Below are 45745 nucleotides of genomic sequence, written 5' to 3'. Positions count from 1 at the left end.
TGTTTACTTTTGTGACCCGAGTAGTCCGTGGCAAAGGGGAACAAATGAAAATACAAATCGCCTATTAAGGCAGTACTTCCCCAAAAAGACAAGCCTACATGGCTTTGACCAACGTTATTTAGATAAAATCGCTAATAAACTAAATAATCGACCAAGAAGAATATTAAACTATTTAACTCCTAATGATATGATTAAAAACCATGTTGCACTGACCACTTGATATCACCGTAGCCTTTTTTAATATATCCTTTTCTAATTCAATGCGTTGGATTTTCTTTTTAAGTTCGCGGATTTCAATTTGTTCGGGCGTCATTGGCGAAGCTAATGGTGTCTGACCATTACGCTCTTGCTTTAATTGAGTAACCCATTTACTGACGGTTGATTTACCCACACCCATCGCTTTGGCTGCTTCTTCTTGCGTATAACCTTGGTCTACTACAAGCTGAGCCGTTTCTAATTTAATTGCCGCTGAATATGTTGCGCGTTTTAATTTCGTCATTTTTTTACCCAAATTTGTATGCTTATTAGCATAACATTTCTTTCTTAATGGGTGGCCAAAATCACTGTACCACTACAGGTTTACCTTCCGTTACGCTCAAGTGCAGATCCACGAACAGGCGCTAAAGAAATTTAAAGCAAATGTAAGAGAACTCACTAACCGCAACTGGGGGATCTCAATGACCCTACAAATTCATAAACTCACGCAGTATTTACGCGGCTGGGGACACTACTACCTAATAGCCAACGCTTATCAACTAACAGTGGATTTAGATCATTGGATCCGTCGTAGGATAAGAATGTGCTACTGGCGGCAATGGCGTAAACCTCGCACCAAAGTACGCAGTTTAATGAAATTGGGTGTTAGCGAGCGACTCGCCATAGCCTGTGGTATCACCAGTAAAGGCCCTTGTAGAAGCTCAAAAACAAAAGGAATTAACATTGCGCTAGGTAATGACTATTTAGCATCACAAGGTTTAGTGTCATTGAAAGATATTTGGATCAATATTCATTACGGGAGATGAACTGCGCATTGCACTTCTTGTTAATAAAAAGCGCATGATGGGTGGTGTGGGGGCTGGAGGTTAGAGACCTCCGGCTACCCGATTATGTTTTTATTTGCAACTCTTTTTTACACATTAACTTAACTTCTACAATCGCTTTCTCGACAGCATTACATACGTCATACATATGATTTTCAACTTCATCGAAATCACTTGAATCATATCGACTGTGCAATACATTTTTCAGTTTATCTAAAACACTTTCTACATCACCATCAATGTAAACTGAATTAATAGATACCAATTCCATAAGCGATGAAATAGCCTGCTCTTTCTCCGCCCTTATCGTTTTTGATTCATTGATATGCTCTTGTGAGTTCACTCGGATCTTGTACTCTTCGCGCTTTCTTTCCAAATCTCTTTTGAGTGATGGAGAGTCGATCCACTCTTCACCTTGGGACAAGTAATATTCATGTTCTCGTTCAAGATATAATGCTTCCTGGAAAGCATTAGATTGATGAGTCGCATACTTTTTAACACTAAGTAGTTTGTTAAAAATGGATTCATATATTTCTTGTTTCTTAAGCCAAACTTGTTGATTTACCCAACCTTTAACTTGAAGCTCACTTTTTACACTTTCAACCACTTCGGTATTATTTTTCAAGAATTCAGATCTGACATTTTCAACTATTTTTGTATTAGCTTCTAAAAAGTCAGATCTTACTTTTTCTATTATCGTAGTATTCTCTGTTAATTCTTTTTTCAGCTTTTTAAATTCTGTTCTATCTGCAAGGTTCTTTGCTTTTTTATTTATAAAAACGACAAAAGCTCCTAACAAAATAGGTGACATAAAACTTGCGATTAATGTGGCTCCATCGATCAGATTCATACTTTCCTAAAAACATAACGTCTTAGTATTTATACGTTACGTTGTTTGTATCGTATAAATACCTTGTTGAACGAAGCATACTCCTCACTCAACATTTTTATTGGTATGCTTAATGCTATAGGAATTCTCTTTTTTAGGGAAGTCGTTGATTGCAGTTTTATTGGACACCCTTTTACTACTAGACGGGTTAGTTACTGTTCATTAATTTCATTTCTACGCTTTTTTATAGCGTTTCTGCCTGCTGTTATCTTTTTTGCTTATTTTAGGCAGCACCACATCTAAGCTGATCCTCTGTTACACCAACTTAGTTAACGAGTTATTTTAACGGTTCGACTTACTATTAACCACTATTCATTATGATGCTTCCCGTCGCTAGGCCGTCTATTTTTGCATCCTTTATACAAAGGCTTTTCAGTATCAGCCGCCCTTGCTTACATGATGGACACGGCCAATTAACGCTAACCGGCACTGTTGTCTCTGACTTTCCTTGATTTACAGCCTCATACTTACCTATTTGTGCGCTGATAATATCCCGCTTTTTGGCTCTACACGCACTGGCTAAAAAACCGTAGTGTCGTATTCGCATAAATCCACTTGGGAGCACATGCAGTAAATAGCGCCTAATAAATTCTATGCCCGTTAATGTCATTCGCTTTATTTTGCTGTCTCGGTAGTCTTTATAGCTAAACGTAACACTTTCTTTTGTTACCTGCTTGAGTCGTCCTTCATGCAACATGCCTTTACGTGTGTAGCGCCCAAGGTATTTCAACACCGTTTTCGGCTCGGTCAAATTCACCTTGCTGTGTACGCACCATGATTTTTTCATGAGCAATTCGTTTTGAGGTATCGTTAGTTTATGGCCCTAATGGCTGCTAGCATTTAAGACTGTATATATAAACAGTTTAAATTAAATAATAGAGAGAATAAATATCATCCAATAATTAAATGGTTGATAGGGAAAGTTTTAATAATTGCCTTGTGCTTTATTCAATGGCGCTTCGCTTAAAAAACCAAACCTTATAAAATCTCTACCACCATATATTCGTGGGCTACGTCTGCAATTGTTAACGTAATTTCATCATCAATTTGTTTATTTAATAACTGCTTACCCATTGGTGCGCCGGGTGTTACAACAGCAATTGCGTGCTGTTTAACATTTACTGTTAAACCACCTGCTGCGGGGCCTAAATAAAACCATTTTTGCGCTGCGTTATCATCTTCTAAACATACCAGCGAACCAATAGCTATTTTGTCGGTTGGCTTTTCGTTAAAGACAGGCTCAAACAATTCTATGTTTTTATAGCAATCGTTTACACGCTGGGCTTGGCCTTGCGCTAAATAAGCGGCTTCGAGCCCTAGAGTATCGTATTTGTTTTCGGCTATGTTTTCTTCATGTGTGGCGGTATCGTGCGCGGTTTTTGCCGCTACTTTTGCTGTTGTAAGCTGCGCTTCTAGTGCAAAACGAAGATGTTCGATAACGTGGGCTTTATTCATGGGGATTAATACAATACAGGCTGTAAAAATAAGGCAACTAGTTTAACATTTTTGCGGGGTTTAAAACCATTATTTTAAACCCCGCAAGTTTGGTTGGGATAGTTACCTTTAAAAATACTCTTTTCGTTTATTAAAAAAACCTATGGCATATCTAATAATGTTTGCGTGTGGGCATCTACTTTAACTTCGTAGTTTTTAGCGCTTAAGCCCAATAGCTCCGGCAAGGTTGCCGCTATACAAATAGACGAGAACGTACCCACTACAATGCCGGTAAATAATGCAATAGCAAAGCCTTGCAGTGGTGCGCCTGCAAGTAACCAAACGCTGGCAACCGTTGCAAGTGTGGTACCCGACGTTATTAAGGTACGTGTTAGCGTACTTTTAATCGCATTATTAATAATAGTCGCTGGGCTAAGTACATTGTTCGATTGAACACGTAAAAGCTCGCGCACTCTATCCCCTACTATTATTGAGTCGTTAAGTGAGTAACCAATAATAGCCAGTAAGCTGGCCAGCACGGTTAGGTTAAACTCAATTTGTAATAGTGAAAATAACCCAAGTACAAGTATTAAATCGTGCACTAGCGCTACCACAGAGCCGAGTGCTAAGCGCCACTCAAAACGCACTGCAAGGTAAATCATTACCGCAATCATTGCAGCAAACATGGCTAAACAGCCTTGATCAAATAACTCATCGCCCACTTGTGAGCCAATATAGGCCGACGATAAAACCTGTGCGTTTATATCATCATTTTGTGTAACGGCGCTTTGCCAATCAAGGTTATTAGCTGTTTTTGATGCACTTGGCGCTTCTCTTAATTGAAAATGGCTATTACCTTGCGCGGTTAGCTCAAACTCACCATTGTGATTTTTAGAAATAAACGATTGAAGCTCTTTTAGTTCAACGCTTTGGCTAGTTGTAAACTCTGTTAAATAGCCACCAGTAAAGTCTAGGCCAAAATTTAAACCTTTTTGCGCAAGCGTAACTACTGATAGCAGCACTAACATGGCGCTTAAAAGCATGCCCATAAAGCGTAAACGTGTGCCCGCCTCGCCTTTCAAAAAATAATTAAGCATGTACTTTTACTCCTGCTTTTTTACCCATTTTTAAATACAACGTTTGGCTTAATATTTTTGATACGTACACACCTGTAAATACAGACGTTAAAAGCCCCAGTGCGAGTGTAATGGCAAAACCTTTAACGGGCCCGTAGCCTATGCCGTATAAAATAAGTGCGGTGATCATGGTGGTTATATTGGCATCAAATATTGTATTTGCGGCTTGTTTATAACCCTCTTGAATAGCCTGATATGGTGCACGGCCTTGGCGACGCTCTTCTTTAATGCGTTCAAATATTATTACGTTAGTGTCTACCGCCATACCTATGGTTAGTACTAGGCCTGCAATACCTGGCAGCGTTAACACAACCCCTGGTAATAATGACATTAAGCCTACAAGCGACGTTAAATTTAATATAAGTGCCACGTTTGCAATAAGACCCAAACGGCGATACCAAAGCGCCATAAATGCAAGGGTAATACCCATCCCTAACATAAGCGCGGCGAAGCCATTACTAATGTTTTCTTGACCGAGGCTTGGCCCTATTGTTTGTTCGTGCACAATTGTAACGGGCGCGGTAAGTGAGCCTGCACGTAGTAACAATGCTAGATCGGCTGCCGCTTGTTGGCTTCTCATATTGGTAATACTAAAACGCGAACTTAAATGCTGAGCAATATTGGCAACGTTAATAACGTCGCTTTTTTTAACTACTTCGCCTTTAGCATTTTGAGAATATTCAGAGTAAACCGTCGCCATTGGCTTACCAATATTGGCTTTTGAAAACGCCGACATCGCATCGCCGCCTTGGCCATCTAAACTTAGTTGTACCAATGGTTTACCCCAATCGTCGCGGCCTATATTGGCATTATTAATATGATCCCCCGTAAAGATTGGTACAGGATCGAGCTTTATAGTCCCACCCGATTGCATATTAAATGTTTGTCCGCCAATTTCTTTTAATTGATAAAAGCCAAGCGATGCGGTTGCACCGATAATACGCTTGGCTTCGCTAGGATCTTGCACGCCTGGTAGTTCTATACGAATACGGTGCTTACCTTGTCGCTGTGTTACGGCTTCGGTAATACCTAATTCTTCAATACGTGAGCGAAGGGTTGTAAGTGTTTGCCCCATAACTTCTTTATCAAAGCTACTGCGCCCTTGCTCTGAATAACTAAATCTGGCAGTTTTAACGCTGCCGTTATTGCTTGTTACCACGGCTAAATTAGCAAATCGGCTTTGTAGCTCTTCTATAACGGGGGCTAACTTGTCGGTTGCATTAGGCAATGCGTTTATTTCAAACCCGTGCTGAGTTTGCTGCGCTTTTACGCCGTGTGCTTTTTGCTTAATAATGATCGATTTAGCTTGTAGATACGCACTGACTAATTGCTCATCAACGGCTTTATCTAAATCTACGTCTAGTACAAATAGCACACCGCCATTTAAATCAAGGCCAAGCTTTATTGGTGATAAACCAAAGTCTTGTAACCATGTAGGGCTGGTTGCATGCTCAACAATTTTAACTTGCGTGTTTGGGTAGTGTGCTTTTATAGCCGCTTGCGCCTGAGCGCTTTTGGTTGGCTCGTTTAAAAGTAGATTAATAGTTGAGTGCTTATCTAAGCCCTGCTCAATCTCTAGCCCTTGATTATTTAAAAGGGTAACTAGGGTTTTAGTGCTCGGTAAAAATTGTGTTTCGCTGTGCGGGGTAGCAATGATGTGCAACCACGATTTATTTGGATATAGGTTTGGTAATGCGCTGATAGCTAATAAAACCAGTACTATTAGCATGGCGATATAGCTTAATTTAAACTTAGCCGTAGACGGCTTTTTATCTTTTTTAAAACTTAACATGTTTAATCCTTATTGCCAGCAAAGCTAGCAACGTACTTTTTAAAAGCACAATTAATCTGCAGGCTAAAACTTTAAAGTTAAAACCTAATAAAATTAAATAAGGAAAATCAAGCGTGGTAGGTAGTTACAGCTCTGTAGAGTAAGTTTACATCTTTCCAGCCACTCAAGCGCGACTTTTTACTATTCGTGACAAGCGTATACCAAGGCTGTATAGGATTAACCGCTCTTGGTCGTAAAAATATATGCCTAACAAGGTTTTGAGCAAAAAATTCAAAAACCACATCGTATTCTGGCTCACTTTGAACAGCGTGCAAAAACAACGACGAATTATGTGCCGTCAACCTTGGTTGGTGCGCGTCAAAATCGGTTTGATGTGTTTTTTTATGTTGTGGAGTATCTACAGACTCAGTAGCAGGCTGTATTTTAGTTAAATCGCCAATATGAGTAAGCGAAGCCTGCGTACTAACATTTATATTTAAATTTTGTGAGACGCCCATTGCATTGCTCTGCACACTAAAAAGTGCAGCAAGTAGCAAAAAGGCAGTTAAAAACACTCTAAATTTAAACATTCACGTTTTAAAACTAAAATAAGGGATGCGTAGTATATAAGGGCTAGTATTTGAAATACAATAGCCCTTAGCTATTTACTATATAATTTTACTGAGACTTTTAATGCGCCCCAGACAAAGCAGTGAAAAACGACCAGACGCCATGAATTTACGCCATAGTGTAAAAACACTGTGGCCCTACCTTACAAAATTTAAAGGCCGTGTTTTTATTGCACTTATGGCGCTTATAGGCGCAAAAGGTGCCACGCTGTTAATGCCTTGGGCGCTTAAAGAAATAATAGACTCGGTTGATAAGTCAATTAACCCACTGTTAGTTATTCCTGCTTTATTATTGTTGATGTACGGTGCGCTACGTTTTGCTAGCGTATTTTTAGGTGAAATAAGAGATGCTGTATTTTCGCGCGTAACCGAGCACGCCATGAGCGATATTGGTTTAAAGGTATTTAAGCATTTGCATTCACTTGAGCTAGCCTTTCATTTAGACAGGCAAACCGGCGGTATTAGCCGTGATATAGAGCGCGGTACTAGCGGTTTAAGCTTTTTAATGCGTTTTTTAATGTTTAACATTGTACCTACTTTGTTTGAAATACTGACCGTTGCGATTATTTTTGGCACGTTGTTTTCTGTTTGGTTTGCGCTTATTACATTACTGGCAGTCGCTATTTATATTAGCTTTACTGTGGTGGTTACCCAGTGGAGAAACCGCTTTATTAGAGAAGCAAACGCTGCCGACAATCAAAGTAATACCCGCGCCATAGACAGCCTACTTAATTATGAAACGGTAAAGTATTTTAATAATGAGCAGTTTGAAGCAAAAACGTACGACACCTTTTTAGCAAACTGGGAAAAAGCCCGTTTAAAAAATAGAATGTCGTTGCTCGCTCTCAACTCAGGCCAAGCACTCATTATTGCCTGTGCTATTACCGCGTTAATGTGGTTGGGCTCAACCGAAGTAGTCGCAGGTACGCTCTCTATTGGTGAACTTGTGATGATTAACGCATACATGATTCAGCTATTTTTACCGCTTAACTTTTTAGGTTTTGTGTACCGCGAAATAAGACGCGCGCTAACTGATCTTGAAAATATGCTTGGGCTACTTAACAAAAAACCACAAATAACCGACTCACTTAATGCTAAAGAGCTTACTATTAGCCAAGGTGAGATAACATTTAACAATGTAAGCTTTAGTTACGATACGCATCGGCCTATTCTTAATAACCTTAGTTTTAGTGTTAAAGCTGGCAGCAAAGTAGCCATTGTTGGTGCCAGTGGTGCAGGTAAAAGCTCATTGGCCCGACTGCTTTATCGTTTTTATGATGTAAGCGCTGGTGAAATTAGTATCGATAATCAAGCAATAAACTCAGTAACACTTAATAGTTTACGAAAAGCCATTGCTATTGTGCCGCAAGACACCGTGCTGTTTAACACTACTATTCGTGAAAATATTGCTTACGGCAGGCCATCAGCAAGCGATGCTGAAATTGACGAAGCCATTGCAATGGCGCACTTAAAAGACTTTATAGCGACACTTGATAAAGGCGATAAAACACTGGTTGGCGAACGTGGTTTAAAAGTATCCGGCGGCGAAAAACAGCGTATTGCCATTGCACGCGCTATTTTGAAAAAGTCCCCTATTTTAATTTTTGATGAAGCAACATCGGCACTCGACTCTCATTCTGAGCAAGCAATACTCGCGGCAATGCGTGAAGTTGCACAAAATCATACAAGTGTCGTTATAGCCCATAGGTTATCTACTATTACCGATGCCGATAACATACTGGTATTTAGCAAAGGCGAATTAGTTGAACAAGGTACTCACGCAGAGCTATTAATACACAAAGGCCAATACTCACAAATGTGGTTATTACAGCAACAAGAAGATTAATAAAATTACGTTTTTAAAAGCCTCAAAAAATCAAAAGCGAAGCCGTTACCTTAAAAATATACAGCATATAAATTAGGTAACTGCTTTGAGGTAAATTTTCCGCACTCGTTTTTTAATATACGAAGCTCCTAGGAGCTGTTGATCTTTGCTGTATATAAATTGTTCACGCATGCATTGGCAGCCACATCATCAAAAAACTAAGCGTAACCATACTTGAATAATTACGCAATAACTTATCGTATCTTGTTGCTATCGCTCGATAATTTTTAATTCTACCAAATGCATTTTCAACTAAATGCCTGTATCTATATAAGCACCAATCAACATCCTCATTCCCTTTCTTCTGGTGTTTTCTTCTTGGAATTGTTGAATCTGCTCCCATTTTTTCTACTTCCTCACGAAAAGTGTCGCTATCGTAACCCTTATCTGCGACAACATGTTCAGCTTTCGGCGAGTTTTCTACCAAACTTTTTGCATGAACGATATCGTTTACTTGTCCTTGTGAAAGCTCAAAGTAAACAGGTAAGCCGCCGCTATCTACCGCTAAATGGATCTTGGTTGAGTTGCCTCCTCGACTTTTCCCTATATCTTCGGTCGCTGAAGAAGCTGCCCCTGTTCCATGTTGATGAGCACTGATAATACTCCCATCTATAAAGAGCCATTCGACGTCTTCAGAATCCACTAATGCATTGAAAGCATGAGATAAAACCCCTTTGCTTGACCATAGGTTAAATCGTCGAAAGACCTTGCTCCAGCACCCAAATTCTTTTGGTAAATCACGCCATGGCAAACCTGTTCGCATCCGATAAAGTATTCCTTCCATCGTTATTCGATGCGCTGGCTTATCATAAATTCTCCCCGAACTTAACATTGCTTTGTACAGGATTTCCCAACGTTCATCTGTTAACATTAGCCTTGGCATAGTGAGTCGCTATTCTTTGTTTTTGGCGAAGTAAATTATACCTGCTCACTATGCTGTTTAAAAAGTATACTTGAAAGATCAACAGCCCCTAGGTATAACTTTTAAATCCATTTAATATCATTCTCCCTGTGAGCACTAACTTAGTAAGTGCTCTTTTTATTTGTATGTAATACTTAACCTGAACTCTGGTTAAGAGATTTACTAACGTATTGAATCATAGTGATATTTAAATTTATTTTTCTCTAGCCAGAGATTTTCAGTGAAAACAAAGCGAATTTACGCGTCAATAGCGAGCCTATTGCAAGTAAATTCAACGCAGTTAGCGCTGAAAATAGCTGCTCAAGATAGATTTATTATCCAGAGTTCAGGTTACTTACTAGCCCTTGAATGCATTTACCTTTAGAATACGCACTATAATTTCATTCTATTATTTACATACATTAAGGCGAAACGCAGATGGGAAGAGCTTACCAAAACAAAAAAGATTCAATGGCTAAGACTGCGGGTGCTAAAACTAAAGTTTATTCTAAGTACGGCAAAGAAATTTATATTTGTGCTAAAAACGGCGGTGTAGATCCAGATGGTAACTTATCATTACGTCGTTTAATTGAGCGCGCTAAAAAAGACCAAGTACCAGCACACGTTATTGACCGCGCAATCGACAAAGCAAAAGGTGGCGGCGGTGAAGACTACGCAGCAACCCGTTACGAAGGTTATGGCCCTGGTAACTCTATGATTATTGTTGACTGTTTAACAGATAACAACAAGCGTACCTTTGCTGATGTACGTGTTTGTTTTACCAAAGCACATGCTAAAATTGGCGCTCAAAACTCTGTTTCACATTTATTTGATCATCTTGCTATTTTTGTATTTGACGGTGATGACGACGAAGCCGTACTTGAAGCACTTATGATGGCTGATGTTGATGTAACTGATGTAGAAGTAGATGACGGTAAAGTCACTGTTTTTGCTCCTCACACAGAGTACAACAACACACGTACAGCGCTTGAAGAAATGGGCGTAACTGAATTTGACGAAGACCTAATTAGCTTTGTGCCACAAATTGAAACACCTATTGAAGGCGAAGACGTTGAAGTTATGGAACGCTTTTTAGCAATGTTAGAAGATTGTGACGACGTACAAAACGTTTACCATAACGCGCAATTCTAAACGCCAAATAATTATAAAAAAGGGAGCAACGTGTAACACGTTGCTCCCTTTTTAGTTTATGATTTTTCAATTAACTGCAGTTATTTAGTGCGCTTAAACGGGTAAATCTGTTGTTTAAGCATACCTACTGGCATGTAATCCCCGACTACACCATACGCTTGTGGCCACTCTTTTTGGCCTTTAACAGCCGTGCCAAACACATAATCTAAAAACGAAAAATGCGCAGCGTAGTTACGATCAATCGCGGCTTTGTCTGACGCATGATGCCAATGATGAAACTGCGGTGTCACCATCAAATATTTTAGCCAACCAAATTTGACACGTACATTTGCATGGTTAAATACCGCCTGTAAACCCACAATAATTACGTACAAACTAATTATTTGCTGTGAAAACCCCAGTACAAATATGGGTGTGAGCACTAAGCTGCGCGTAACCAGTATTTCAAGAATATGTTGGCGAGAGCCCGCTAACCAATCCATTTCTTTAGCGCTGTGATGTACGCCATGAAAGCGCCATAATAAAGGGATTTCATGATAAGCACGGTGCACCCAATATTGCATTAAATCGGCCACGAGTATAATTAAAAACAGCTGTACCACAAAGGGTGTTTGCTCTATATAACCTTGTATTGTCGACGATACAGCCCACCCAAAGCCATAATGCACAAAGTGATTAGTAACGAGTAATACAAAGCCAATAATTAAATGATTTACAAAAAAGTGATTTAAGTCTCCTCGCCATTCACTACGTAATATTTTTTGATCTTTACGATGAGGAAATAACTTTTCAATCACAATAAATATGAGTGTTGAGCCGAGTAAATCTAAAATAAACCAATCGAGCCCTATATAAGGTGTATCAGAAGCAAATTCGTTTACTTCAACGTTTGGTCCGCCAAACATAATGGCGAGTAAAATAAAAAACCATGCCGTAGCCCCTAAGCGCTTATTGGTATTACGTACAAAGTTAAGTAACCCTAAACTGCCCGAAAGCAATAATGCTGCAAACATAAGCTGACGTAAAAAATCGACGCTATAGCTTTTACGTAGCTCTGGCGTGGTTAAATATTCAGGAAAGTGAAACGCTAATACGCCTAAGCAACTCAGTACTGCTAAAAAGCAGGCTACGTAACCGCTTATATTACCTTCACCTATTTGCAGATGATTAGTGCGAAATATCTTTCGTGATAAAGCTTTGATCATTGTTGTTATTCCTTGCGTCGTTGAGTTGATTAAGTACAACGAAATTTCCATTGGTTTACACGTCGCTATATTAACAAAATTTGGGGTATAAAAAATACAATTAGATCACCCCCTACGTCTCTGCTGACAAGTATTCATATAATTCAAGCACAAAAAAGCCACGCAATACGTGGCTTGGTTGGATAAAGCAAAAACTTTTACACGGTCAATTATAAGTACTGACCTAATGCTTTAACTTGATCTAACATGCGGTTTGAGAAACCCCATTCATTGTCGTACCAAGCCATGACTTTAACTAGTTTACCGTTTACTTTAGTTTGCGTTGAATCAAAGATGGACGACGCTGGATTATGATTAAAGTCGATAGATACAAGCGGAAGCTCATTGTATTGTAAAATATCTTTCATCAAACCTGTCGATGCTTCTTTCATAATTGCATTGATTTCTTCTGCCGTTGTATCGCGTTTACTGATAAACGTAAAATCAACTAAAGAAACATTGATTGTAGGTACACGTACCGACATACCGTCTAATTTACCTGCAAGCTCTGGTAGTACCAAACCTACCGCAGCAGCTGCACCCGTTTTCGTTGGGATCATAGATTGAGTTGCACTACGCGCACGGTATAGATCTGGATGGTACACATCAGATAAGTTTTGATCGTTCGTGTAAGCATGGATTGTCGTCATGCTGCCTTGTTCGATACCTACGGTATCGTTAATTGCTTTTGCTAGAGGTGCTAAACAGTTAGTAGTACAAGACGCATTAGAAATAATGTTGCTATCAGCATTTAGTACATCGCTGTTAACTCCATGAACAACAGTTGCATCCATATCTTTACCAGGAGCTGAAACAATTACTTTTTTAGCGCCTGCTTCAATATGTTTTGCAGCATCATTACGCGCAGTAAAAAAGCCAGTACATTCTAAAACGATATCTACGTTTAGCGCTTTCCATGGTAAGTTTGCAGGGTCGCGCTCTTGCGTTAACGTAATTACGTCATCACCAATTAACATGGTGTTGTTTTCAAGTGTTACTTTTTTAGAAAATTGACCATGTACAGAATCATATTGCGTTAAATGTGCATTAACATTAGCAGGTGCTAAATCATTAATTGCGACAATTTTAATTTCGTTGTTTTGAGCTGACTCGTAAAGTGCACGTAATACATTGCGACCGATACGACCATAACCGTTAATTGCTACATTAATCATTTTAGACTCCTATTTAAGTTCACTTGCTTGGCGAGCAAGCGCTTCAATGGCTTGCCAGTCTTTATTTTCTATAAGTTGTTTATTTAGCATCCATGTACCACCTACACATATAACGTTGTTAAGCGCTAAATAGTTAGGTGCAGTTGCTAAGCTTATACCACCCGTAGGGCAAAAAGTAATATGAGGTAATGGACCTCCGATTGACTTAAGCATGGCCGTTCCGCCTGCGGCCTCTGCAGGGAAGAACTTTAAATATTTAAAACCATGACTTGCTAACTGCATAACTTCACTTGCCGTCGCAGCACCTGGTAAAAATGGTATATCTGATGTTTTAGCCAAAGTAATCAGCTCATCACTCACACCTGGGCTCACCATAAAATCTGCACCAGCGGCAACTGATGCATCAAAGCTCGCTTTATCAACCACAGTACCTGTACCCACATAAGCTTCTGGCACTGCTGCTTTCATTAGCTTTACAGCTTCTGCTGCAATGGGCGTACGCAGCGTGATTTCCAAGGCTTTTAGGCCACCGTTAAATAACGCTCTTGCAAGTGGTGCTGCATCTTCTAATTTTTCGATTACAACCACTGGCACAACGGGTGCCGATGCTAAGATTTTTTCAATACTCATTACTTGTTCCTCATTACCCAGTATGGCTAATATTTATTCAAGTCCAAAAGCACTCGCGCCTAAATCGGCGCTGCTTACGATATTTCTAAATCCAGTAAATAATTCGCGACCTGTACCAAATGTTGCACTTGGCAGGCTAAGTTCTGCTTCACGTTTAGCGAGCTCTTCATCGCTAACATGTACTTTTAATATTCCGTTTGGCGCATCAAGCGTCACTAAATCGCCTTCACGAATTTTAGCGATAATGCCGCCCTCTACTGCCTCTGGCGCTAAGTGAATTGCTGCAGGTACTTTACCTGACGCACCTGACATACGGCCATCCGTAACAATGGCGACTTTAAAACCTTCATCTTGAAGCGTTGCCATTACGGGAGTGAGTTTATGTAGCTCTGGCATGCCTTTCGCTTTAGGGCCTTGCTCTTTTAGCACAGCAATAAAGTCTTGATTTAATTCACCACGCGTATATGCATCTTGCAGAGCACTTTGTGAGCTAAATACTTTTGCAGGCGCAGTAACCACTTGATGCTCGATAGCAACCGCTGACACTTTAATAACGGCTTTACCTAAGTTACCAGTAAGCAGTTGCAAACCACCTTGCTTACTAAATGGGTTGCTCACTGGGCGAAGTACTTCTTCGTCATGTGAGTTTGCTGGGCAATCTACCCATTTAATTTTAGTTGGGCCGGTTGAGTTGCTCATAATCAAACTTTCGTCTTTATCTAAACGAGGCTCTGTCATGTAAGGCGCAAGGCCATCACCCAACATTGTTTTAACGTCTGTGTGTAAGTAACCAGCGCTTGCTAGCTCTCGCATTAAGAAACCCATACCACCGGCTGCTTGAAAATGATTTACATCTGCTGAGCCATTCGGGTAAATACGCGTAAGCAGTGGAACAACTTCTGATAAATCAGACATGTCTTTCCACGTAACCTGAATGCCCGCAGCTTTAGCAATAGCAACAATATGAATTGCATGGTTTGTAGAGCCGCCTGTTGATAAAAGACCCACTAAGCCGTTTATAATTGTTTTTTCGCTGATCACATCAGCTAAACACGGGCTTTCTTTGTCGTCTGTAAGTTGCTTGAGCATGGTTTCTACAGCATTACCTGTAAGACCATCACGAAGCTCTGTATAAGGATTAATGAATGAACTACCTGGAAGGTGCAAACCCATTATTTCCATTAACATTTGGTTTGAATTTGCTGTGCCATAAAACGTACACGTACCTGCGCTATGGTAAGAGGCGCTTTCGGCCTCTAATAAGTCTTCGCGACTTACTAAGCCTTGTGCAAATTTTTGGCGAATACGGGCTTTTTCTTTATTAGGAATACCTGATTGCATTGGCCCTGCTGGTAAAAAGAACACAGGTAAATGACCAAATGACAATGCACCAATTAACAAACCAGGGACAATTTTGTCGCAAACGCCTAAACAAAAAACACCATCAAACACATCGTGCGAAAGCGAAATTGCCGTAGACATAGCAATTACATCGCGAGAAAAAAGTGACAGTTCCATGCCGTCACGCCCTTGCGTAACACCATCACACATTGCGGGTACACCACCGGCAACTTGTGCTGTAGCATCGTACTTTGTAGCAATGTTTTTAATTAAATCTGGGTAGTCTTTATACGGCACATGAGCCGACAGCATATCGTTGTATGAATTTATAATGGCAAGGTTTGGCTGTTCATCAGCTTTCAAGCGCGCTTTATCATCGCTGCTACAAGCGGCCATAACATGGGCTATATTACCGCAACCTAATCCAGCACGAACTCTTGTTTGTTTTTTTGCGTGCGAAATACGATCTAAATAATCTTGACGGGTATTTTTGCTGCGTTCAATAACGCGCTGGGTAACTTCTTGAATACGAGGATGTAACATAATTTAACTCATCTCTATTAGTTAGAGGATAAAGGCTCAGTAGCAATTACAGACTCCACGTAAATAACTGCACTGAGCATCTTTGACTTACCCGTTCAAAGGTACGCTACCAAGGAGCCTCTCACAACGACCTTGACACCGGTGTCAGGGTATTAACGCATGAACATGACACCGGTGTCAACTGTAGTTATTAAAAATAGCTTAACTTTTTAACATGACTAAATAATGAACGCTTTGATTTTTGTGTACAAGAAGAACTTTAGCAAGTTTTAACCAAAAAAAGCCCGAATAAGCGTCACTCATATTCGGGCTACTGTGAAAATATTTTATATTAAATTTTTACTTGAGCGGTTGATTCACGTGCTATTAATCGAGATTCAAGAGTAACTTGACATGGTTGATCTTGAGATTGTGAAATATGTGAAATTAACTCGCTTACAGCAAGTTTCGTCATTTCTTCAACTGGTTGCGCTATTGTTGTTAAGCCAGGCCAAATATGGCGAGCAATGGGTGCATCGTCAAAGCCTGCTATAGAAATGTCATTCGGTACGGTTAAATTTCTTTGAGTAGCTAATTTAAGTACCGCAGCTGCCATGTAATCGTTAGAGGCAAAAACTGCCGTTGGCCTTGGCGATAAATCTAAAATGCTACGCGCACTATTCACACCAGAGTGATAACTAAAGTTACCCTCTTCTACTAGTCGCTCATCAAATTCAATTTTATGGTTTGCAAGCGAACGCCTGTATCCTTTAAAACGTTGTTGCGTCGCACTGTGATCAGGATGACCTTTAATAAATGCAATTGATTTATGGCCAAGGCTAATTAAATGCTCTGTTATTTCAAAAGCGCCTTGTTCGTCGTTACTGCGTACAGAAATCGAGTCATCTTGTAATACTGCAGATGCCACTCTGGCATACGGTATTTTTTTGGCTTTTAAAAGATTGACCAACTCAGCAAAATCACCAAACGGAGGCGTGAGCACGATGCCGTCTAAACGCGATGTTTGTAACAACTGTTCAATATTATTAATTAAAGCATCCCCTCTTAATTCACAAGGGTGTATCAAAAGGTTGTAATTATTTTCTCTACAAGCGGCTAAAGCACCTGTTTGTACACGCGTTATATAACTTTTACTTGGATTATCGTAAAGGCAACCAATAATGAAACTACGATTTTGAGCAAGGCCTCGTGCTATTGGATTGGGTGTATAATCGAGTTCTTTAAATACCGCAAGCACCTTTTCACGAGTTGCCGCACTCACATTTGGTTCGTTATTTAAAACGCGCGATACGGTTTTTTTAGAGACACCAGCATGACTAGCTACACTATTTATGGTTACTTTTTTCATCTATCCATTATCCAAATACAACCAACAAGGCTAAAAGTCTATTTGCTATTGTGTAAACACGCAGCAGCACCAATTAGTGGAATATTATCTTGCGTTACCAGTGTGACAGGAATTTGCCCTGCGTATTGCGACATAATACCCTTTTGCGAGAATCGTTCAACAAAACGGCTTTCAAGTAAACGAGATTGCATACGCGGCAATATACCACCACCAATGAACAAACCGCCTAAAGCACCATAAGCTAATGCTAAATCGCCAGCGACACTGCCTATCCAATCACAAAATTGGTTTAACGTTGCATCACATACCGTGCACTCACCACTATTTGCTAAACTACTAATTTGTGCAGCATCTAAATTTTTGGCAGTAACTCCCTTAACCGCAGCCATCGCTTTGTATAAATGCGTTATGCCTGGACCTGAAAAAACGGTTTCTACTGACACGTGAGGATGCTCTTTACGTAACTCATTTATAAGCAATACATCTAATTCGTTAACAGCGGCAAGGGATATGTGCCCCCCCTCTGAACTTAACACCGATGTAGAATGTGAGGTTCTTACCAAACATGCAGCGCCAAAACCAGTGCCTGGTCCCATAACACCAATGTTTGCATTTTCATCAGCTTGGCCCGTTTTAATGGTTACGTTTTGCTGAGGATCTAAATACGGCGACGCATAGGCAAACGCTGCAAAATCATTAATAACGTCTAATTGTTCAAACTCAAAATGCTGTTTAAATTCGTTGACGCTAAAGTGCCACCCTAAATTAGTCAGATGCACTTGCCCTGCTTTAATAGGTCCTGCCACCGCTAAACATGCACGTTTAGGTTTAATATGAGAAACTGTCGATAAATAAAGCGTTAACGCTTTTTCGAGCGAACCAAAATCAGCACTGGGAAATGTGTTGTTGTGCTCTATCGTAAATTGATTTTTTGAATCATCAAAAGACGTTATAAGAGCAAAGCGTGCATTCGTGCCGCCAACATCAGCAACTAGAATAGGGTCAAATTGAGTAGAAGAGTGTAAGCTCATGGTGTTATCTCTTTTGTTTAAGCGATTCATGCTTATTATTCTACAATGGTAAACCATTGATATTTATTTACTTTGGGCTATCACCCCAAGGCAGCTATCACAGTAAAAATACTGCCTATAAAACAAACATAGGCAGCTAATACGTTTTGACAACAAAATGATAAAACGTCCACATTATGACACCGGTGTCATTGCCAAATCAATAAATAAATGCGTTTAAACACAAAAAGCTTGAAAAAATTAATTAATAAACGAAAATGGCACAATTATTTATCACTTCAATTAAGTTGTAACAAATGAAAGGTAAAGCTACATCATTTGACATTGCCCATTATGCAGGGGTATCTCAATCAACTGTATCTCGTGCTTTACGTAATAGTCCACTTGTTAACGAAGAAACCCGCAAACGTGTTCACGACATAGCAAAAAAACTTAATTACAAAGTAGATAAAAATGCCAGCAACCTTCGCACACAGCAAAGTAGCACACTCGCCCTGCTTTTGTTTGAAGATCCAACCTCAGATGACTCGCAAATTAATCCCTTTTTTCTAGCTATGCTCGGCAGTATTACCCGCGCGTGTGCAAAAGAAGGTTACGATCTTTTAGTCTCGTTTCAATCTGCTAGCGCCGATTGGCAAGCTGACTATGAAGACAGCCACAGAGCCGATGGAATTATCTTGCTTGGCTATGGCGATTACATCGATTTTCAACCAAAATTTAATACCTTACTAGAGCAAAATACTAAATTTGTATGCTGGGGTGCAAAAGTTGATAACCGCCCAGATCTCACCGTTTGCTGCGATAACTACGGTGGAGGTAAACAAGCTGCTGCCCATTTTATTGCCCATAGTCGTACTGATTGCGCATTTATTGGTGATGCGTCGGATCATAGTCCTGAGTTTTTCTCTCGTTTTCAAGGATTCAAAGATGAGCTGCTTGAAAATAATGTCACCTTAAACGAGCGAAAAATGGCAAACGCAATATCCACTGAAGAGTCTGGCTATCACGCGACCCGCTCTTTAATTGCAAATAATATTAAATTTAATGCATTATTTGCAGCCAGTGATTTAATTGCAATTGGTGCAATACGGGCACTCAAAGAAGCTGGTATTAGTGTGCCTAAAGACGTTGCAGTTGTTGGCTTTGATAATATAGCCATAGCAAGTTACGTAAACCCACCACTTACGACTATAGAGCAAAATACGACGGTTGCTGGGCAAATGCTGGTGGAAAATTTATTAAAACTTATACGCGGACAAGAAGTACAAAGCACCTTATTACCCCCGCTGTTAATTGCCAGAGGCTCAAGTTAATTTAAGCACTCTGAGACATTATGTAATACGAACCTGATCTGGGACTGTCACACCAATAAATTCTAATTTTCCAACTCTTATATTTAGCAAAACCTAAGGTAGCAATTTTTGCTTTTCTACCTTAGGTTTTGCGTGACGCTTATTAAACGATTAGGAATCAACTTGTTATTTCTTTAGCGCCGTGAATATTGACAAGCCAATTTGTTCTGCAAGCTTAGCTGGAACTGCATTGCCTAACTGCCTCATCACTTCCCCCCAAGAACCTTCAAAACTGAAATCGTCTGGAAAAGCCTGTATTCTTGCACTTTCGCGAACAGTGTAATATCTAACGCTACCATCCTCAAAACGAATCATATTTTCTCCACCAGGCACGCCATGCGCTCCTGCTTTAAGAGCCTTTGAAGGCTCATCGATATAACTACCAGTATGACCTGGGTAGATTTTAGCTCCACCTTTAAACACATGTTGATTATAATTTTTTGCATCTTCATGTTCGCAGTCGGGTAAACCAGATAAAGCATCACGCACTGTTACCCAAGGCAGGCTTTGTGGCGTTGATAAGCGATATTTCTGGCGAATCTTATCCACTTTTTTTAACATTTTTTCTTGCGCAATTTGCACAGGCAGATTGTGCCGCTTCCAATATTCACCTGAAACCCACTTATCCCAAATTAAAGATTCTTCTGAGTGAGTCGGTTTAGGAAACTCCCAGTTTTGGTCAATATCCGATCGAAAGCCAATAAAAAAAATGCGTTCTCGCTTTTGAGGAATACCATAATCAGCTGCATTAACAAGCTTACAGGTTACTTTATATTCTAATTGCATGTGATCACTTTGAGCATGATAGTGATCCAATCTAGATTTATGTAGCCGCCAAGGCTCATCAATAGCTTTGTTTAACGAGGGATATTGAAGCTGTAAAGTAATATAATCAAAATAATCAGAGAATGACTTTCTCATTAAACCTTTAACATTTTCAAATATGAAAGCTTTTGGTCTTTTTTCACGAATTGCGCGAATTGCTTGAGGGAACATATCTCTAGAATCTTCATTCCCTTTCGCTTTACCGCCCAAAGAAAAAGGCTGGCAAGGTGGGCCTCCCGATATCAAATCGATATCAGCATCAATCGCTGTATAATCAAAGTTTACGACACTGCATTCATACACACATTTTCCGAAATCAAATGCACTATTGAGTCTAATTGTTTTACAAGCATTTTTGTTCAACTCAACAATGGCTTTATGATGAAAGCCACTTTTAACCAAACCAAGCGCCAACCCCCCGCCACCAGAAAAAAGCTCAATTGAATTCATAGAAACCTTAAAACCGTATTTTTCATGTTATTGTTCTCAAGTTTACTACTTATTTCAGTGTAAATCTTCTTTGCCTTTATACTTCTTAATCCTAATTTATTCAAAGAAAGTAAGGCCTGCGGCCTTACTTTCTGCTAACTCTCACTTTACTATTTTAATTTTTCAGCCCAAGCTCTCCCCGGATGTATTTTATCCCATTCAGATTTTTCCTGCTCGTAACGACCTTTACCTGGATCATGATTTCCAAAGCCATCTATTTTTGTATTCCATATTGGTTGGTATCTATTGATAAGGACTGATTCAACCACAGAGATAATTGCACTCATTTCTATAGGTATGACCATAAATTTGCATTTAAAATCCATTATATTAAGATTTGATGTTTGCTTGATACTTCTTGCATGCTCGTTAAGTCTGTTTTTCAACTTGGGTTCTTCACGTGCGATGAACGTACCAGTTCTAGCTCCAGTAGGGACAGCTTTTCCAATATAAATAGGCTTACCTGATAGAGCTAAGTATTTAGGGTTTTTACCACTGTAATAGAGTGCATAAACTCCCGAACCATTAAATTGACTACTTATAGGTAATTGATGTTTTGGTGTGGATTCAAGGAATCGTGCAGCTTCATTTGCGAGTTGAACAAGTTGATGTGATTGAAATGTTTGAGACAAGACATTGATTGTCATTTAAATTATCCATAATTTAATTAAAATTCATGTGAACCTTATAACACAAGGACTTTTTCTACAATATGAATAGACTAACTCCGTCTATAATTTAACTAGCTAATATCCCCGCGTTAGCTCTTATTATGTTTTTATTACTAAATATAAATTAAGTAAATTTTTGTAATTAGATATCTAATTACAAACATCATCATGGCTAAGCTGAGTTCTACTTAAGCTATAAGTAATAAGCTAAATACTTCATAATTTAAATTGAGTGAATCACTTACGTCGAATCAAAACTAACTTGGTCAAAGTACGGGTTTTGTGTGCACGATTTAAGCACGCTAATTGTTGTTAGCACAATGAGTTGCAGCTCGCTATTGACGTTAACGACTATGCACTCCTCTCGATTAGCATTACGTTTTGTGTCAGTTGCTATACCACGCATAGTGTCACCACTTTTTAAAACAATCTCAACGTGTAAACGGTTCATACAGGCTATTTCAACATAATCGTGTTGGTCGCAACTAATCATAAAAGATCCTTTGTTTTATTTTAAAATAACCCTAAGCCCAATAACACAGCAAATAATACATCAAACCCGCCAATCCACCGTAAACCATAGCAACGGGTATAAAATTTAAAACTCCGTGCTGTTTGTCGGTCAGTTTATATTTATAAAATAAAAACAGATACAGAGGCACTACAACAAAGTATTAAATTATACCTTGCCCGCTACCAATAATTAGAAAGCCCCTAATTGCGCCACCAACGGTTACTGGCAAACAAGGTAAGTAATGCGACTAAGCCTATAACTGACGCAATCATAAACGAGCCGCTAAGCAAACCTAAAGCCGATACAGACATTAGTGACTCAGCGCCGTCAAAGCTAAACGTAGCCGTTAACGTATTAGGGATCGCCCTTAACTTAAATGATAAACCTAATAATAAAAAGCCACTCGCTAATAAAAAATTCATTAAAATTAACAAATACTCGTAATGCGAATGCAGGTTTTAACATTCGTGGACTATCTCCAGTATACTCAACCTTGGTTTCTGACGTCTTTTTTTCTGAATATAGTTAAGTGCCACCCCCAATGCAGTGAGCCCAATCTTAAAAATAGAGTGGTAAAAAATGAGCCTAAAATGCACCAAATATAATCTATGTTAAGACTAAATAAAGCACCATAAACAAGCCCACCAGCTAAACATGCAGATGCATAAGGTTCACTGCGCATAACGGTTGGTACCTCACGGCAAATAACATCGCGTATTAACCCACCAAAAATCCCTGTTGTTATACCCATGGTAATGGCGACAACCATGCCAGAGCCATTAATTAGTGCTTTTTCGATTCCCATGATATTAAATAATGCCATACCAACAGCGTCTACGAGTAAAAAATAATAGTTATTAACGTGCGGTAGATATCGAATAAATACAATTGTTGCTATGACGGCGCCATAAGTAAAATATAAATATTCAGGCATTGCAATCCAAAATACTGGCTTGTTTAAAAGTATATCTCTGAGGGTCCCGCCGCCTAAAGCGGTAACCGTTGCCACCACAACGACACCAAATCCGCTGATGTTTTTTTCATACCCGAGCAACGCTCCCGCAACAGCAAAAAAAGCGACTCCGATCAGCCCTAGTACCATAAAGTAGTCAGCAGTCATGGTCATTCCTTTTTAAAATATATCAGGCACTGATTCAACTTGCATACCAAAGTCACAATTAGGGAAATATAAACATAACAAATTGAAAGTATTTACTTTATTTCACTTATAGAAAATTAAATGCGACTTACCCAAGGTAATTATTCTAATTATATGTATTTTTTACACACTAAAATGAACAAACGCTTTAATTTAGGTTGCGACCTTAATCAGGTAAATAACAGCCTATATTAACGCATAAAAGTTGCTACACTAGGGCGTGTTGACCTTTCGTGATTAATTTTGCAGCAGACTGTTTGGTACTTAGGCAAGGTAGCGCCTATGTCGTGTGGTTGTTCCCCATAAATAGGCGATAACGCAGCAAAAATGCCAAACATGCGCTGCCCTTTGAGCTCGATCTAGGGGCGATTAACTCTTTGTTGCTCAGTTTTTACTTATTCTTACAGGGATGTAAGCCATTAGAGTAACGCAGGAGCAGTTACCGAGCCCACTCGATTACAAACCTCGCGCCGCGATTAAATCGCCCCTAAATTGAACAAATTTCAATCTACAAAGATCAACACGCCCTAGTTCGCTACAACTTTGTATCTTACGCAAAGCATACTAATAAAATGGAGATGCCCGAACACCATGAAATTAACAACACCTATGCCCCCAGAAGAGGCTGATTTTGAAGCCTTAAAAGCTGGTCTCACTGCATTTAATGAATCTTTTACTGGCATTGTATTTAGAGAAAAAGTGTCTGCTTTTGTAAAAAATGACTCAAATGAAATTTTTGCCGGCATATTAGGTGAAATTAATTGGGGATGGATGCACATTCAAGGCCTATGGGTTGACACCAGTGTTCGTAAAGTGGGTTGGGGACTTAAACTTTTATCTGAAATGGAGGGCTATGCTTTGTCAAAAGGAATTAAAAATGTACGGCTAGAAACAACCACATTTCAGGCACTCGATTTTTATATTAAAGCGGGATATTCTATTTTTGGTGAATTAGCCAACATGCCTAATGGACACACCAGTTATTTTTTACAAAAGCAGCTAAACGTATAACAACGCGATCAAAAATAGACGTCAAATAATGCAATAAAATTTAAAGCAGCCCTAAAGCTGCTTTAAATAGGTTTATTACCCAAAGTTCAGGTTATATTACTAAAGCAATTGCCATACGCTCGCTGAATCTGGCTTATCCCCTTGCGTCCACCATTTAGCTTGATATTGGTTACCTTGATAAATAACTTTATCACCACTGTTGTAAACCGCCGATGGCTGCCAAGCTCGATTCCCTTCTCCATCTGTAGGTGGTGATTGCGCATCCCACGGCCCACCTAAGTCAGGGCTATTTCCTTGAGTCCACCATTTAGCTTTGTAAGTTATTGTATTAAATACAACTGTATCGCCTTTAACGTATACCTTGCTTGCATCCCATGCATCTACTGCTGGAGGGGTTGTTGAATCGTTATTTGTTACAGTGACAGTAAAGTTTTGTGTAGTTGAAACCTGACCATCACTTACAGAAACAGAAACCGTAAAGTCTGTGTTTTGTGCAACTGCGCCTGCTTCAAGGTTGATATTTGCGCCGTCACCGACACGCTTTAACCCTGCAGGTACGCTCCAGCTATAAGTTAGTACATCGTTTTGTGCATCGGTTGCAATAACTGAAACTGTTGCAGTTGCGCCCTCTTCAAGGGTTATATCTGCAAGGGTGTTAATAACGGGTGCGGTATTTTCACCACCACTGGTTGGTGCCAGTACATTAACAACAATTGCTTTACTAACGGTTACTTTACCATCAGACACATTAACTGTTGCTGCAAACTGGCTATCTTGACTCACATTTGGGGCAGTAATTGCCACTGTGCTTGTTGTCTCACCTGAAATGGATAACTGCGCAGCAGCTGTCCACGAAAATGTGAGGACATCGTTATCGGCATCGGTTGCGGTTGCACTTACAGATACTGATTCACCTGCGTTGACTGTCACTGTACTTTGTACATTTAAAACAGGTTTGTTATTAACCGGTTGCACAACGCCACCTAAACCATCATGCATTGCATTAAGAATATCGCCGTTATCGCCGTCGATTTCCCATGCAAATAAGCCGCCTAAGTTGTACTGTTGAACATATTGGCCTTTTGCAATGACAGATTTAGCATTATCGTATGTAATAAGCTTTCCTGTTGAGCGATTCCACACATACGCGCCTTGAGCTTGATCATCATAACCCACTTCAAAACCATTCACGCCCATGCCATCAGTACCAATCATGAAAGATTTAATGCCTTTGTAATCAATTACACCGTCTTCCCATACGCCCTGCGCGTTGCTTCCTTTTAATGGACCTGAGCCGGTTGCTGTCATTGGATTACCATCAATAGTGGTACCTGTTGGAAAAACCCCTTCCCAACCACGGCCATACATTGCAGCGCCCACTACAATTTTTTTAGATGGTACATTTTGCGCTAATAATAACTGCACTGCGTTATCTGTTGTATATGCGGGGCCTTTACGTGGCTCACCGCTTTCATCTAAGCCCGTGCCATTACATTCGCCTGCGCTAATATGCTCACCACAATAAAGTGCAGCTTGATGACCTGTTACGCCACTCCATGCGCCGTAAAAGTCATAAGTCATCGCAAAAATGTAATCCATATACTGGCTAGCTGCTTGGTAATCAACGTCTTCAATTTTGTCATACCCTGCGCCAATGGCTGATGTTAACTCGTAAGTACGGCCAGTTTCCGCTTCAAGTTGATCAAGCATGGCGCGCAGCTCTTGCATTAATGCCACATAGGCTGGACCATCATTTATAGGATCGCCTATACTTTTATTTGCACCGTCACCTCCGGGGTATTCCCAATCAATATCAACACCATCGTAAAACTTCCATGTTTTTAAGAACTCCTCCATTGATGCTACAAATATGTCCCTGTTGGCTTTATCAGTAAAACTAGAAAATGGATCTGATAGTGTCCAGCCACCCACCGAGGGTAAGATTTTCAGATCTGGGTAGCGCTGTTTAAGCGCCATTAACTGTGAATACGTACCACGGATTGGATCGTTTGCATCCACACCTGGTAATGCTTTTTGTACAGCGGCCCATGGGTCGTGAATAACAACTTCAAAATCTTGTGTCCCTGCGCACGCTATCTCCAACGAGCGTTTAGGATTACCTGTCAGTGAGTCGTTTGGTCCACAAATTGGAATAAAGCCATATAGAATGTGACTTAGGTTTTGTGCGGGGATATTTGTTACATCAAAGTCACGCCCGTAAATGCCCCATTCAACAAAATAAGCACCGGTAACCAAATCTTGTTTAACACCAATGTCACGGTTATTTGAATTAACATCCATTGGCAGTGGCGCTAAATGAGATCCGTCGGTATCGGCTATAACAATTGGTTTCCCTGCACTGCGAGCACACGTAGCCCCTCCCTCACATAACTCAACGTACAATGTATGACGACCTGCTTTGTCATAAAGAAAAGAAATAGTCCCGGTCTTAGAACCTGCCGCAAGAGTGCCTTCATTTACCAATATGTCATCAAAGTAAACTTTGTAACTATCACCACCGTCACCGCTCCATGCACTCCATTGAATATTGATATTCACCTGCTCCACACGGGTAACAAGTTGTTTATATGATCCATTCCCCTCCAAATCCACTTCCACAAAAGAATATTGTTGCGGTTCCCAATTAATACTTGGTGTAGACGGTGCGGCAATCGCTGTACTTGCAAATAATACTGCGCCAATGGCGGCTGTTAACTGTTTAATATTCATATTTTTCTCTCATTTTGTTACAAAGGCGTGTTGATTTTAAAAATTAAAATTTTTTCTTTTAGGGGGATTTAATCCCTTCCTAAAAAAGCAACACGCTCTTGTGTTTTTAATAAATGCGAACTAAAAAATTAGTGTGTTAAAGCTTGGCCCACACACTGGCTTGCCCAGGTGTATCACCTTGAGTCCACCATTTAGCGCGATAACCTTGGTTTTGAAAAATCACTTCGGCGCCACCTTGGTAGGCTTTACCTGCTTTCCATAAATTGCTTTGCTCTGGTGATGTTTCACCTTCCCACGCATTTGATTCATCGGGTTGTTGCTCTTGGTTCCACCACTTAGCGGTATAAACAACGCCTTGATAAGTGACTTTATCGCCAGCTTGATATACTGCGGAGCCACTCCACTTAGGAGCATCAGAATCGACAACTGTGCTATCGTTAATAGTTACTTTAAAACGCACTTGAGTGGTAAGTTCACCGTCGGATACCGACACTGAAACCGTATAGTCCTTATCAGCTGTTACCTCAGGGGCGTTGAGTTCAATATTTGCATCCCCACCTGTAAAACTAAGCGGGGCTGGCACTGACCAATTATAAGTAAGCGTATTTTGTTCATCGTCAAACGCATGTAAGTGCACTTTTGTTGAGGTGTTTTCATCAATGACTAAATCAGCAGGAGCATTAACAATCGGTGCCGTATTTGTTGGTGAGCTTTGCACACTTAAGGTGTAGGTATAGTCAGCATTGCTGCTATAAACTTGATTAATTAAAGTATCTGAATCATTAAATACAATATCGCCAGCTTCGTTTTGTACCCCGACTTGCATTAAATGTGCATAATCAAGATTAAGCTGTGCTGCTAATGCTTGCTGCCAGTTGGCACTATTTTGAGCCGTTACTTTAAATTGTTGGTTAATAACTTCTTGGCCACTTTCGTCAAACAAGCGTGCCCAAATAGTATCCCCCACTGTTGCAGTTTGACCTTGACGTACAAAGTAGCCAACACCGCTCCATTGACTTGGTTCAACGGGTGTTGCATCGCTTATAATATTAATGTCGCTACAGTTATAAAAACCTTCGCCAGCTTGATCCACACGCTGCCAACGGCTGTATAAAATGGCATTACCACTGCGACCTTGTGGAATTGCAACATTCATTTCATAGTAACGGTTACCTTGGGTGCCTTTAGTGAAATCAATGTTACTGTGCTCTTGCACCAGTTCCAAATCTGCCCACGTCAACACATCAGTGGCAGCATTAAAACTCGGCTTGGTTAAATAAAACTGCCAAAAACTTGGGTTGTGAGGAGTTGTAGCAAGGTAACGTATTTTTACTTCGCCATTAGCGTTAGGCACAATATCGCTGCGTTGCCAGTGTGGCGATGGTAAATCCATACCGCGTTTTTCATTATCGCCACCAGCGCACAATAACCCATTGGGTACTTTTTCTTCAACCGCTGCTTGACTAAGGTAATCGGGAGTATTAACAGAAAATTCAATATCTTGAACAAACTGAACTGTCCCTGATTCTAAAAATGCTGCACGACATGCTAGATTTGGAATCGCGCTGCCATCAGTTGGCCACCAATAACCTGCATCAGCTTTACAAAATGCTTGCCGTGCTTTTGGGCTATCCATGTAGCCATGCGCAGTAACCTGAGCAGGCATAATTGCAAGCAGTACACAGCTTGAAACTGCTGAGAGCGATAGAGTTTTAAATTTAATTAATGTCATTATTTTATCCTTCAAAAGACTTTAGGCAGAGGCAAGTTTTTCTTTGCCTCTAAAGTGGTTTTATTTACAGACTACAACGTTTGATCCAATCAGCCGTAGCGCCTGGCTCAGACGTGGTCCACCATTTTGCTTTAAAAACCGAATTTTTATGGGTCATTAAATCGCCACTGGTGGCATGGCTTGGGTTTCCTGCCCAATCTTTCTGTGGAAAGTTTGGGTAAACTGGAATTGATGACACAGCAACACCTTCACATGTGCCTGAGTTGCTTGGCTCACTCGTATTACCTGCTGTTGCCGTTGGGAGTTGCGGGTACTCAAATTTGAATGCGTAAACGTTGCTATCTTTTTCAATAGTAAAGTTACTTGGGCCTGTAATGGGCATGTAGTACATCACTTGTGCGTTAACGGTGGCGCCTGTACTAAAGTCTTTTGGTATATCGCCCCATTCATTATTAAGAGTGATAGAAAAGCGGTGAAACTCATTTTCAAAACCACCTATATTGTTACCCGCTGTATTTGAGCCGTTTACTTCGACTGCCATACCCAGCTTTTCTTGGGCATTCCAGTTTGATTTAAAAATAGCTGAGGTTGATACCGGTACATCAAATGATATTTTTGCACCGCTTAAATCAATAGATGAGTTATTAGTAAACGAAAAAGTAGGACTTATCGGGTAATTATCATCCCCCACAGGAAAGCTATTCGCCGCAAACGCTACATCAACGGACTCTGTTGGCACTGTAAAACTTGGGTTGCCGCCATGCACATTATATACAACACCACTTTGGTTAAATTTGTCATACGCAAGAGACGTAAGCGTCGTCCCCATGAAATATTCATTCTTTTGTGAGTCGTAATCAAAATCGCCTGCAAGCTCCCAAAACATGATGCCGCCTAAGCCATTGTTGATCACGTAGTCAACTTTAGCCGTCATTGATTCTTCGTCTTCGATTGAAAGAAATACTTTTTTATCTGCATTCCATAACCAAGGCGCAATGGCAACATTGTCGTAGTAGCGTGTATAAGTGCCCGTTAATTTATCTTCTGGGTTAGTATTGGGCGTTAAACCATACGCACCTAAATACGAAGGGGTTATTCCACGTTCGAGGTTTTTAGCATGCCAAAGTGGGTTTGAACCTGCGGGCATTTCTTGGCCTGCATCATTTTTATCATGCCAAAGATTATCTATGCCTAACGCACCATCTCCACATTTATTTTTTTCACCCACACCGGTGCCAGGCGAACAATTGGCTTGATTAGGTAAAGCAGCTTGCCCCCATAAGCCATTAGTTCCACCACTTACATCTTTAAATCCCCGAGTGTAGTAAGGCAAACCAATATTGATACGACCCGCTGACATGGCGCCACGAAAATAACGCACAGCCCAATCTGTATTTAAATAGCCAATACCTTCAAACTCTTTGGTGCCATACACATCCCATTGAGCTAACTCTGAATCTTGACCGGTATCAAACAAGGCTGCGTTATGACCAACATGTGAGTTCCATGCACCGTGTAGGTCATAAGACATGATATTGACATAATCGAGGTATTTGACCGCTTGGAATGTTTCCATACCACGCAGTAAATAACCTGAAGAAGGGGATGCTATTGTTAAGAGGTAATGTTTACCTGCTTTTTCGCCAGCGCGGTCGAGTGCTTCGCGTACTTTTTTCATTAGCACTTGATATGACGCATTTAAACCAGCGCGGCGTGCATTTGAAATAGGGAAATCATCAGGGTGGCCTGAATCTTTCATTGATGAAGGATATTCGTAATCGATATCAACACCATCAAAACCATACTTTTCTATAAACTCAACGGTGCTTTGCGCAAATGCATTAATACCTGAATGATTCACCGAACCATCAGCTAGAGTTGTCATGGTGTAAAATCCACCACTTGCAACGCGGCCTGTGCTATCAAAGTAACCGCCAGTTTCTGCCCAGCCTCCAACAGACACTAACGTTTTTACTTGTGGGTATTGTTTTTTGTATTTATTTAAAAGATTAAAGTGCCCCTTATACGTAAAACTCGGATCCATTTCAGCTCCGACCACACCGGGCCATTCCATGTTTGTTGCTGGATTCCCTTGTGCAGCTGGGTCGCCAATTGACACTTTATTGTTTATATCAACATGTGCAAATGCATAGTTGATATGAGTGATTTTATCCCACGGAATGTCGTTCACTAAATAACGTGGCTCACCATTTGCGCCATTACGCCAGCTAGTAAAATAACCGATTACGCGCCGAGGATGATCCTCCCCCATAACCTCTCGTCCCTGGGCATCATACACAGTACAATAAGGGGTATTCACACCTTGGGTTTGATATAAACCCTGGGGTTTGCACTCATCAACGCCGTCACTGGGAGTCCCCTCTTTCGCAACTGTTAATACCTTTGTTGCTTGTGAGGTCGCGCCTTCGTTATCTGTTACCGTTAGTGTAAAAGTCACATCTCCACTTGCTGTTACTTGGTGTTCATAACGACTTGATGGTGTATTTGCTTGGTATACATCACTGCCATTGACTGCAAAATTAAGCTGCGTTACTTGGCCATCATCGTCAGTACCTGAGAGCTCAAACACAACACGTGAGCCAACAACAAGTGGATCTGATGAGGTGCTAAAAGAAATAGTCGCCATGGGTGCTTGATTTGTAGGTTCAACCACAACATCGTTAACATTAACGGTGCTGGAAACTTGACTCGACTGCAATCCTTTATCATCAGTCGCCACTGCACTTATTTGATGCGTCCCCACTATTGCTTGCCAACGAGCGCTATACGGAGCAATGCTATCGGTTGTGATCAGGGATCCGTTAACAAAAAATTTAACATGATCAATTGTGCCGTCTGTATCTGTCGCTTCAGCCAAAATGACAACGTTGTCTTTAATGGAAAATTGAGAATCATCTGTGGGGGTTAAAATAGAGACTACAGGCGCATCATTGACAACGCTGTCACACACACCTAATTTAATCCATTCTTGCCACTCACCATCATTTTCAACAGGGTTAGACTGTGTCCACCACTTTGCTTGGTACGCATTATCTTGCGCTTTAACTTGGTTACCCTGAGTATGAGTTTGGCCTAATTGCCATGTATCTAATACGCTGCAATCAACTGCTGCATGCGCGCTTAAACCGATAATACCCAGTGACAATACGCTTAGTTTAAAGGGGGTTTTAATCATTTTACGTGAGCTCATTTGATCCTCCGTTAAAAACAAATTAACACTTAATTTACATCTTGGTTTCTAAAAGTAGCATAATCTACTCGTTCGTCAACAACTAGAAACTGAACAAGCGAACGAAAAACAACCTAAAATGTAATCGTAAATAATGCTTTTAAGAATTCTATACGCACCAAATCATTATATAACAACGGTTTAGTGTCTATATTAGGTAATTTTTTAGGGAGATATTAATTTAAAATTAACAGAAAATTTACTATGGAGGAGTTAGGCAATAAGCAGTTTTTCAGATTAATAGATTATTACTTCTGCCGATATAACTTATTTTTCAGTTGCGCTTTGCTTTTAGAATTAAAACTGCGTGACCCTAAAAACGTAAATCTCTTTTAAAATAAAAAGCCCAGCAAAGCTGGGCTCAAATAACTTACAAAATGTTAAGTGCTAATCAAACGAAACTGTAACTGTGTTCGAACATACATTTGGGGTTACACAAAGTTTATAATCGTATGTTGGCAATGTTGCTTTGCGTACATGGTCACGGTATCTGCCGCTATCAGATGTAGTATCCACTAGCTCGCCATTTCGATAAACGTCTAGTGATTCGGCGCCAACGCTTTCCCAACTAAGCTCTACACGCATCGTATCTAAGCGTGATTTGTTTGCTCGCTTTAAGCTCAACTCAATGTCGACATTACTAACAACGACTATTTGTGTAGAGGTGTCTGTATTGCCTTCACTGTCTGTTACTATCAGTTCAACTGTGTAACTACCTGGCTCTGAGTAAGTATGTACAGGTCTAGGATCGGCAGACGTTGCACCATCACCAAAGCTCCAACTCAATTGTGTAATATCATTATTTACGTCACTACTTGTATCAACAAACAAAGCTGTTAACCCTTGCGTATCAACAGTGAAGTCGGCATGTGGCGGTTGCGAGCTGACTTCGCCAAGCGCACTAAAAGTAAGTGACCACGTGTTAATGTTACCCGTGTCTGCAGCGCCAGTGTCAACTACATTGAGTGTCCAATCCCCTGTCGCTACTTCTCCGTTAAACGCATCAGATGTAAAGCGCTTAACAATATCGTCATTACCTCCGCCAATATTACTTTGTAATGTCACTTCACTGCCTTGCGCTGAAATGAGTTTTACAACTAAATCACCCGAATAAGTGTGGGTAATATCTACATTAGCAGCAGTGCCAAATATTGTGAGCTCATCCGCTACATTAATAACGGAACGTGCACCTTCTGGAGAATTATCAGGAATGGCTACACTGTCATCATTACTGTAAGTAAAATCATTTAAACCAGCAGGTTGAATCATTAACTCGACGGTTTTAGTTTTCACTAGCTCGCCTGACGTAGCGGTAACGGTAAACTCATACTCACCCCATGGGGTATCGTTTGTTGTTTCAACATTAAGTTCAACGTCGTCACCCGGATTTGCCGTTGTGCGACTAAGAGAAACACCTTCTAAAGACGATGCTAAATCGAGTGTTACTTCTGAATCCCATCCCGCTATTGAACCTATCGTGAATGTATAATTTGTAGTGTCACCAGCGGTGATCTGTTGTGATTGTGGTGTGACAGAAAGCTTAAAGCCAGGAGTTGGATCTGCATCAACAAGCGCTTGGTGGACATTAAGCCGTGTACCTGCAACGGTTTTACCTTGTAGTGCCGTATTTGCGTCACCGCTATTCATTAATAGCTCTTTTAATTCTTGCGTTGTCAAATCTGGATTAATAGATAAAACAAGCGCTGCAGCACCCGCAACATGTGGTGTTGCCATTGAAGTACCTGAGTATGACGCGTACGAATTACCCGGTGTTGTAGATAAAATAGCACTGCCTGGTGCACCCATATCTACACTGGTTAAACCCCAGTGCGAAAACCATGAAATGCCATCAGTCTGATCTGTACTTGCTACAGACAATACACTCGCATTTTCATAATTTGATGGGTAATGTGGATTAACATCATTATCAATAGTATCGTTACCTGCCGCAGCGACAAACAATAATTCTGCAGCTTCGCTTGATGCTATTGCATCAGCAAGTGCTTGGCTATAACCACCGCCGCCCCAGCTATTATTTAATACGCGTAAGTTAACGCCGGAGTTTTTAAGTCCCACCATATAATCAATACATTTAATTGCGTCTGAAGATGAACCACTACCTTGTGCGTCTAAAAACTTACAACCAACAATCGATACTTCTTGGTTTACACCCACAATGCCTGTTGCGTTATTTCCGCTTGCACCAATAGTTCCCGACACGTGTGAGCCATGTCCTTCGTCATCCATTGGGTCGCCACTGTTAGTAATCGCATTAATACCATGAATGTCATCAATATAACCATTTCCGTCATTATCAATACCATCTCCTGCTATTTCGGCTGTATTTACCCACACATTGCTTGCAAGATCATTATGGGTATAATCTACCCCCGTATCTATAACCCCAACAACTACATCGCGGCTACCCGTAGAAATTTCCCATGCCTCTGGCGCATCAATATCAGCATCAACAGTGCCGCCCGTTTGTCCTTCATTATTTAAGCCCCAAAGCTCATCAAAACGGGGGTCATTTGGCAAACTTGCAATGCTTACACGATAATCTGGTTCAACATATTCAATAGCTTGGTGCGTTTTTAACAGTTTAATAGCGTCTTTAGTACTCATGCCTGATATTTTAAATTTAGCAAGTCGACCAGACAGTAATGATGTATAGCTGTCGTCAACTTCATCGTTATTCAAATCAGTAATTTTAGCTCTAACCAAGGTTCTTGCTTGTTTACGCATTTGAGGCGAAGCATTTTTTTTGTATTTAACAATCAGTGAGTCGCTACTTGAAGCAACTTGTTGAATCGCACCTGCATCAGGCAGTTTTGCAGCAGCTAAACAAGGTAATAATGCAAGTGTAATAATAGATAATTTTGTTTTCATTGTTCTATCCATAGTTGGGTTAGCTCAGTTTCACTAAGCAAGGTGCTTTTACTACTTCAAGTACAAGGGATCACGTGGCAAGTTATTAGCAAACTACTAAATGCCAAATTAAACAAGATAAAAAGTTTAGACAAAACAAAAAATCATTATTTTTGACTGAAATACTTATCAAAAAAACAGTAAAGACAGTCTTTTTAATGAAATGAATAATAAAATACCTCATTGCACAGAGTCATTACTTTTTACTGCTTTTTAAAATACACTTAAAAAAAACACACAATAAAAATTCAACTCATTGAAAAACAAGGCTTAATTATTTGGTAAAAAAAGATGATTTAAGAATGTGAAATTCTATGTAGAGTTAATACGACGTTGCGAGGTTACATAAAGTCGCATTAGTTAAAAAACAACGATGTTTGGTATTTATTCCTTTCAATTATCAATAACGCTTTACCTACTTACAAAGTAAATCAAGCGGATCACAAAACTTTATATCAGCACGGCATGCTGAAACACCAAGTACCTTATAAAACCTATAACATTTAAGGTATTTGATTTTACTATCTCAAGGAGAAAATAATGAAGTTAAATAAATCACTTTTAAGCTGTGCGATTGCTATTGCAATGGGTACAAGTTTTGCCTCATATGCTGACACTAACAATAAAGCAGTATCAAACTCTGAAATTGGGACAAAAATTTCGACGCTCAGCACTGCTAATGCAATAACTTTAGCTCAATCGCAAAATAACAACTCCGCAGTGCTAACCCAAAATGGTGATAGCAATGCTCTTGAGATTGCAACAACGGGTAATGAAAATAATACAACAGTCACGCAAACTCAATCAGGTAACTTCACAGGTGTAACAACTACCGGCGATAGTAATACACAAATATATACTCAAGATGGTGTTGCTAATGGTGCGTTAACTGAGCTTACGGGTAATAATAACTCCCTATCAGTGATGCAAAGTGGCCAAGGCATCCTCGTCAATAACGAAGCTATAAATAAAATTGCTGGCGATGATAACACCATTAATATTGAGCAAGGTGCTGGTGGTCATTGGTTTTACAACTACGATATGAAAGGTAATGAAAATGAAGTAAACACACTTCAAACAGGTCAATGGCATGAAGCTGAAATAACGACTCTCACTGGCGATCAAAATACCTTTGATTTAGAGCAAGCGGGTTACTGGAATACGTTCAAAGTAAGTTCTTTGCAAGGTAACGATAACGAGCTTGAAATTGAACAAGACGGTGAGCGCAATGCGATAACAATAAGCGATATTTCAGGTGACGCAAACGAGCTTAAAATAGAGCAAGATGGTGATGCACATGCTGTTACATTTGCTGCTGTGAAAGGTGATGATAACGAAATTAATTTAGATCAAGAAGGTTCATCAAACAAGATAGCATCTAACTTATTTGAAGGATCGAATAATGAAGTAACCATCACCCAGGTAGATGCTAATAACCTAACAACAATAGATGTTGTGGGCGATAATAATGAATTAACAACAATGCAAGTAGGCTCAGCTAATGAAGCTTACATGGGCGTTATTGGTTCAGATAATGAATTTATGGTTAATCAAACGGGTGCAACAAACTCAGTTCATTTAGCTAATTTTAATGGCTCTGATAATGATGTGGATTTAGTACAATCTGGCGACGAAAATACGGTGCTTGTACAGTCTTCATACCCAGATGTATCACTAAGTTCTAATAATAATGATATTGATATTGCGCAAAATGGTGCCGAAAATGAAGCTATTGTAACTCTCGCAGGTATTTTAGAGAGTAATAATAACCAAATTGATATAGCGCAAAGTGGTGATTTAAATGCCATCGACATGATGGTTGAAGGCAATGATCACAGTATTGATATTTCACAAACAGGCGAAGGTAACTGGGTTGGTGGCACGGAACAATCTGCCTTTTTAGTTGGCGGTGCAAACGTAACATTTAACGTAACTCAAATGGGTAACGGTAATATTGTTGAAGGTTCAGTGATTGGTGTAAACAGTACGGTATCGGTTACTCAAATGGGTGATGGAAACGCAACAACAATTACGCAAATGTAATTATACCAATCTGCTTATATATGGGGTCTATTTAATGTTAAGAAAATTACGCTAGAACTAGGCAAAAGTTTTTATATCTAGTTGTTCTAAATAAAAAGTTTTTAACGACGTTATAGTGCAATTTAATTCGTTAAATTGGTCAAAATTTATGCAACCTGGTATTGCTAAGGCTGGGGAGAGTGGCTCTCCCCTATTTAATAATGAAAAAAAATAAAAATAACCTGTGTGGATACATCTTCACACTATTGATTTGCTTCTTACCGAGTGTATATGCCGAAGAACTTGAAATAGATGGTTTATTACTCGATAGAAGTATTAGCCGTTTTGGTCATCAATTTTATTACGAATTTTCGAACTACTGGCGGGATTTACCCTCAACAGCTGGCTTTAATATTGAGATAAAAGAAACCGTGATCCCCAAAGCTGGCACAAAACTTTCTTTAATAATGAATAATCAACTTGTTTATGCAACTTACTTAGGTCGAAGGCTAGAACCGCTTGATGAACGCGTTGAGCAAGCAGTTTATACTGTTATTGATGCCATGGCTCGCTCAAATATGACGGTATCCACACCTGATATGGCTGTAAATGGATGGTAAAATGAAAAAAATAATATTTATAATAATAACATTAAGCTTTTCAGCTACTGCAACTGAAATAATTTACACCCCAATAAACCCTAGTTTTGGTGGGAACCCTCTCAATGCAAATATGTTATTAAGTAAAGCACAGGCTCAAAATAAGCATAAAGCACCTGTAATCGAAAAAGGGTATGCCGATCAATTTAAAGACTCTCTAGAGCGCACCTACTTAAATCGTATGGTCAGAGAAATTACAGATATGGCCTTTGGTGAAGATCCTGAAAACAGTATTTTTAATCAAGATTCAATTTTTATGAGTGGCGATTATCAAATAGAAATTATTACTAGCACCACTGATACCATTACAGTAAAAATCACAAATATAATTGATGATACGGTTGTGATCATTGAAGTGCCGAGGTTTGGATAATGTATAAACTACTAATAACAATAATATTAATAAGTTTAAGTGGCTGCGCAAGTTTAGGTAACTTAATCCCACCATCGCAACAAAAAGCAGCCAGCTTAGCGCCTACTGAATTATTTTCGGACTTAAAAAACTTGCCTAAACCTGTTGGCAGTATACCGGTATCAGTGTACTCATTTAGAGATCAAACAGGTCAGTACAAACCACAAACAAACGTGAGCTCATTTTCAACAGCGGTTACCCAAGGAGCAAATTCTATACTCATACAAGCCCTGCATGAGTCAGATTGGTTTACACCTGTTGAACGTGAAGGGTTACAAAATATTTTAACTGAGCGAAAGATAATACGCGCGGCTCAATCAGACAATCCTAACCAAGCTGATCTTCCCCCACTTACAACGGCAAAGATTATTTTAGAGGGCGGTATTATCAGCTACGATACCAATGTAAAAACGGGAGGGTTAGGAATGGAATATTTTGGTATTGGTGCATCAGAACTCTATCGAGAAGATGCTATTTCAATATATCTACGAGCCGTGGACGTTCGTACAGGACAAGTATTACTCAGTGTCGCCACCAGTAAAAAAGTACTAAGCCAAGAAATGCGTGCAGGCTTTTTTAGATATGTAAGTTACAAGCGATTAGCCGAAGCTGAAGCCGGTTTTAGTGATAACGAACCTATGAGTATTTGTGTAACACAAGCAATAGAAAAAGCACTTACAGATCTTATAACCAAAGGTATTGATAAAGGGTTATGGGCAAAAAAAGTAAGCTAATAACATAAACAATGAAAAAGGCGATTTACAGTCGCCTTCTTATAAAAATTTGTTTAACCTGAGCTTTGGTAAGAGATTTCCTATTAAAGCCTTAGGCCATTGGGAGCAATACAGAAATGTAGCGTTGTGCCCAGTTAGCCAACTCGACTCGATTCCGAGAGTGTGTTTTTTTAAATGCGCTGTATAAATGTGTTTTTACAGTGTGATCACTAATATTGAGTTTGTCAGCAATAGTGTGATTACTTGCGCCTTGCGCGATGAGATGAATAACTGATTTTTCGCGTTTAGTTAAATGGTTATAATCATCTTGTTTTAGCTCTATATCTGCATTAAATGAATTGAACGAAGACGCAACAGACAAAATATCTTTAAATGTTTTCGATATGATTTTCCGTGTAAACCATAATTCGCCAGCATTGATTCTAACTAAGCCTCTGAAGATTATTTCCGCAGCATCTGACTTATAAAATACCCCATTGATATGATTCAGTAATAAATTTTTTTCACACACCACGTCGCTCTCAACATTAAAGATAACCACACTATATTGCTTAGCTAAACATATAACATCAGCAGGAATAAGGTCATGCCAATTACTTGTACTCCCATCTATTAAATATAAAGTGTGGTTAGAGCGAAAATCTGCTTGTGGAAGCGTATCATCCATTTTTACATCACTAAAAAGAGCATGGAGTGTTCTTAAAATAGCCGTGTAGCTTTGAGAATGAAAAGATGACTGAAAAGTAGTTTTTACAAATGCTGATAACTGTTGTGACATAGACTTCGTCCCTAAAACGTTTATCTCACATTACCTAAAACATATACGACTTACAAATAATTTTGACATTTTAATTTCATTTTTTATTCTTTCTATTAACATAGCCAACAAAAAAAAAGCACTATAGTATTACCCTGCATCCATGCAGTCGTACATCAGAAATTTTTAACGTCGTTAGCCTAAGGCGACTAAAACACAAAATATTGAGTAAAGAGTGCAAGCATTCTGATCATTCTATACGCGCTTTTAATTTATTTAGCGCATCGACCGAAAACCCACGGTCGTAAAAATATAAAATTTTACCATTGCTATCTATAAGCACTACTCGAGAATTATTTGGGCTTTGGTTACCAGTAAATTTTTGTACAGCTTCACCATCGTTATAAATGGTGATCACTCCACCCCACAATTCTTTAGGGATACCTTTGCGCATACCACTGTCTATAAATGAGCTAAACATACGGGGTGCCATACCAGCAATAGTAGGTAACTCATAAGTGGGAAGCGTGATCCCTGCCATATCTAAACCAATTAACCAGCGGTCTATATCGAATTGGCTATCTTGCTTGTAGCCAATAAGAATCAAGGTTTTATCTGCTTTAAAATCACTGGGGATAGTGACCATATTTTTTTCTAAACTTTCGCCACTAATACTTGGAAACTGTTTACCTGTAACTTGTTGATTTGGATACTGGGATGTACATGCACTAAGGAGTACAACGGCACAAGCAACTAACATTGATTTGATCATCATAAAGCCCTATTCTAAATTTTATAAATATCATGCATATACGTTTAATCTAGGCATAAAGATCTAAGTCGTTTGTTTTAAATAACCTGAATTCTAGGGCGTGTTTACCTTTGTGGATTGAAATTTGTTCAACTTAGGGACGAGTAAATCGCGGCGCGAGGTTTGTAACCTAGTGGCCTAAGTCAAAACCGAGCAACAAAGAGTTAATCGTCCCTAGAAAGAACCCAAAGGGCAGCGCATGTTTGGCATTTATGCTGCGTTATCGCCTATTTATGGGGAACAACCACATGACATAGGCGCTGCCTTGCCTAAATACCAAACAGTCTGCTGCAAAATTAATCACGAAAGGTCAACACGCCCTAGGGCGTGTTGACCTTTGTGGATTGAAATTTGTTCAACTTAGGGACGATTCAATCCCGGTCGCAGCGTGAGGTTTGTAATCGAGTGGGCTCGATAGCTGCTCCTGCGTAACTCTAATGGCTTACATCCCTGTAATAATAAGTAAAAACCGAGCAAAAAACAGTCAACACGTCCGAGTTAAGGTATTTATTAACCAACTGAATTAGAAGGTATTTAAACTTATTTTTTCTAGCCAAAGATTTTTAGTAATAACAAGGCGGATTTACGCGTCAATAACGACTTTATTGCAAGTAAATGCAACGCAGTTAGCACTAAAAATAGCGGCTTGAGATAGATTTATTATTCAGAGTTCAGGTTAAATATGTCTTAAATTTAGCCACTGTCATGGGTCGTCCGTACTTCCAGCCTTGTCCAAAATGCACACCCGCAGTTTTTAAAATCGCTTCTTGTTCATTAGTTTCAATCCCCTCAGCGACACAGGTATAATTAAATTTATGCACCAATTCCATAATATTAGGGATCATAGAAGCTTTTAAACCCTCAGTGGCGATATCTTGCACAAATGATCGATCTATTTTTAACTGATGAAAACTCAAATTCTGCAAATTTCTCAAGTTAGAGTAACCAGTACCAAAGTCGTCGAGTGACAAATGAAAGCCAGATTCGACCAATGTCCTAAAGTGCGCATGCGCAATACTGGTATCCAAGTATTCATCCTCGGTAATTTCAAGGCAAATAATAAACCGAGAGTGTGTGAGCTCGGGTCTTTGTGACAAAAGCGAGACATTGCCTTGCTCTAAATCACACGGAAATATATTCAACGACACTTTAAAGCCCTCAGGTAACGCTTCTAGAGGTGTTAACTCTTCGAGTACTTTTTCAATCATTGCTTCAGTAAACGACCACGTTAAATGGTGTTTACGGATCTGCGGAATAAACTCATCAGGGTAAAGCACACCGTATTTATCCTCAAAACGGGCAAGCACTTCGCAACCTGCCACCTTACCTGTTTGCAAACAGATAATAGGTTGATAAGTCCAGTAAAAAGAGCCTTTTTTCAATCCTTTAAATACACGAACTTTTATCGAGCGACGTGCTGCAATTTGAAATTCAATAATTAACGCACTTGATACACCAGCTAAACAATTTAAAATGAGTGAAATAACCAATAAAAACTGGTTATTGGCAAAAAATTGGCTCCACGGAATATGGACCGCAACACAATAACCTGCACTCCTATCACTGCACTTTAATAGGGTTTCAAATGGAAGTTGATGCTGGTGCGTTATTTCATCGTAAAGTCCATTGTGACCAGCTAAATGATGCAGCTTACTGCCTGCTTTATAACTTGCTTCCCAACGAGGAGCTGTAACTGAACCATTTACGAATGCTGTCGTATCTATTATCAGGTTATAGCTGCCTTTACGAACTATAATTACTGGCATCTCTCGACCATTAAAAAGTAACAAACGCAGTTTAGGTTCAAAACGGATCCTAACATTACTATCAGGGCGGATAAAATCTGGTTTTTTATCATCTATCACTTTACTAAGTAAGCCTGCACCAGTAGTACAAACTAATTGATCATTTTTGAAAAAACCAATATCGATGACATATTTAGCATCAAATAATGCACGGCGCATTTCGAGCAAGTTTGCATCGTCGCACTGCGCAAAATTAAGTGAATTTAATGGAAGGAGAATTCGACTACTTTCTTCAACTGCAGCATCTATGTGCTTAATAATATGCTTAGCGTCATCATTAGCAGTGGCGGCTAATTTATGACCAAAAAAATACAGTAAAATCAAACTTCCCATTACAAAAACCACTACTGCGGTTAATACTACAATTAATGATTTTTGCTGATATTTTTTCATTCTATCCTTATCGGCTAAATAGCGTACTTTATAAATCACATTTTATAATTACATAACTATTTTTAAATGCAAATAAGTTAGGGTCTATTAAACTTTTCCTTAACTTTAAATCAAACTAAAACACGCCCTAGTTATTTTAAAAACGGCATCCGCTATTTTATAGTGTCCATCAGTACTCATATGGATCCCATCTAATGGCGATACGTTTACCACGCTTTGTAAATCAAAAAAGAGCGCATCATTTTTAAACGCCACGTTCTTAAACTGCTCAGACATTGCTTCGTTTTTAAACTCAGCCCCCTGATAAATGTGCTTATAAGGGCCTACTGTTTTTATATAAGCAGGACTAAGAATGAGTATTTTAGGTTGTTTATTTATATCGTAAAAGCACGTAACTTTACGTATTAAGCAATCAAGCCCTTGGCTAATTTGCTTAGGCGTTAGGTTAAAACGTTTTTTAAGATCGTTTGTCCCCAGTGCAATAATAATTACATCAAGTGAATACTGTTCTAAATATGGTTTTAAATAACGTACGCCACAAAGCGCGCCATCAAATGGCGGCAGATTTATTAAAGTACGATTAGGTTGCCCTGCTTCAATTACGTTAAAATCTGGACCTAATTTTTTGGCTAATCTCGCTGTCCATCGAGTGTTTTCGTCAAAGCGTTTACCTGTACTCGGATCTAGTCCCCAGGTATTAGAATCACCAAAACATAAAATATTTTTTATCATTAAAATGGATTCAACGTATAGCCTTGTTGTTGTAATTGCGCATGGGCAGTCATGGCAGAAAGCGACATCTGCACACCTTCAATTAACTGCTTTGGCGAAACTTTATTATGCGTAGCCGACTGACCACACACATAAACAACAGTATTGTTAGTGAGTAATTGTTTAATTAAACGTTGATTTTTATTATCAGTTTTAAAACGTTTTTTATATTCAGTATTAGCGAGTACATCTAAACTGGCACTACCGTGAACCACTAATGCAAGCTGAATATTTTCTGATTTAACACCGTGCGCTACATGCATATTAATAAAGCGCGCCAGTGAATTTATATTATTATTTTGCTCACCATTTTTAGCCCCTTGTGCAACATCAAACACTATTTTAAATACGGTAGAGTCGTTAATTTTTGCATGCTCCGGTACAGAGTAAAAATAACCAAAGTCTTTAATAGCCAGTTCATTAGCCAGTGAAAGCGAACTAAAAAACAGCAATAATAAGTATTTCATAAAACATTCCTGTGTTATTGAGTAACTAGGGCATGTTGACCAATCTAACAAATTACCAGAAGCAAAGCCTAAAAGGCAGCGGATTATACTGCCGATTGCGTATTTTTATGCTGATGGCTTACAAAACTCATCCCTAAATAGTTAAAAGTTTGTTTAAACATCTGTACAAACACCTCTGGGGCCTCAATAGATGATGCATTTGATAGCAACGAAAAATCTTTGCTACGCAGTAAGCGTAATCTTGGTTTTAAGTGTTCATCGTCCATGTAATCTGTGATTCTATCTATAAAAGCCTTGATTTGTATTGTTGTGTTGTACCAATACACGGGTGACGCAAATACCCAATGGTCGTAATTTAAAAGTGATTCAAACAGCTGGTAAAAATCGTCATTTATATAATTTTTATTGTAGCAATAAGGAGATATTTTATAATCATCTAAGCATACAACGCGCACATCATTTTGCTCAGCAAAACTATTAACATGAGCCGATGTATTACCATTTTTACGTGCTGATGAATAAATAATAACCGTACTGCGATTAAGTTTTTGTTGCATTTTGTTAGTTCCTTTTTTATGTTGTACGCAGCTTAAAACCTCAAGTTATGTTGAGGTCAACTCATGGAGTTAAATAATGAACACGGATCAAAAAAAACTCACAGAAGCTAATTTAACAGTTGGTTATGTAGCAAAAAGAAGTGGTGTGAAAGTATCAACCTTGCACTTTTACGAAACTAAACAGCTAATAAGAAGCTGGCGTAATACTGGTAACCAGCGACGCTATAAGCCTGATGTATTAAGGCGTGTTGCAGTTATAAAGGCAGCACAAGCAATGGGAATAACGCTTGATGAAATTAAAAATACGTTAGCGACACTTCCCGACAATAGAACACCCACAAAACAAGATTGGTCAGCGCTTTCTAAGCAATGGCAAGCACAGCTTGATGAACGAATTGCTTATATGCAAGGTATACGTGACAAAGTAAATGATTGTATTGGGTGCGGTTGCTTGTCACTTAAAAGTTGTCCTATCTATAATAAAGATGATTTTTTGGGGGATAGTCAAAGTGGTGCAGTATTGTTAGGTAAACTTAATAAATAAAAGCATTCAGCTTTTATCACTATTTGATTGATACTCTGAATTTAATGTTCGTCAGTACGCCTATCTCAAGTGAATTTAACTTCTGCAGTGTTAAAATATCAGCTTGAGAGAGGTTCGTCACAAAGTATTCTAATAAAATTATCAACAGCCTAATCTAGACCGTTTAAACCTTCTCTGGCTGCTCTGTATAAAGCGCCGAGTGTTGAATCAAATACTGACCTTATAAAGCTATAGGTTAGCTCTACCACTGTACTAATCACTTTACCTGCAAACACTAACATATGACCTAGCAAGCCTAAGGTTTGCGCTGCAAAAGAAGCTGATGCTTTTGCTATTTTATCTAAAGTGCGTGCAAGCATATCGTAAAAAGTTAACCCTGTTCCAATGGCTGCTTGTGCAGCAACCGCACTGTAATAGCCGGCATCTTTTAGCAACGTTATTAGTGCTGCACTTAATTTATCTGACCAATGTGCATTAAATGAAGCTTGGTTTCTATCTTCAAACCATAAACGTACGGGTGTACTTAAAAAATGATTAGCTTGTACTGTTAAGTTATTCCAATCACTGCTGTTTGCCGTGTTAATATAGCCAGGCGTACCGTTTAATTTATGTGCGGCGCCTTTCAAGCCTTGACCATTATCTAAACGAATTTCTTGACCATTATAAGGCGCATGCGAAAATGGCCATAATGGGACCTTAGCCACTGGATCAGCGCCATGAGTACAACGGTAAATTTTATCAATTCTTGATGTTGCTGCTCTAGCAAAATTATCTAAGCCTACACGGGGAGAACCAAATGTATAAAGCTGCACTGGTAGAGAATATTCTGCTTTTATCCAATCGGCAGAAAGTGTAGCTAAAGCGCCGCCTAAACTATGGCCAACAATATGAACACAACCTGTTATTTTATCTCGAATGTTTGCCGTTACAAATTCTTGCAACGTAGGTTTCATCGAATAAAATGTTTTATTAAACCCCGCATGCACCATACTACCGTTTGCGC

The 45745-nt window shown here is 39.4% G+C and carries 39 protein-coding genes and 2 pseudogenes (1 of these 41 running past the window's edge); 11 read left to right on the top strand and 30 right to left on the bottom strand.

Annotation, left to right across the window (positions count from 1 at the left end):
* Nucleotides 1-220: IS30 family transposase (locus ACJJVZ_RS11865; protein WP_405600675.1), on the top strand; the 220-nt coding region annotated here is incomplete at its 5' end.
* A 12-nt stretch (nt 221-232) separates the two neighbouring features.
* Here the strand turns inward: ACJJVZ_RS11865 and ACJJVZ_RS11860 are convergent.
* Nucleotides 233-499 (bottom strand): annotated as a pseudogene (locus tag ACJJVZ_RS11860) (transposase); the annotation flags it as partial.
* A gap of 79 nt (nt 500-578) precedes the next feature.
* Here ACJJVZ_RS11860 and ACJJVZ_RS11855 point away from each other — a divergent pair.
* A pseudogene (locus ACJJVZ_RS11855) lies at nt 579-1022 on the top strand (group II intron maturase-specific domain-containing protein); the annotation flags it as partial.
* An 82-nt stretch (nt 1023-1104) separates the two neighbouring features.
* On the opposite strand, the gene ACJJVZ_RS11850 reads toward ACJJVZ_RS11855, so the two are convergent.
* From ACJJVZ_RS11850 to ACJJVZ_RS11825, 6 genes are all read right to left on the bottom strand, one after another.
* A complete protein-coding gene (locus ACJJVZ_RS11850) occupies nt 1105-1890 on the bottom strand; it encodes a hypothetical protein (RefSeq protein ID WP_405600673.1) in 786 nt (261 codons plus the stop codon).
* Between the two features lie 340 nt (nt 1891-2230).
* Nucleotides 2231-2716 (bottom strand): transposase, encoded by a 486-nt coding sequence (locus tag ACJJVZ_RS11845; RefSeq protein ID WP_405600671.1) that lies wholly within the window; start codon nt 2714-2716, stop codon nt 2231-2233.
* A 191-nt stretch (nt 2717-2907) separates the two neighbouring features.
* Complete coding sequence (locus ACJJVZ_RS11840; RefSeq protein WP_193155435.1) at nt 2908-3384, bottom strand: GreA/GreB family elongation factor; 477 nt, start codon at nt 3382-3384, stop codon at nt 2908-2910.
* A gap of 140 nt (nt 3385-3524) precedes the next feature.
* A complete protein-coding gene (secF, locus tag ACJJVZ_RS11835; protein ID WP_138585956.1) occupies nt 3525-4460 on the bottom strand; it encodes a protein translocase subunit SecF in 936 nt (311 codons plus the stop codon).
* A complete protein-coding gene (gene secD, locus ACJJVZ_RS11830; protein ID WP_405600668.1) occupies nt 4453-6291 on the bottom strand; it encodes a protein translocase subunit SecD in 1839 nt (612 codons plus the stop codon). The genes secF and secD overlap by 8 nt, the downstream gene beginning before the upstream one ends.
* Before the next feature lie 107 nt (nt 6292-6398).
* Nucleotides 6399-6860: a hypothetical protein gene (locus tag ACJJVZ_RS11825; RefSeq protein WP_405600666.1), complete on the bottom strand. Its 462-nt coding sequence runs from the start codon at nt 6858-6860 to the stop codon at nt 6399-6401.
* Between the two features lie 103 nt (nt 6861-6963).
* Here ACJJVZ_RS11825 and ACJJVZ_RS11820 point away from each other — a divergent pair, with 103 nt between their 5' ends.
* Nucleotides 6964-8745, top strand: coding sequence for an ABCB family ABC transporter ATP-binding protein/permease (locus tag ACJJVZ_RS11820; RefSeq protein WP_405600664.1), 1782 nt, complete (start codon nt 6964-6966; stop codon nt 8743-8745).
* A gap of 163 nt (nt 8746-8908) precedes the next feature.
* Here the strand turns inward: ACJJVZ_RS11820 and ACJJVZ_RS11815 are convergent, their stop codons facing one another.
* On the bottom strand, nt 8909-9667 hold the full coding sequence (locus ACJJVZ_RS11815) for an IS5 family transposase (protein ID WP_405600662.1): 759 nt from the start codon (nt 9665-9667) through the stop codon (nt 8909-8911).
* Nucleotides 9668-10123: 456 nt separating this feature from the next.
* On the opposite strand from ACJJVZ_RS11815, the gene ACJJVZ_RS11810 reads away from it, so the two are divergent.
* Complete coding sequence (locus ACJJVZ_RS11810; RefSeq protein WP_405600660.1) at nt 10124-10837, top strand: YebC/PmpR family DNA-binding transcriptional regulator; 714 nt, start codon at nt 10124-10126, stop codon at nt 10835-10837.
* Nucleotides 10838-10917: 80 nt separating this feature from the next.
* Here the strand turns inward: ACJJVZ_RS11810 and ACJJVZ_RS11805 are convergent, their stop codons facing one another.
* The 6 genes from ACJJVZ_RS11805 to glk form a co-directional block, all read right to left on the bottom strand.
* A complete protein-coding gene (locus ACJJVZ_RS11805; RefSeq protein WP_405600658.1) occupies nt 10918-12042 on the bottom strand; it encodes a sterol desaturase family protein in 1125 nt (374 codons plus the stop codon).
* Between the two features lie 209 nt (nt 12043-12251).
* The gene (gap, locus tag ACJJVZ_RS11800; RefSeq protein ID WP_405600656.1) at nt 12252-13256 is read right to left on the bottom strand and encodes a type I glyceraldehyde-3-phosphate dehydrogenase; all 1005 of its coding nucleotides are present in this window, start codon (nt 13254-13256) and stop codon (nt 12252-12254) included.
* Nucleotides 13257-13265: 9 nt separating this feature from the next.
* The gene (eda, locus tag ACJJVZ_RS11795; protein ID WP_405600654.1) at nt 13266-13886 is read right to left on the bottom strand and encodes a bifunctional 4-hydroxy-2-oxoglutarate aldolase/2-dehydro-3-deoxy-phosphogluconate aldolase; all 621 of its coding nucleotides are present in this window, start codon (nt 13884-13886) and stop codon (nt 13266-13268) included.
* A gap of 33 nt (nt 13887-13919) precedes the next feature.
* Nucleotides 13920-15770, bottom strand: a complete 1851-nt coding sequence (edd, locus tag ACJJVZ_RS11790; RefSeq protein WP_405600651.1) for a phosphogluconate dehydratase — start codon at nt 15768-15770, stop codon at nt 13920-13922.
* A 331-nt stretch (nt 15771-16101) separates the two neighbouring features.
* Entirely contained in the window at nt 16102-17118 is a 1017-nt protein-coding gene (locus ACJJVZ_RS11785; RefSeq protein ID WP_405600648.1) for a LacI family DNA-binding transcriptional regulator, read from the bottom strand.
* Nucleotides 17119-17156: 38 nt separating this feature from the next.
* The gene (gene glk, locus ACJJVZ_RS11780; RefSeq protein WP_405600646.1) at nt 17157-18149 is read right to left on the bottom strand and encodes a glucokinase; all 993 of its coding nucleotides are present in this window, start codon (nt 18147-18149) and stop codon (nt 17157-17159) included.
* Between the two features lie 296 nt (nt 18150-18445).
* Here glk and ACJJVZ_RS11775 point away from each other — a divergent pair, with 296 nt between their 5' ends.
* Nucleotides 18446-19462, top strand: a complete 1017-nt coding sequence (locus ACJJVZ_RS11775; RefSeq protein WP_138585966.1) for a LacI family DNA-binding transcriptional regulator — start codon at nt 18446-18448, stop codon at nt 19460-19462.
* A gap of 165 nt (nt 19463-19627) precedes the next feature.
* Here the strand turns inward: ACJJVZ_RS11775 and ACJJVZ_RS11770 are convergent, their stop codons facing one another.
* From ACJJVZ_RS11770 to ACJJVZ_RS11750, 5 genes are all read right to left on the bottom strand, one after another.
* Entirely contained in the window at nt 19628-20776 is a 1149-nt protein-coding gene (locus ACJJVZ_RS11770) for a DNA cytosine methyltransferase (protein ID WP_405600644.1), read from the bottom strand.
* A gap of 149 nt (nt 20777-20925) precedes the next feature.
* On the bottom strand, nt 20926-21462 hold the full coding sequence (locus tag ACJJVZ_RS11765; RefSeq protein ID WP_405600642.1) for an Eco29kI family restriction endonuclease: 537 nt from the start codon (nt 21460-21462) through the stop codon (nt 20926-20928).
* 265 nt (nt 21463-21727) lie between these two features.
* Nucleotides 21728-21979: a Rho-binding antiterminator gene (locus tag ACJJVZ_RS11760; protein ID WP_405600639.1), complete on the bottom strand. Its 252-nt coding sequence runs from the start codon at nt 21977-21979 to the stop codon at nt 21728-21730.
* A gap of 221 nt (nt 21980-22200) precedes the next feature.
* Complete coding sequence (locus tag ACJJVZ_RS11755; RefSeq protein ID WP_226894517.1) at nt 22201-22422, bottom strand: hypothetical protein; 222 nt, start codon at nt 22420-22422, stop codon at nt 22201-22203.
* 65 nt (nt 22423-22487) lie between these two features.
* Nucleotides 22488-23120, bottom strand: a complete 633-nt coding sequence (locus ACJJVZ_RS11750) for a trimeric intracellular cation channel family protein (RefSeq protein ID WP_405600637.1) — start codon at nt 23118-23120, stop codon at nt 22488-22490.
* Nucleotides 23121-23750: 630 nt separating this feature from the next.
* Here ACJJVZ_RS11750 and ACJJVZ_RS11745 point away from each other — a divergent pair.
* Nucleotides 23751-24170: a GNAT family N-acetyltransferase gene (locus tag ACJJVZ_RS11745; protein ID WP_405600635.1), complete on the top strand. Its 420-nt coding sequence runs from the start codon at nt 23751-23753 to the stop codon at nt 24168-24170.
* Between the two features lie 99 nt (nt 24171-24269).
* Here the strand turns inward: ACJJVZ_RS11745 and ACJJVZ_RS11740 are convergent, their stop codons facing one another.
* The 4 genes from ACJJVZ_RS11740 to ACJJVZ_RS11725 form a co-directional block, all read right to left on the bottom strand.
* Nucleotides 24270-26900 carry a glycosyl hydrolase family 18 protein gene (locus ACJJVZ_RS11740; RefSeq protein WP_405600633.1) on the bottom strand — a complete coding sequence of 877 codons (2631 nt, stop codon included), beginning with the start codon at nt 26898-26900 and terminating at the stop codon, nt 24270-24272.
* 136 nt (nt 26901-27036) lie between these two features.
* Nucleotides 27037-28632, bottom strand: coding sequence for a lytic polysaccharide monooxygenase (locus ACJJVZ_RS11735; RefSeq protein WP_405600631.1), 1596 nt, complete (start codon nt 28630-28632; stop codon nt 27037-27039).
* A gap of 64 nt (nt 28633-28696) precedes the next feature.
* The gene (locus ACJJVZ_RS11730) at nt 28697-31843 is read right to left on the bottom strand and encodes a glycosyl hydrolase family 18 protein (RefSeq protein WP_405600629.1); all 3147 of its coding nucleotides are present in this window, start codon (nt 31841-31843) and stop codon (nt 28697-28699) included.
* Between the two features lie 426 nt (nt 31844-32269).
* Complete coding sequence (locus ACJJVZ_RS11725; RefSeq protein WP_405600627.1) at nt 32270-34771, bottom strand: S8 family serine peptidase; 2502 nt, start codon at nt 34769-34771, stop codon at nt 32270-32272.
* A 579-nt stretch (nt 34772-35350) separates the two neighbouring features.
* On the opposite strand from ACJJVZ_RS11725, the gene ACJJVZ_RS11720 reads away from it, so the two are divergent.
* The 4 genes from ACJJVZ_RS11720 to ACJJVZ_RS11705 all read left to right on the top strand — a co-directional run bounded on the left by ACJJVZ_RS11720 (nt 35351) and on the right by ACJJVZ_RS11705 (nt 38637).
* Nucleotides 35351-36853, top strand: coding sequence for a curlin (locus ACJJVZ_RS11720; RefSeq protein WP_405600625.1), 1503 nt, complete (start codon nt 35351-35353; stop codon nt 36851-36853).
* Between the two features lie 200 nt (nt 36854-37053).
* Nucleotides 37054-37452 (top strand): curli production assembly/transport protein CsgE, encoded by a 399-nt coding sequence (locus tag ACJJVZ_RS11715; protein WP_077538004.1) that lies wholly within the window; start codon nt 37054-37056, stop codon nt 37450-37452.
* The gene (locus ACJJVZ_RS11710; RefSeq protein WP_077538005.1) at nt 37442-37864 is read left to right on the top strand and encodes a curli assembly protein CsgF; all 423 of its coding nucleotides are present in this window, start codon (nt 37442-37444) and stop codon (nt 37862-37864) included. Before ACJJVZ_RS11715 ends, ACJJVZ_RS11710 begins: the two co-directional genes overlap by 11 nt.
* The gene (locus tag ACJJVZ_RS11705; RefSeq protein ID WP_077538006.1) at nt 37864-38637 is read left to right on the top strand and encodes a CsgG/HfaB family protein; all 774 of its coding nucleotides are present in this window, start codon (nt 37864-37866) and stop codon (nt 38635-38637) included. Before ACJJVZ_RS11710 ends, ACJJVZ_RS11705 begins: the two co-directional genes overlap by 1 nt.
* Before the next feature lie 91 nt (nt 38638-38728).
* Here the strand turns inward: ACJJVZ_RS11705 and ACJJVZ_RS11700 are convergent, their stop codons facing one another.
* The 6 genes from ACJJVZ_RS11700 to ACJJVZ_RS11675 all read right to left on the bottom strand — a co-directional run bounded on the left by ACJJVZ_RS11700 (nt 38729) and on the right by ACJJVZ_RS11675 (nt 44198).
* The gene (locus ACJJVZ_RS11700) at nt 38729-39415 is read right to left on the bottom strand and encodes a response regulator transcription factor (protein WP_405600622.1); all 687 of its coding nucleotides are present in this window, start codon (nt 39413-39415) and stop codon (nt 38729-38731) included.
* A 229-nt stretch (nt 39416-39644) separates the two neighbouring features.
* Nucleotides 39645-40166: a hypothetical protein gene (locus tag ACJJVZ_RS11695; RefSeq protein ID WP_405600679.1), complete on the bottom strand. Its 522-nt coding sequence runs from the start codon at nt 40164-40166 to the stop codon at nt 39645-39647.
* A 710-nt stretch (nt 40167-40876) separates the two neighbouring features.
* On the bottom strand, nt 40877-42403 hold the full coding sequence (locus ACJJVZ_RS11690) for an EAL domain-containing protein (RefSeq protein WP_405600620.1): 1527 nt from the start codon (nt 42401-42403) through the stop codon (nt 40877-40879).
* Between the two features lie 105 nt (nt 42404-42508).
* Nucleotides 42509-43135 carry an SGNH/GDSL hydrolase family protein gene (locus tag ACJJVZ_RS11685; RefSeq protein ID WP_405600618.1) on the bottom strand — a complete coding sequence of 209 codons (627 nt, stop codon included), beginning with the start codon at nt 43133-43135 and terminating at the stop codon, nt 42509-42511.
* On the bottom strand, nt 43135-43641 hold the full coding sequence (locus ACJJVZ_RS11680) for a DsrE family protein (protein ID WP_077538011.1): 507 nt from the start codon (nt 43639-43641) through the stop codon (nt 43135-43137). The genes ACJJVZ_RS11685 and ACJJVZ_RS11680 overlap by 1 nt, the downstream gene beginning before the upstream one ends.
* Nucleotides 43642-43724: 83 nt before the next feature.
* On the bottom strand, nt 43725-44198 hold the full coding sequence (locus ACJJVZ_RS11675) for a flavodoxin family protein (RefSeq protein ID WP_405600616.1): 474 nt from the start codon (nt 44196-44198) through the stop codon (nt 43725-43727).
* A gap of 76 nt (nt 44199-44274) precedes the next feature.
* Here ACJJVZ_RS11675 and soxR point away from each other — a divergent pair, with 76 nt between their 5' ends.
* Entirely contained in the window at nt 44275-44742 is a 468-nt protein-coding gene (gene soxR / locus ACJJVZ_RS11670) for a redox-sensitive transcriptional activator SoxR (protein ID WP_138584265.1), read from the top strand.
* 149 nt (nt 44743-44891) lie between these two features.
* Here the strand turns inward: soxR and ACJJVZ_RS11665 are convergent, their stop codons facing one another.
* A protein-coding gene (locus ACJJVZ_RS11665) for a lipase family protein (RefSeq protein ID WP_405600613.1) crosses the window boundary here: on the bottom strand, nt 44892-45745 show its 3' portion. The gene runs 313 nt beyond the window's last position; the window shows 854 of its 1167 coding nt (coding positions 314-1167); its start codon lies off the right edge, out of view — the gene reads right to left on this strand; its stop codon occupies nt 44892-44894.

Origin of the sequence: Pseudoalteromonas sp. Ld19, from assembly GCF_045064135.1 — a bacterium.
GTDB lineage: Bacteria > Pseudomonadota > Gammaproteobacteria > Enterobacterales > Alteromonadaceae > Pseudoalteromonas > Pseudoalteromonas aliena.
This window is presented reverse-complemented; position numbering and strand designations above follow the sequence as displayed.

Coding starts and splice junctions, on each gene's coding strand:
- ACJJVZ_RS11850 (WP_405600673.1), bottom strand. CDS start 1,890: ATGAATCTGATCGATGGAGCCACATTAATCGCAAGTTTTATGTCACCT.
- ACJJVZ_RS11845 (WP_405600671.1), bottom strand. CDS start 2,716: ATGAAAAAATCATGGTGCGTACACAGCAAGGTGAATTTGACCGAGCCG.
- ACJJVZ_RS11840 (WP_193155435.1), bottom strand. CDS start 3,384: ATGAATAAAGCCCACGTTATCGAACATCTTCGTTTTGCACTAGAAGCG.
- secF (WP_138585956.1), bottom strand. CDS start 4,460: ATGCTTAATTATTTTTTGAAAGGCGAGGCGGGCACACGTTTACGCTTT.
- secD (WP_405600668.1), bottom strand. CDS start 6,291: ATGTTAAGTTTTAAAAAAGATAAAAAGCCGTCTACGGCTAAGTTTAAA.
- ACJJVZ_RS11825 (WP_405600666.1), bottom strand. CDS start 6,860: ATGTTTAAATTTAGAGTGTTTTTAACTGCCTTTTTGCTACTTGCTGCA.
- ACJJVZ_RS11820 (WP_405600664.1), top strand. CDS start 6,964: ATGCGCCCCAGACAAAGCAGTGAAAAACGACCAGACGCCATGAATTTA.
- ACJJVZ_RS11815 (WP_405600662.1), bottom strand. CDS start 9,667: ATGCCAAGGCTAATGTTAACAGATGAACGTTGGGAAATCCTGTACAAA.
- ACJJVZ_RS11810 (WP_405600660.1), top strand. CDS start 10,124: ATGGGAAGAGCTTACCAAAACAAAAAAGATTCAATGGCTAAGACTGCG.
- ACJJVZ_RS11805 (WP_405600658.1), bottom strand. CDS start 12,042: ATGATCAAAGCTTTATCACGAAAGATATTTCGCACTAATCATCTGCAA.
- gap (WP_405600656.1), bottom strand. CDS start 13,256: ATGATTAATGTAGCAATTAACGGTTATGGTCGTATCGGTCGCAATGTA.
- eda (WP_405600654.1), bottom strand. CDS start 13,886: ATGAGTATTGAAAAAATCTTAGCATCGGCACCCGTTGTGCCAGTGGTT.
- edd (WP_405600651.1), bottom strand. CDS start 15,770: ATGTTACATCCTCGTATTCAAGAAGTTACCCAGCGCGTTATTGAACGC.
- ACJJVZ_RS11785 (WP_405600648.1), bottom strand. CDS start 17,118: ATGAAAAAAGTAACCATAAATAGTGTAGCTAGTCATGCTGGTGTCTCT.
- glk (WP_405600646.1), bottom strand. CDS start 18,149: ATGAGCTTACACTCTTCTACTCAATTTGACCCTATTCTAGTTGCTGAT.
- ACJJVZ_RS11775 (WP_138585966.1), top strand. CDS start 18,446: ATGAAAGGTAAAGCTACATCATTTGACATTGCCCATTATGCAGGGGTA.
- ACJJVZ_RS11770 (WP_405600644.1), bottom strand. CDS start 20,776: ATGAATTCAATTGAGCTTTTTTCTGGTGGCGGGGGGTTGGCGCTTGGT.
- ACJJVZ_RS11765 (WP_405600642.1), bottom strand. CDS start 21,462: ATGACAATCAATGTCTTGTCTCAAACATTTCAATCACATCAACTTGTT.
- ACJJVZ_RS11760 (WP_405600639.1), bottom strand. CDS start 21,979: ATGATTAGTTGCGACCAACACGATTATGTTGAAATAGCCTGTATGAAC.
- ACJJVZ_RS11755 (WP_226894517.1), bottom strand. CDS start 22,422: ATGAATTTTTTATTAGCGAGTGGCTTTTTATTATTAGGTTTATCATTT.
- ACJJVZ_RS11750 (WP_405600637.1), bottom strand. CDS start 23,120: ATGACTGCTGACTACTTTATGGTACTAGGGCTGATCGGAGTCGCTTTT.
- ACJJVZ_RS11745 (WP_405600635.1), top strand. CDS start 23,751: ATGAAATTAACAACACCTATGCCCCCAGAAGAGGCTGATTTTGAAGCC.
- ACJJVZ_RS11740 (WP_405600633.1), bottom strand. CDS start 26,900: ATGAATATTAAACAGTTAACAGCCGCCATTGGCGCAGTATTATTTGCA.
- ACJJVZ_RS11735 (WP_405600631.1), bottom strand. CDS start 28,632: ATGACATTAATTAAATTTAAAACTCTATCGCTCTCAGCAGTTTCAAGC.
- ACJJVZ_RS11730 (WP_405600629.1), bottom strand. CDS start 31,843: ATGAGCTCACGTAAAATGATTAAAACCCCCTTTAAACTAAGCGTATTG.
- ACJJVZ_RS11725 (WP_405600627.1), bottom strand. CDS start 34,771: ATGAAAACAAAATTATCTATTATTACACTTGCATTATTACCTTGTTTA.
- ACJJVZ_RS11720 (WP_405600625.1), top strand. CDS start 35,351: ATGAAGTTAAATAAATCACTTTTAAGCTGTGCGATTGCTATTGCAATG.
- ACJJVZ_RS11715 (WP_077538004.1), top strand. CDS start 37,054: ATGAAAAAAAATAAAAATAACCTGTGTGGATACATCTTCACACTATTG.
- ACJJVZ_RS11710 (WP_077538005.1), top strand. CDS start 37,442: ATGGATGGTAAAATGAAAAAAATAATATTTATAATAATAACATTAAGC.
- ACJJVZ_RS11705 (WP_077538006.1), top strand. CDS start 37,864: ATGTATAAACTACTAATAACAATAATATTAATAAGTTTAAGTGGCTGC.
- ACJJVZ_RS11700 (WP_405600622.1), bottom strand. CDS start 39,415: ATGTCACAACAGTTATCAGCATTTGTAAAAACTACTTTTCAGTCATCT.
- ACJJVZ_RS11695 (WP_405600679.1), bottom strand. CDS start 40,166: ATGATCAAATCAATGTTAGTTGCTTGTGCCGTTGTACTCCTTAGTGCA.
- ACJJVZ_RS11690 (WP_405600620.1), bottom strand. CDS start 42,403: ATGAAAAAATATCAGCAAAAATCATTAATTGTAGTATTAACCGCAGTA.
- ACJJVZ_RS11685 (WP_405600618.1), bottom strand. CDS start 43,135: ATGATAAAAAATATTTTATGTTTTGGTGATTCTAATACCTGGGGACTA.
- ACJJVZ_RS11680 (WP_077538011.1), bottom strand. CDS start 43,641: ATGAAATACTTATTATTGCTGTTTTTTAGTTCGCTTTCACTGGCTAAT.
- ACJJVZ_RS11675 (WP_405600616.1), bottom strand. CDS start 44,198: ATGCAACAAAAACTTAATCGCAGTACGGTTATTATTTATTCATCAGCA.
- soxR (WP_138584265.1), top strand. CDS start 44,275: ATGAACACGGATCAAAAAAAACTCACAGAAGCTAATTTAACAGTTGGT.